The following is a 57,403-nucleotide window of genomic DNA, read 5'->3' as shown; positions in this document are numbered from 1 at the left end:
CCGCAGGTCCACGTCTCCACCAAGGAAAACACGACGGCCACCGATGCCTGGGACCCGGAAGGTTACCAGGACGCGTACCGGAAAATCTGGGGCAAATAGTTCGGCCGCAGGATCCCGCTCAAGTACACCCGGGCACTCGCCCATGAACCAAGGTTGACATTGAACAACGATCACAAACCCCAGACCCCCGGTCCGGCGAAGAGCATCATAGCGCGTAGGGCCGGTTTCGTCGGACTGGGGCTGATGGGTGCCCACATGGCCGCCAACCTCCTCAAGGCAGGGTGGTCAGTCACCGCATGGAACCGTTCGAGCGCCGCGGCTGAGGACTTTATGCGGCTGGGCGGATCCCGCGCCCTAAATGTCGCGGCCCTTCGGGACGAGCCGGTGATCATCTTTATGCTCCCGGACCTCTCCTTCATCGAGGACGCCGCCTCCGGCCTCCTTGCCGAGTGGCGTATGACCCCGCCCCGGCCGGGCACACTTGTGGCAGTCATGAGCAGCGTTTCCCCGGTGGCCGTCCAGGCCTTCGGCCGTGCCGTTGCCGAAGCCAGCGGCGGAAACGCCGTGGTGCTTGATGCGCCGGTCAGCGGAGGTACTGAAGGGGCACAGCGGGGAACCCTTGCCATTATGGCCGGCGGACCGGAGGACCACTTCGGGCGGCTCCTGCCGGTCCTCGAGGCGATGGGCACCACGGTCCGGCGCCTGGGCGAACTCGGGGCAGGGTCCTTGGCCAAAGCCTGTAATCAGCTGATCGTGGGAAGCACGACGGCGGCGCTCGCGGAAGCCGCTGAGCTTGCCGAACGCTCGGGGATGGACGTCGGGGCACTGTATGAGGTGCTGTCCGGCGGGCTGGCCGCCAGCCGTGTGCTGGCTTTCGTCGGACCACGGCTGGCGGCCAAGGACTACGCCCCTACCGGCCCGGCGAAATTCATGCGCAAGGACCTTTCCTTCGTGCTGGAGAGCGCTGCAGTCGTGGGGGCCGCCGTGCCGATGGCCTCCGCGGGCGCCGAGCTTTACGGCAAACTCACGGACCAAGGCCTAGGGGATCGGGACCTTGCCGTTGTGCGGCAGGCCATCGCAAACCTCAGCGATACCAAGGTCACCGCCGCCAGCATGACCGTCCTCGTTCAGGAGACGCCACAATGAACGAAGAAGTCCGCCGAGTCGGGCAAGGCGCTGCTCAGTTTTGCGCCGGCTGGCTCTGCACATCTGTCCTCGGCCGCTCCTCCGAACTGGGCGTGACCGTGGGCGTGGGCTAGGCGTTGGGCCGGGCGGAGGAGGACCTTCACGACGAGCTCCTGGAGCGGGTGGCACGCGGCTACTTTATTGTCGGCCTGCTGCAGAACGACATCGCGGCGGCTGAACATCTCTCGCGCCCCAGTGTCTCGCGACTCCTGGCGGAGGCGCGTGCCCGGGGCGTTGTGCAGTTCAGGATCGGGCCGCCCGTGGACCGCGTCCGGGAACTGGAAGCGGAATTAGGGCGGCGGACAGGCTTGCGCCGCTGCGTGGTGGCGACGAACAAACCCCGCGCGCTGTACGGGACCTCAAGCAGGCTCGGCTACGTCGCTGCCCGCTATCTGGAGTCGCAGCTTGCGGGTGTTGGTCTTCTGGGAGTGGCATCGAGCCGCTCGCTGTCCTCCCTTGCCGACTCCCTGGCAGCGGGCTATCGCCCCGATCTGAAAGTGGTTGACCTGTTGGGGTGCCTGCCCGGCGGGCGGTCTGACGAAGCTGGTGGGTCAGGGGAAGGCAGCGCAGGAGAGGGGAGGGGTCCCAACACCGCGCAGCTCATAGCCGCCCGGTTGGACGCGGTGTTCCGTGCCCTGCCGGCGCCGTTCGTGTACCGGACGGGAGCGGCGCGCGACGCCGCCCTGGGCTCGGAACTGGTCCGCGGTTCGCTGGAGCTGGGGCAGCGCTGCGACCTTGCCCTGGTGGGGGTTGGTTCGATGCAGCGTTTCGATGGGACCGGCGTCTACAGTCCGGTCACTGCCCGGGAACTGGAAGTGCTTGCGGGGCAGGGGGCGGTGGGGCATTTGTGCGGCCACTTTCTGTGCGCGGACGGGTCGCTGGTCCATACCGAGGAGGCGCCCTTCCTTCTGGGAATAGGGGCTGACGAACTACGGCGGATCCCGCAGCGAATCGCCGTCGCCGCCGGGCGGCAAAAGGTCGCGCCGATAGCAGCGGCCATCAGCGGCGGCATGATCTCCGAACTGGTTACGGACCACCTCACGGCCGACGCGCTGCTGCAGCTGCTTCACGAACAGAACTGGATTTCGAAACCCCGCCCGCGGCCTATGGGCGGCTGGGTGTGACCAGGCCGGTCTCGTAGGCGAGGATCACCAGCTGCGAGCGGGACCCGGATCTTCGACTTGACGGCCCAAGCCGGCACCACCGATTTCACGGACGCCGGCGCCACGGAGACCATGGGTTTCAACGGAGCCTTCCTCCGGCCAACGCTGCGTGCTGCCCGCGGCGAGAAGGTGGCGGTGAATGTCACCAACCAGCTGGCCGAGCCCACGAGTGTGCACTGGCATGGCATGCACCTGCCGGCGGCAATGGACGGCGGCCCGCATCAGTTCAGGACAAGCAATTCACGGCCGGCGGGCAGCTGTCACTGCGGAATATCGGCAACGAAATAGGGGTGCTCGGTCCCACCACCATGGTCAACGGCAGCCTGGCTCCGTCCACGGGTCACCACCGAGAAGATCCGACTGCGGCTCCTCAACGGATCCACCGCCCCGCATCTACAACTTCGGCTTCTCCGATGACCGTCCGTTCAAGCTCGTGGCAACCGACGGCGGGCTGCTGCGAACGCCGGTGGATCGGCGCAACATCCAGCTCTCCCCGGGCGAACGGGCCGAAATCGTGCTTTCGCTTGCGCCCGGCGAGGACACCATGCTCCGCTCCTCAAAGCCCGATCTCGGTGCCGTGGCCTCGCCCTTTGCCTTCGGCGGCGAGGATTCCTTCGACCTCTTGAAGCTGCAGGCCGCTCCGGTACTCGAGGCATCGGCAGATATTTCCCCCCGCCTGGCAACATTCGCGCATGACGAGCGTGCCGCCTCCGTGACCCGGTCCTTCACCGTGGAGGGCCGCGAGATCAACGGCCGGAAGATGGCAATGGACCGGATCGACGAAACCGTCACCTTGGGCGTCACCGAGATCTGGGAAGTCAGGAACGGCAACCCGTTCCCGCACAACGTCCACGTCCATGACGTCCAGTTCCAGATCCTGAGCATCGACGGCGCGGAGCCACCGGACCACCTCTCGGGCCGAAAGGACACCGTGTATCTGTCGCCGCGGAAAACGTACAGGCTGATCATGTCCTTCGAGGACTACGCCTATCCGGACGTCGCCTCTATGTACCACTGCCACCTGCTCCTGCATGAAGACGAAGGCATGATGGGCCAGTTCACCGTGACTGATCCGGCGGCAGAAGCCGGGGCGCCCGAGCCTGCTCCCGATCAGGAAACCGGCCACACCGGGCATCAGCATCGAGCAGCCATCGTGACGTGGCGTCCTGAAAGCGGAAGAGGCGCATCATGAGTTGGCTCAGGACACCGCGAGCCACAGCAGCGACGCTATCGTTGCGCTGACCACGCCCATGATGGTCACACCCGCGGTCCACGTCTTGAGCATCACCTGTTCGCTGATGCCGAAGTACCGGGACAACACCCAGAAACCGGCGTCGTTGAAGTTGGACAAGCACATGCCGCCGGCCGATACACCGACGGCCAGCAGGGCCAGCTGACTGGGGTTCAGGCTCGTCGTGTCGAAGGACTGTGCCAGCAGTACCGCAACAAAGGTGACTGCCGCCGTCGTCGTTCCCAGCGTTGCCCGCAGGATTGCGGCGAGCACAAAGCCGAACAGCACCAGCGGAAGATGAACGTCCGCGAGGGTGTCCAGAAGTTGCTTGCCCACGCCGGACGCACCGATGATGGAGCCGAACGCGACGCCGCCGCCGGTCGAGACCAGGATTTCGCCCACCGGTTTCATCCCCTGCATCCCGAAGAACGAGATGCTCTCTCCGCGCCGGACCCTGGGCGTCAGCAGCAGTGCGTAGGCACAAAAAACGGTGATGGTGAGCGCAAGCCAGGGAGTGCCAAGGAACGCCAGGATATCGAGTACCGTCTGGGCAGGTCCGCCGAGGCGCAGGGAGCCGGCGAGGGTCTGGATCAGGATCAGCACAACGGGGAGCAGCAGGACAAACAGCAGTTTCCCGACGGCGGGACGCTCGTGCCCGTCCAGCACGGTCAATGTAGCGGACCGGCCAGGCTCGGTTGCCACCGCGGCGGAGTTGCCACCGCTGCCTGCGGGTTCCCCGAAAGCGGCACCGCCGGCTGGCACCGGCCGCGTACCCTCGGTGAGGCTGCCGCCGTCGTAGGCTGCGTCAATATCAACGGTGCCGTTGCCCGTCACTTTCCTGGCCACCCTCTGGGAGTAGAGGAAGGCGATACCGACACCGGGCAGCATCGCGAGCAGCCCGTACATGATCAGAAGCCCGAAGTTCACGTTCAGTGCCGTGGCGATGGCTACCGCTCCCGGGTGCGGCGGAACGATGGAGTGCATGCCCAGGACAGCGATGGCCATGGGGATGGCGAAGAAGATGATGGATTTCTTGGACTGCCGGGCGACGGCGATGGTGACCGGCGCTAACAGAATGACGGCGGTGTCGAAGAAGATGGTGCTGCCCACCAGAAGCCCGCACATGGTCATGGCCAGGGGACCGCGCTTGTTTCCGATGCGCTGGAGCATCTTTTCGCCCAGCACTTCGCTGCCCCCGGAGCGTCGGATTATTTCGCCAATCACACACCCCAGAGCGATCAGCGGCACCATGTGGCCCAGCTGCTTCCCCATGGCCGGTTCCATCACCGCGAAGATGCCGGCCTTGGGATCGATGAGCGGCACGCCCGTGACCAGGGCAAGGCCGACGGCGACAACTGTCATGGTGATGAAAGGGTGGATCCTGAGCTTCACAATCATGAAAAACAGGACAACGATGCTGAGGACCACCATCGTCATGGAATACCAGATCGGATACATATCGCTCCTTCGCGACAACAGGCAGCGCCGACCGGCGGCTGTGCCGCACGTCACTGGATAGGGTTTCGGGCCGACCTGATCCAACCCGTCACGGGATGCGCCGGTCAATCAATCCGCGGGAACCTGAACATCCGTTCCAAAACCCGGAAAATTGGGCTGTTTGTGCGCGAGCCTGCTGCGGCGAAGCCAATACTGGAGCTTCGATTTACACGCCAAACTCACCGCCGAGACGGCCGAACAAAGGGTTGCATCATGCGTCAAGACCAAGCCAAGAAGTCACGAACTAACGAACTGCCGGCACGCACCATGAGCATGCACCATGTGTGCCTGGTTGTGTCAGACATTGCCGCGTCACGGGATTTCTACGTCAACGTCCTAGGCTTCGAGGAAATCCACCGGCCCACGGATTTTGTTTTCCACGGTGCCTATTTCCAGAATGGAAACGTGGAAGTGCATGTAGTCCGCGAAACTGAACCGGGCCGGCTTTCCCGGCATGCTCCCGGCTGGGGCGGTGAAGAATTGCGCACGGGCCTGTGCCACCACTTCGCAGTGCTGGTGGATTCGTTCGAGCCGTTCCTCGCAGCCATGCGCGAACGCGGACTCGAGCGGGTGGGCGGACCGCGCGTCCGCGACGACTACGTGGAGCAGATCTACATTGCCGATCCCGACGGCCACATCATCGAGCTTTTGTGCCAGCACACTCCGGAGTCCGGCCACGCGCGGCGCATAGAAATTTTCGATCTAGGCATCGCAGTTCCCGTCGCGCCCGGGCATCACGTCCTCGATCCGCGGATCAAGTATGGGGTGCACTGCACAGGTTAGGCCAGCTTGCTGTGCGATCTCTTGTGCGGAGGTCCGGATGCCGGGAGGGGCTTTTACGTCCCGCAATGACGTCAGTGACCGTATTTTCCAGTCGCAGACAGCCCAGGGCTGAAGCTGGCAGGACCTCCCTGGCCGCCTCCAAAGGGCGGCCAGGGAGATCCGCCAACTGATGTGGGGGAGAATGCGTTCATGACCAATGACGATCTTCGGCCTGTCTACTTCCTTTCGGACAGCACCGGCATCACCGCGGAAACCCTCGGCAACACCTTGTTGACGCAGTTCCCCGCAAATAACTTTGACCGCATCACGGTCCCCTTCATCACGACCGTCGAACAGGCCAGGACGGTGGTCGGCACTATCGACAAACTGGCCGCCACCGGCCCCCGGCCGATCGTCTTTTCCACCGCTGTCAGCAGCGAGATCCGCCAGGCGCTGGCCACGTGCCGGGGCATCGTCGTGGATCTTATCGGGACGCATGTCGGACAGCTGGAGGAGGCCCTCGGCTCAGCTGCCAGCGGCGAACCGGGCAGGGCCCATGGCCTGGGCAACGCTGAGCGGTATCAGTCGCGGATGGCCGCGGTCGAGTACGCCATGGAACACGACGACGGCCAGAGCCTGCGCGCGCTGGAAAAGGCGCAGGTCATCCTGGTGGCGCCGTCCCGCTGCGGAAAAACACCCACAACCATGTATCTGGCGCTGCAACACGGAATCTTCGCCGCGAACTTCCCGCTGGTGGACGAGGACTTTGAGCGGGAGGGGCTCCCCAAGCCGCTGCGGCCTTTCGTTGAGAAATGTTTCGGCCTCTCCTCGAACCCCCTGCGCCTGAGCCAAATCCGCACCGAAAGGCGCCGCGGCTCGCCCTACGCGTCGCTGCGGCAGTGCGGCTTTGAGCTCCGCAGCGCCGAGCAGCTGTATGTCTCCCACCGGATTCCGTACCTGAATTCAGCCACGGTATCCGTGGAGGAAATGGCGGCCACTATCCTGCAGCGCATGAACCTCAAGCATTAGGGAAAATTTTCACAAACCCGGTGTGGCGCACATCATGTGGAAAGAGCGCTCCAGACCTGTCAGTGTGGACAGGATTCGCGCCCACCAACCGGCCATCGCCGCGAGCGGGGCGGCATATCTGCATGCCATCATCTGCAAAGGAGCAGTAACCATGACGACAGACATCCTGTGGTTCTCAGAACTCGGACTCAAGGACCTGGACAGGGTGGGCGGAAAGAACGCCTCCCTCGGGGAGATGGTGCAGAACCTGACCTCTGCCGGCGTCCAGGTCCCTGACGGCTTCGCCACGACAGCGGACGCCTACCGGACCTTCCTTGCAGACTCCGGCCTGGACCAGAAGATCGCCGACCGCCTGGTCGGCCTGGACACCGACGACGTGACGGCCCTGGCGGCCGCGGGCAAGGAGATCCGCGCGCTGATGCGCGAGACGCCCTTCCTGCCGGAGTTCGAAACGCAGATCCGGAACTCATACCAGCAACTGGTGGACAAGCACGGGGGCTCCGAGGACCTCTCCTGGGCCGTCCGTTCCAGCGCGACGGCGGAAGACCTGCCCGATGCCTCCTTCGCCGGGCAGCAGGAAACCTTCCTGAACGTCCGCGGGATCGAGAACATCCTGGTGGCCATCAAGGACGTCTTCGCGTCTCTCTACAACGACCGGGCCATCGCCTACCGGGTGCACCACAAGTTCGAGCACGCTGAAGTGGCGCTCTCGGCGGGCGTCCAGCGCATGGTTCGTTCCGACGTCGGCGCCTCCGGCGTTATGTTCACCATGGACACCGAATCCGGGTTCCAGGACGCCGTCTTTGTCACCTCCTCCTACGGCCTCGGCGAGGCCGTCGTCCAGGGTGCCGTCAACCCGGACGAGTTCTACGTCTACAAGCCCGCACTGGAGGCCGGCCGCCCGGCCATCCTCAAGCGTGGACTGGGCGAGAAGGCGCTCCAGATGACCTACACGAGCAACCGCGAAATCGGCCACACCATTGACTTCGTGCCGGTGGAGGCTTCGCTGCGGAACCGCTTCAGCCTCACGGACGACGACGTCGAACAGCTCGCCCGCCATGCCGTCGCCATCGAGAACCACTACGGCCGCCCGATGGACATCGAATGGGGCAAGGACGGGATTGACGGCGGCCTGTACATCCTGCAGGCGCGCCCGGAGACAGTGCAGTCCCGCCGCGCCTCCGGAAGCCTGAGCCGTTTCCGCCTCAACGGGTCCGGCCGGGTCCTGGTCGAGGGCCGCGCCATCGGCCAGCGCATCGGCGCCGGAACCGTCCGCATCCTCACCTCGATTGACCAGATGGCCGCGTTCAAGACCGGCGACGTCCTCGTCGCGGACATGACCGACCCGGACTGGGAACCGATCATGAAGCGCGCCTCCGCCATTGTGACCAACCGCGGCGGACGCACCTGCCACGCGGCCATCATCGCCCGCGAACTGGGGATTCCCGCCGTCGTCGGCACCGGCGCCGCCACCGACGTGCTCTCCGACGGACTCGAGGTGACCGTCTCCTGCGCCGACGGCGAGACCGGCGTCATCTATGAGGGCCTCCTGGACTTCAGCGTCGAGGAAACCGAGATCACCCAGCTGCCCGAGGCCCCGGTCAAGGTCATGATGAACGTCGGCACCCCCGAGCAGGCCTTCACGTTCGCGCAGCTGCCCAACCACGGTGTGGGCCTGGCCCGGCTGGAATTCATCATCAACCGGCAGATCGGCATCCACCCCAAGGCGTTGCTGAACCTGGACGAACAGCCGGCCGACGTGGCCACGGAAATCCGGGAACGGATCGCCGCGTACGGCAGCCCGCGCGACTACTACATCAAGCGCCTGGCCGAAGGTGTGGCAACCATCGCCGCGGCGTTCGCGCCGGAGCCGGTCATTGTGCGCATGTCGGACTTCAAGTCCAACGAGTACGCCAATCTGCTCGGCGGGCCGGCCTACGAGCCGCACGAAGAAAATCCGATGCTCGGCTTCCGCGGCGCCTCCCGCTACCTGGAGCCGTCCTTCCGGGACTGCTTCGACCTCGAGTGCGAGGCACTGTCCTTCGTCCGCAACGAGATGGGGCTCACCAACGTCAAGCTGATGATCCCGTTTGTGCGCACCCTGGACGAGGCCCGCGGCGTCATCGAACTGCTGGCCGAGAACGGCCTCACCCGCGGCGAGAACGGCCTCGAGGTGATCATGATGTGTGAGATCCCGTCCAACGCCCTGCTTGCCGACGAATTCCTGGACTACTTCGACGGATTCTCCATCGGCTCCAATGACATGACCCAGCTGGCCCTGGGCCTGGACCGGGATTCCGCGATTGTCTCGGGTGGCTTTGATGAACGCGACCCCGCCGTCAAGAAGCTCCTGAGCATGGCCATCAAGGCCTGCAAGGCGCGCGGTAAGTATGTCGGCATCTGCGGGCAGGGGCCCAGCGACCACGCGGACTTTGCCCAGTGGCTGGTCGAGGAAGGCATCGATTCAGTCTCCTTGAACCCGGACACCGTGGTGGATACCTGGCTCCGGCTCGCCGGCGCGGCAGGTGTAGCCGAGGTCGGGGCGGCAGTCGGCGCCAAGGCGAACTGACTCTCCGTTTCGACCTGAGTGCCCGCCCGGGGAAATCCCTGGGCGGGCACTCCCGTTAGTTCAGTGTGCAGTCAGGCCGGGTTGATGTCAGGCGCGTCTTTCGTCAGCTCGGTCGTTCTCTGCCCAGTGACGCGCGGCGGTACCATCCGGTGGTTGGCTTCGTGAGCTTGCTGCTGTTGGCACAATTCCGGTTACTGCAGTGCGACGGGATTTCGTCCTGCGGCCCTTTGGCGCCCGGCCCCTCGTATTTCAACCTCTCCAAAACCACAGCTGATCCACACGCGGCACAGATAAGAATTGACCGCATGGCTATTCGCTGCCTGTATCAGCCGGGCAACCCCTTCGGCGGATAGCGTTTAATTCGCGGATGCCGTCTTTGGCCCTGTCTTCCATACGTCCCCCTGAATTGGCCTGCGATTAGCGTACCGCGCTCGGAGCCCGGCACGCGTTCCAATGCACAGCCACGCCATGGCAGCGGCCGGACGGCGGCCAGGCATCAAGTGCTACCCCGACGGCTCAGCGGATCCCGCTATCAACAATCAGCGTGATTTGAACAGGATTGTCCGAGACGAGCACGTCCTCGGAAGCGGTTGACGCATAGCCGCCGACGTTGGTGGCCTTGATGACATAACGGCCGTCTGGCAGCGCCAGGCGGAAGGCACCTGCCGTATCCGTGAGCGTGGAGCCCCGGACGCCGTCTCTGTCCAGGGCAACGACCGTTGCGCCGGGTACGGGGCGCGGCGGACACTGCTGGCCAACACGTTCGACCGGACAGACCGGTGCCGTCAGGACGTAACCCGTGACCAGTCCTGAATGGCCCTGCACCCGTCCGGACTCGTCGGCGCACCCGCACAGCAGGAGGGCACCGGCGACCACCAGGGTCAGGTCAACACGTGCCACCATCACTCACCAAGCAATCCTGAACATCCCGACGCCGGTTCCCGCGATTCCATACGGAGGACCGCCCCGCGGCTCAACGCCTTGTGTACAACACCGAGTATCCACGCTTCCCGAGCCGGAATACAGGCCTTTCCGGGACCCGTAGGCGACAAAGGATCACTCAAGCCGGACGCATTGCCGGGTTCTGCCGACTGGTGCAACCGTCTGTCACGAGTCCTCCCTTGACAGCATTACTGAGCGTGCTCATAATTGAGGTGACTCGGATATGCTGACGAAAGCGCCAAGAAAAGGACATGTTAGGGCGGGCACAATGCAGAGCTACCGGAATTCCCCGTCGCTGACTGTTTCGGTAGCGGGCCCAGATTATGCCTACCCGGAGCTCGGCGTCGTGAACGGCCTTGCCACTGACCGTCACGTGATCGCTTTGGGATATCGCGGCGTCGGCGACTCCACCGGTCAAGTCAGCGACTCAATCGAGGTTATGGCCGCGGACGTGGTCGACGTCATCGGTGCGCTTGGGTACAACCGGGTCGATGTGGTCGCCATGACCCGCAGGACAGTCGTGACAGCAATGCACGCCGTCGTCAGCTTCAAGGGTCCGAAGATGTGTGCTCCCGGACTCAGGCCACGGCGTCGCTTTCCAAAACCACCACGCGTTCGTCGGTGCCGTCCGGGATTTCCTCCGCCGGTAGCAGTGGCGTACGCCGACCTCACTAAACAAATCCAGCAAGAAGGAACCAGCAGACATGAGAGCGTTCGTTATCAACGAGTACAAGGGACCGCTGCAGGAAACGGACGTCCCTGAGCCAACCGTGGGGGATCGCGATGTGCTTGTCCACGTGATGGCTGCAGGCCTAAACCAGCTTGATGAAAAAATCCGGGAAGGCGAATTCAAGCAGATCCTGCCGTACAAGCTTCCGATAATTCTCGGCAACGACGTCGCCGGCACCGTCATTCGGACCGGGTCGAAGGTGCTCGGGTTCAAGCCCGGTGACGAGGTCTATGCCAGGCCAAGAAAGGACCGCATCGGCACGTTCGCCGAGCGCATCGCCATCGCCGAAACAGACTTGGCCCTCAAACCCGCATCGATCAGCCTGGAGGAGGCGGGAGCGTTGCCGCTGGTAGCGCTCACCGCGTGGCAGGCCCTGGTGGAGCGCGGCAACCTGCAGCCGGGCCAGAAGGTTCTCATCCATTCCGGCGCCGGGGGAGTGGGATCAATCGCGATCCAACTCGCCAAGCACCTCGGTGCGACCGTCGCCACCACGGCGAGCAATTCCAACGCGGACTTCGTTCGCGAGCTCGGAGCTGACACCGTCATCGACTACCGCGGCCAGGATTTCGAGCAGCTACTGGACGGCTATGACCTCGTGCTGGACGGCCTCGGCGGCAAGAACCTCGGGAAGTCGCTGCGCGTCTTGAAGCCCGGCGGCAAAGCGATCGGAATCGCCGGGCCCCCGGATCCAAGCTTCGCGCGCGCAGCCGGCCTGAACCCTGTGCTGCGTCTTGTGATTGCAGGACTGAGCAGCGGCATCCGGCGCCAGGCCAAGAGGCTCGGTGTGAGCTACGAGTTCCTATTCATGCGCGCCAGCGGCGACCAGTTACGTCAGATCACCGCTCTCATCGACAACGGAGCCCTCCGACCCATCGTTGGACAGGTCTTCCCTTTCGATGAGACCGCCCGGGCCCTCCAAGGTCTGGAAAAGGGCGGCATTCGCGGCAAAGCCGTCATCAGCCACCGCAGAGCAGAACACTAGCCATTTCCGATAAATCCACAACAATTCAGGGGAGCACCATTATGGGCACTCACAACACTTCGAGCGGGCCTGTCATCACGTCCTACGCCAAGGCACGTGCCCGCACCGTCACGGCTGATGGCGGCGGCGTCACCTTCGCTTACCGCGAGCTGGGGCCTACGCGCGGCGTCCCCGTCATCTTCTTCGTACACCTCGCTGCGACCCTGGACAACTGGGACCCCCGCATCATCGACCCCATCGCCAAGAACCGCCATGTCATCGCCTTCGACAACCGCGGGGTGGGTGGATCTACCGGACGGGTGCCCGACAGTATCGAGGCAATGGCCGACGATGCCGTGTCCTTCATCAAAGCGCTCGGTTTCGGCAAGGTCGACATTTTCGGTTTCTCGCTCGGCGGAATGGTCGCTCAGGCGCTTGTGATGAAACATCCCGACCTGGTCCGCAGACTCGTCCTCACGGGCACGGGGCCGAGAGGCGGAAAGGACATGGACAAGGTCGCCGGTACCACCTACTACGACATGCTGCGGGCGGCCCTGACGCGATCGGACCCGAAAGAGTTCCTTTTCTTCAACCGCAACACCACCGGCAAGCGAGCCGCAGAAGCATTCGTGAAGCGGCTCGAGGAACGCACCGTCGATCGTGACGCCCCGATCAAGGTCAAGGCATTCCAGACCCAGCTGAAGGCCATCAAGAAGTGGGGGCGCGGGGCGGCGGCAGACCTGTCCGAGATCACCCAGCCCACCTTGATCGCGAACGGAGACAACGACCGTATGGTGCCCTCAATCCTTTCGGAGGACCTGCACCGTCGTATTAGCGGATCCGAGCTCATCATCTATCCTGACTCTGGCCACGGCGGCATCTTCCAGTTCCACGAGAAGTTCGCACCCGCGGCCGTCAGGTTCCTCGCCGACTGACCCTCACCGGACGTACGGCGATTTGTTTCGAGGACCGTCGAACGTTGCCCACGACAACCCCCTACCAGCACTTTTGCGACGTGTCCGCGACCCTGACTTTCGTCAAAGACGGCGTCATTCTCCGTCTGATGGGAAGTAGCGGCTGATGGCGCCGTGATCATGCGTGTGCCAGGATCACGGCGCCATCCGAGAGCGGCTTAGGCTTTCGTGCCCGTCAGCTGGGGATAAACCGCCTCGATGGGTGCGCTGAGTCCCGCCTTGAGCTGCACGGAGGTGTCGTCGGCGAGCACCTCGTACTCGCCCGCCTCGACGGCGTCGAACACGGCGCGCACGAGGTCCGCCGGGTCTGTTTTGGGGTCAGTCGAGTGCGCGGCCATTGCCGTGTCGACATATCCGACGTGCACGCCCACGACGTGGACCCCCTCGGGGGCGAGTTCCAAGCGCAGCGAGTTGGTTGCCGACCAGAGGGCTGCTTTGGTGGCACTGTAGATGCCCGCGACTGCGTACCAGCTCATTGCAGAGTGGATGTCGATGATCACGGACTCGTCTTTGGCTGACAGGATCGGTGCGAAGGCGCGGGCCACGAACAGCGGGCCGAGGAAGTTCGTCTCTACGTTGGCCCGGATTTCTTCGTCGGAGTGAGTAAGGATGCCCGGGCTGGACACGGACGTGCCGGCATTGTTGATCAACACTGTCACGTCCCCTGCGGCATCGACTACCGCCAAGATGGAATCAGGGTCGGTGACATCGAGGGTGAGGGGGACGACGCGCTCGTCATCCCAAGTGCGGGCGGTGCGGGCGGTGGCGTAGACCTTGCTCGCGCCGCGGGCGAGGGCATCGCGGACGAAGTGGGTTCCGATTCCACCGTTTGCTCCAGTGACAAGGACGACTGCTCCGTTGAGTGTAGGCATGTTCACGGTCTTTCCATTGTTGGATCGCCGCACCTGGCGGTGCAGCAGGTCGAAGGTTTTCATGAGCGTCACCGCTGCCGACGAGCGAGCTTGGTGCTTCGGGCCGCCGTGGGATGATGAACGCAGGCACATTCGAGCCCACACAGTAGTGACTACACTCATAACTGAGTATGGTCAGATTCTATTCCGGAGGACGTGTTATGCCAGTCGCCCCTCAGCCGGTCGGCCGACGTGAGCGGAACAAACAGGCCAAACTCGACCGCATAACAGCCGCTGCCCGCGAGCTCTTCGCAATGCACGGTGTGGATGAGGTCACCACTCAGCAGATCGCGGACAAGGCCGATATTGGTGCCGGCACACTGTTCCTATACGCCAAGTCAAAAGGCGAATTGCTCCTGCTCGTACAGAACTCCAGCTACTCTGACGCGCTCGTTAGGGGCAAAGCTGCAGCCGAGACGGTACCCGACCCGCTCGAAGGGGTCATGGCAATCGTCCGCCCGGTTGTCGAATGCAATCGCGGCCAGATCGAAAACGGTCGGACATACCTGCGGGAGATGGTCTTCGGCGATCCCGAGGAACCCCACCACCGCGACGCCCTCGACCTGACTGTTCAGACCGAAGAAGCGATCACCGTCGTGCTGCGACGGGACCCACGTGTCGAGCCCGGCGACGCAGCCGCGCTCGCGCACGTCATTTCCGCGATTATGTTCCTCAGCATGGCGGCCACGACTAATGCCGCCGCCACCGTCGACGACATCGTCAGTGAGATCAGGGACCAGGTCAGAGTTATCCTGCCGCGCTGATCGCTGACTTCGCGAGCTCCGACCTTCTGGCGGTAGGCGCCCTGCGCGCCATCCACGAGGCCCACAGACGGGAAGATCCAGCTATTCCCCACAGAGCTCATCATCCGCCGGTCCTGCGGCTACTGACCCTCCCTTCGTGTGGATTCGGTGAGGGCCTTCGCCCACAACTACGACGTCGAATTGGGGCTGCGCAGGGCTGGCCGGTGACGGTCAGCGTTAGGCGTATTGGGTGACGTGCAGGCTGTTGATCGTTGCCGAGCCACCGCTGGCGTATACAGCCAGGTCGGTATAACCGGGTGCCGGGAAGATCAGTTCCGTCATGGTGACCAGGCCGTCCTGGGCGAAGACTTCCACGGAGCAGTGGTCAACGTAGATGGTGAGCTCGTAGGAGCCGTCCGCAGTCCGGATCGGGGCGGTGTCGATGGAGGCGAAGGCTTCATGAAAGTCTGTCTGCCCTGATTCGCGGCGGTCAACAATGAGGGCCCCGCCAGCGGGCCTGATGCCGATGCGGGTACCGTAGTCGCCGTCGCCGCGCACGACCAGCCCGAATTCCTCGGCTGTTCCCGGGGTGAGGGTGATATCGATGCGCTGGACGCTGCCCGCGGCACCTTCCAAGATGTGGGTGCCCTCGGCTATTTCGGTGTCCGTAAGGGTGAACTTTTGGCCTGCCTCGGGAAGCGTGGCGAAATTGCCGGCTGCCTTTTGGGTAAGGCGCGGTTTACCGTCGATGGTGTGCAGGGAAATCTCGCGGGCCAGGGCCATGGGGCTGCGCCATGGTGAGGTGGGGATGTGATTGGCGTATTCCCAGTTGTTCATCCAGGCGATCATCAGACGGCGGTTGTCGGGTGCGTCGCTGAAGGAGACGGCGGCGTAGTAGTCCCGGCCCCAGTCCAGCCACTGGTATTCGCCCAACCATTCCGGGTCCTGGGGGCCTTCGGTCACGGTGGTGGCGGAGGTGAATGTGGTCCCGTCGAAATCGCCGACGAAGTATTGCCCGGCAGAGCCGTTGTTCGGGCCGCCGGGGTTGAGGTTGACGGTGAGGACCCACTGAAGGTTCGTCGGGTCGCCGTCGACGGGGAGGGAAAACAGGTCAGGGCATTCCCAAACGCCTCCGGTGGCGTTGGCCGGGCCGAAGGTGCTCAGCGGCTCCCAGTTCTTGAGGTCGTAGGACTTATAGAGCACAACCTGGAAGTCTGTGGCTTCGACGGCGACCATCACCCAATAGCTGCCGGCGTCGCCGTCGTAGCTGATGACTTTGGGGTCGCGGAACTCCGCTGACCCGCGGTTCAGGACGGGGTTGGCAGTGTGTTTGGTCCACGTGTAGCCTCCGTCCAGGCTGTAGGCCAGGGACTGCGCCTGGATGCCCTGGTGTCCGGAGCCGGGTTTGAACGCGCTGGTGTAGACGGCCACCAGAGGCGGAGCCGAGTTGGTGCCGAATCCGCTGGTGTTGTCCCGGTCGAAGACGATGCTGCCGGAGAAGATGTCTTCTTCGTCGTCGCAGGCGATGGCGACGGGGTGTTCGGTCCAGGTGAGCAGGTCCGGGGAGGTGGCGTGTCCCCAGGACATGTTGCCCCAGACATTGTCCAGCGGGTTGTTCTGGTAATAGAGGTGGTAGACGCCGTCGTGGAAAATCAGGCCGTTGGGGTCATTGAGCCAGGTGTTCCGGGCGGCGTAGTGCAGGGCCGGACGGAAGGTGTCGGCCGTGGTGGCGGTCGCGGCAGTCATGAACGCGGAGTCTCGATTCTGTGCAGGTCTGGGGAACGCGTATGCGGGAGCTTGGGGGCCCGGGTGGGCCGGCGCGGACCGGCCCACCCGGCAGGTCAGTCAGAGCTAGGAGTTCTTCTTGTAGCGGTCGTAGGCCTGCTGGTAGACCTCGATCATTTTGTCGACGCCGACGTTCTTGAGCTGGGAGACGTAGCCGTCCCATTCCTGCTCGATGCCGCCGGAGACGATCCACTTGGCGACGTTCTGCTTGACCAGTGAGGTGGTGTCCGTCTGGATGGTGCTGATCTGCTGGAGTTCTTCGTTGGACAGGGCGACCGGGGGGTAGCCGTCGTTGCCGGCGAAGGGCTTGTAGAGTTCGTTGACGGTCTTTTGGCGTTCAGCGGCGCGAGGTTCGGGCGCGACGACGGTGGTGAAGTTCTCGGCCGTGTTGGCCTTCGGGCCGCCGGGGGCGACCTTCTGGCGGCGTTCGCCTTCGCTGGTTCCGGCCGGGGCGGGGATCTGGGTCAGAAGTCCGCTGGCGTCCTTTTGCAGGGTTTCGCCGATCGGCCCCCAGTTGGCCTGGGCTGACTGGATGGGGTCGTAGAGGTTGTCGGCCCAGCGCATGGTCGCTGCCGGGTATTTGTTGTTGCGGGTGATGGCGAAGGCGCCGCGGGCGATTTCCTGGTTGTTGGACTGGCTGGCGATCCGCTTGCCGTCCGTGCCCTCAAGGACCGGGACCAGGGCGTAGTTGTTGGCTCGGTCGGCGCCGACCATTTCAGGGACTTCCCACCAGACGAAGGAGCCGAGGTTTTCCGTGGCGGCCTTGCCCTTGGCCAGGTAGGCCTTGTCGTCCTGGGAGAACGATTCCGGATCGATCAGGCCCTCCTGGTACCACTCGTGCAGGGTCTGGATGGCCTTTTTGTAGCCGTCCTGGGTGGGGGTGAAGATGACTTTGTCGTCCTGGACGATGCGGTGGTCCATATTGTCCGGCACTCCGCCGAGGGCGGCGATCAGGTCAACGATGTCCCCGCACCAGGAGCCGGGCATGAAGCTCAGCGGTATGGTCTTGCCGGTCCCGGACGCGTCCTGGGTCTTGAAGGCCAGCAGGGCGTCGTGGAACTCACCGATGGTCTTGGGCATCGGGATGTTGAGCTTCTTCAGCCAGGCGGTGTTGATGGCCAGTTCGTTGGGGAACTGGACCAGGCCGAGCTCTTCGACGGACGGCAGGGAGTAGATGTGCCCGTCCGAGGAGGTGATGGCTGCCTTGATGTCAGGACGGGCGGAGAGCAGCTTGGAGAGGTTGGGCGCGTTCTTCTCAATGAGTCCATCAAGGGCGATGAGGGTGCCGCTGGCGGAGTAGGTGGCGATCTCGGCGTCGGTGAGGCCGGTGTTGAAGAAGGCATCGGGAAGGTCACCGCTGGCCAGGATGAGGTTCTTCTTTTCCTGGAAGACTGTTTCGGGCAGGTTCTCCCAGTTGATGTGGACGTTGGTGGCCTTTTCCCACTCCTTGACCACGACCATGGTGTTGTAGTCAGGGGCCAGTGCCGCTTTGGTGCCGGAGAAGGTCAGGTCGAGTTGCTTGCTGACGATCGGGAAGCCTGTTTCCTGGAACCCGAAGTCGGTGGAGGCGTCCTTGATTTCCGTGGTGCCGGAGCCGCCGCCGGAGCAGGCGGTGAACGTCAATGTTCCGGCCAGGACGGCGCCGAGGGCGGCGTATTTACGGCTGAGTGCCATGGTCATTCCTATTCTGAGGTGGGGTTGCTGCCGTCCGATGGCGGTTGCCCGGGCGGTCGATTTGGGGAGGAGTTATTTGACGGCGCCGATCATGGCGCCCTTGGTGAAGTGCTTCTGCATGAATGGCAGGGCAATCATGAGCGGCAGGCTCGAGACGACGATCATGGCGTACTTGGTGAGCTCTGCGATCCGTTGCGCAGCGGCATAGGATTCGATGTCTCCGCCGGTGGTTCCGGTGGAGGAGACGTCTGATTGGATGAGGATGTTGCGCAGGACGAGCTGCAGCGGGTACTTGGAGTCGTCGTTGAGGAAGATCAGCGCGTCGAAGAACGAGTTCCAGTGCGCCACGACGTGGACCATGATCATGAGCATGATCAGCGGCTTGGAGAGGGGAAGCACCATCCTGAAGAAGAATTTGAAGTCGGTTGCCCCGTCCATCTGGGCGGCCTCCCGCAGTTCGTTCGGGATAGTGTGTTCGAAGAATGACCGGGCGATGATCAGGTTCCAGACCCCCACCGCGCCAGGGAGGACCACGGCCCAGACGGTGTCCAGCATGCCCAGGTCACGGACCACCAGGTACTTGGTGATCAGTCCGCCGTCGAAAAACATGGTGATCACGAACAGCAGCATCAGGATTTTGCGGCCGGGCATGTCCTTGCGTGACAGCGCGTAGGCTCCGCAGAGGATGGTGCTGACGCTGATGGCGGTGCCGAGGACGGTGTAGATGACTGTGTTGCCCAGGCCGTTCCAGATCCGGCTGTCGGCAAAGATCCGCTCATAGCCTTCAGTGGTGACCCCGGAGGGGAACAGCCAGACCTTGCCCTCGTAGACAGCGTTGGGGTCGCTGATCGAGGCGATCACGATGAAGTACAGCGGGTACACCACGGCCAGGATGGACAGCAGCAGGACAGCGGTTGCGGCGATGTTGAAGACGCGGTCACCGTACCTGTCCCTGAGCGTCGGCCTGGGGCGGGGGCGTCCGCCCTGGCTGACGGTCCGGTTCGGGTTGTCGATAGTGCGGGGGTTGGTTGTCAATGACATTTCGGCATCACCACAGGGTCGCTTGGTTGGCCCGGCGCGCCACCGTGTTGAAGAAGAGCAGCAGCGCCAGGTTGAGGAGGGAATTGAACAGGCCGATGGCGGCCGAGTAGCTGAACTGCGCCTGCTGCAGGCCTGCGTGGTAGACGTAGGTCTGGATGATCTCGGAGGACGAGAGGTTCAGCGGCGTCTGCATGAGCAGCGCCTTCTCGAATCCGACATTGAGCAGGTTGCCGATAGCCAGGATGAATAGCACCGTCACCACCGGCATGATGCCTGGCAGATCGATGTGCCGGATCCGCTGGAGCTTCGAGGCGCCGTCCACCTTGGCCGCGTCGTGAAGGGCCGGGTCAATTCCGGCCAGGGCCGCCAGATACACGATCATGGAGAAGCCGGCGTTCTGCCAGACATCCGAGATCACGTAGATGGGGCGGAACCACTCCGCGGAGCCCATGAAAAAGATCGGCTCGCCCCCGGAGAGCTGGATTGCGTTGTTCACCAGCCCCGATCTGGGGGAGAGGACCACGAACATGATGCCGACCACCACGACGGTGGAGATGAAAGCGGGGGAGTAGAGCACCGTCTGCGTGAACTTCTTGAACCTCTCGCTCTGGAGCTGATTGACCAGCAATGCCAGGATGATAGGGATCGGGAAGGCTACCAGCAGGCCCAGAACCGCGATCCACAGGGTGTTGCCGACGACCTGGCCGAACTGGTAGGAGTTCACGAACCTGATGAAGTGCGTCAGGCCCACCCAGGGGCTGTCGGTGAACCCGTCCACCGGGTTGTAGTTCTTGAAGGCGATCTGCACGCCGTACATCGGCCAGTACTTGAAGACCAGAATGTAGACGATCGCTGGAGCTAGTAATACGTATAACTGCCACGCCCGAGAAATCCTCTTCATGCGGAGCGAAAGAGAAATTTTTCGTTGCGGCAACGGTGCCGCCGACGGACGCCCGCGTCGGGCCGGGATGGTGCGGCTCATGGCATCTCCTTAGGATGGGTCACTGACATGCGTTCAACGAGAGGGCAGTCCATCAGCTCGACCCGGCCATCGGGTTCCGCGTTTTGGAGGATCAGTTCAACCGCACGCCGGCCCATGGCGGCGAACGGCAAGTCGAGGGTGGTCAGGCCGGGGCGAAGGTGCGGCGCCAGGATCGCCTGGTTGTCGAAGCCCACGATGGATACATCCCCGGGGATTGATAGCCGCAGGTCAGACACCGCCTGGTAGGCGCCCCATGCACCACGGTCGTTCGCACAGAAAATCGCGGTTGGTGGCGTGGCGGCGGTCAGCAGCTCCATCGCATACTTGTAGCCATCTTCCTCGCCGCCCGCGCCGAAGCGGACCAGGGCGGGGTCCACTTCCAGACCCGCGTCTTCAAGGGCCGCCGTGTAGCCCTGGTATCGACCGACGGCAGCAGGCAGCCCGCTTTCCAGGGTCTCGATGTTAATCAGCCCTATCCGGCTGTGCCCTGCATCCAGCAGCCGGCGGGTGGCGGTGTAGCCGCCCTTCACTTCGTCGGGGGCAACGCTTGGGAGGCGGCCGGCACGGTCCTGGGAGTTCAGTACCACGGCCCGGACACCCTCCAGGGCCTCTGGAACGTCCAGCAGCCGGTGATACATGGCGGCGTAGACGACGCCTGCGACCTTGTAGGAGAGCATGGTGTCCAGGGATGCGGCCTCGAGCTCCCTATCTCCGCCGGTGTTCACCGTGAGCAGGAGGAGCCCGTCCTCCCATGCCCGCTGCTGCGCGCCTTCAATGATGGCACCGGCAAAAGGGGAGGTGGCCACGGAATCGCCGATGAACCCGATCATGCCGGCCACTCCTTCGCGGAGAACCTTGGCGTGTGCGTTGGTGCGGTAGCCGAGCCGGTTCACAGCGTCCCGAACGCGCTTGCGGGTTTCCTCGGAGAAACGCGAGCCGGAGGCCGAATTCAGCACCAAAGACACGGTGGCCTGTGAAACGCCCGCAGCAGCAGCGACGTCGTGCATTGTCGGTCCTGACTTTGGCCGTGATCCAGCCATGGGCACCTCCTCGGGCCAGTACTCGTTCGTGGGTTATTCGTATAACTGGATCAACTGTAGCGGGCGTCACATCGAGCGTCAATAGGGGCCAAGGCGTCCCGGGCGGACAGGGTCTGCCCGAGCTTGTTGACCTTCCGGCACCCTGGTCCTGACCGTCACACGGGATCGCTGGCGGATTCCGTGTGACGGTCAGCGGGCAATTCGGAGTTTCGGGATTCAGTGAACGGCTCGGCTGTTCGGGATCGGTGGCGCGTACTGGCCTATTTCTTGTGGACGATGTATATAGCGCCGGTCGTAACGTCCTCTTCGAGCGCTTCGAGGGTCCGGCCCCGGGTTTCGGGGACCTGGGTGTAGATGAAGATCAGCGCCAGGATACCGACGATGCCGAACCGGAAGAAGGTTCCCTTGATGCCGCCTGCCGCCACCAGCGACGGGAAGAACAGGCCGAGGAAGGCATTGGCGATCCACAGGCAGAAGACATCATCATCGCCGCGACTTTCCTCGACACCGATGCCCGGGTGCGGGAGCTGGCAGCCACGGTGCCTGTCGTTAGTGTCACCCGGCGGGTCGCCGGCGGTGACAGCGTCTATTCGGATGACTGGGCGGGCGCGGCTGCGGCGACGGCGCACCTGATCAGTCTCGGGCATGCACGGATCGCCCACATGACGGCTACGGCGTACGAGGGACACGAGGAACGTCGTCGCTCGTATGCAGCCACCATGCACAATGCCGGACTTACTCCCGAGGTTGTCACCGCAGACAGCTACACACAGCAGGCGGCAGAGCGGGCCGCAGCCGTTTTGCTGAACAGGCAGGACCGCCCCACGGCGGTATTTGCGCACAATGACGAAATGGCGCTCGGCGTCCGCGAAGCAGCATACGCCGCGGGCCTTTCCGTACCCCAGGATCTCTCCATCGTTGGTTACGACAATTCCCGAATCTCCCAACTCCACGGCATCGACCTGACCTCGGTAGACCTGCAGGCGCGCGAACTAGGCCGGCGGTCGAGTGGTTGCGTTTGCTCTCCTTTTCAGCCGCCATCGGTCGATTGGCGCTGGCTCTGGCATGGGAGCCCCTGGTCCTATCATCCGGGGGACGTCCGGCGTAATCTGGACGGAATTCACGTTTAGGAAAAGCCGAAACAGGAAGGCGGTACACGCGGGCGTGAGCCTCAGGGACGAGTGGGACCGACTCGACACAGAGACGCGGACATGGCTTCTGGAGAATCCAGGATGCCTGATCGTGCCCAGCGCCATGTCGGCCAAAATCAAGAAGGATGCACACGGCGACCTTGCGAGTGACCCGCACGGGCAGGTTGTACTCTCACGGGCCGACCACGATTTCATCCGCGAGAAGGCGGAAGCCGCCGGAACGATCCGCGTCCCTGCCGCGGATGAATACCAGTTCTTCGACACGGCAACATTGCCCGTTGTCAGGGAAGCGCCGCATGGAAGGCATACCGCGGCTTCGCCTGATGAGGCTCTGTAGAGGCAGGTCGCTGACGGCGGTTCTGAGTACTTTCCGGGATTCAGGAGACTCCTCCGCGCCTTATGTCCTCACGTCTAGCGGCGCGCCGGTCTGGAACGGATCGATCAGGATCGGAGAAGCGGCCAAGCAGGCCGCGGCATAGAGTCAACTGCACTACGTGCCCACTCACCCGAAGTACCTGCCATGACCTCCATCGAATCCGTCACCCTGGAAGTACCTGACCCCGCAGCCGCCACCGCCTTCTACGCCTCCGCCTTCGGACTGGGCACGAACGTGCGCGTTCGGGCCACGGATGCCCCGACGAGCGGCTTCCGCGGGTTCACGATGTCGCTCATTGTGTCGCAGCCGTCGACTGTCAGCGGCCTGGTCGGCACCGCTGTGGAGGCTGGCGCCACGACGCTGAAGCCGGTCCAGAAATCGTTGTGGGGCTACGGCGGCGTCGTACAAGCTCCGGACGGCGCAATCTGGAAGGTAGCAACATCGGCGAAGAAGGACACCGGTCCGGCTACCCGCCAGGTTGACAAGATCGTGCTCTTGATGGCGGCCGCGGACGTTGCTGCGAGCAAGCGGTTTTACATCGACCAGGGCTTCACCGTGGGTAAGAGCTTCGGCAAGTACGTCGAGTTCGCGATGCCGTCGAGTCCCGTCAAGCTGGGACTGTATGGACGCCGCGCCCTCGCCAAGGACGCCGGCGTCGCGCCCGACGGTAACGGATCGCACCGACTCGCGATCGGCAGCGATATTGGCCCGTTCACCGACCCGGACGGGTTCGCCTGGGAGACCAAGTAAGTATGAGCCGGGCGGCTGTCCCTGCCGAGGGCCCCAGCTAACACCGACGTCGATCAAATCGAGGAGACGGCAATGAGCGGGACAACTGCAGAGGCGTCATCAGCGGACCTGATGGTCGACCTGATTATCTCCCTGGACGGGTATGCCTCGGCCGAGGGATGGCCCGGCTGGTGGGGTCTGGAGGGGCCGGAATACCTGGCTTGGCTCGGGCAGGAGGGGGAGAAGGGCTACACCTTCCTTTTCGGTGCGAACACGTATCGGCTGATGTCCAGCATGTCCGAGGAGGCCGCGGCCGGAGGCTCGGGATTCTCCGATGACGAGGGGGCCAGCCTGACCGGCCTTGCCGCGGTGCCCAAGGTCGTCATCTCCTCCACCCTGCAGGCGCCCTTGACGTGGCCGAATTCGAAGCTGGTCACCGGTGACGCGGTCGAGGCCGTGACGGAGATGAAACGGACCGGGACCGGGCCCTTGAGCACCCTGGGCAGCCTCAGCCTCTGCCGGTCGCTGCTGGCCGCCGGGCTCGTGGACAGGTTCCGGGTGGTCGTCTTCCCGGTGATCACGGGCCGTACCGGGCGGGAGCGGATCTACGACGGCTACCCGGATGTCTCACTGGAGATGGTAGACAGTAGGACTTTCGACGGTCGGCTCCAGTTGCTGGAGTACGTCCCCACCGTGCTCAGCGGTCCGCCGGGCAGCGGCCCGACGTGAGTCAATACGTGACCTTCTGATTGGCCACATCCGCGCTTCCGCTCCGCCTTCCAGCCTGTGCTAGCTCAGAGGGCGCCCGCCCCTCCAGATCGTACAACCGTCCTGGAGCCCGCCGTCGGGCCCTTGACCTTCCCGTTGCGTCAACCTTTAGAGTCGGCTTATCGGGCCGGAGGAACCGGGAGGAGGAACGTAGGGACTGGTCGATCCAACAGATCGCACGGATCGCCGGCACCACAAGCCGGACGCTGCGGCACTATGACGACATCGGCCTGTTGAAGCCAAGCCGGATTGGCCATAACGGCTACCGGCACTACGACCAGGCTGCACTGGTCCAGCTTCAGCGGATCCTGCTGCTGCGCGAGCTGGGACTTGGGCTGCCGGTGATCGCTGAAGTGCTTGGCAACGAGTCGGACGCCGGCAAGGCCTTGGGCGGCCATCTGAAGTGGCTTCGGCAGGAACAGGACAGGCTGAATCGACAGATCGCGTCGGTCCAGCGCACCATCGAGGCAGTGAAAGGAGGTGGAGAACTCATGGCAGAGAATATGTTCGACGGCTTTGACCATACCCAGTACAAGGACGAAGTGGAGCAACGCTGGGGCAAGGATGCTTACGCCAGCAGTGACGCCTGGTGGCGTGGAATGGACGCTGCGGAAAAGGTGGCCTGGAAGCAACGCTCGCAACAGCTCGGCAGCGACTGGATCGCCGCCGCCGGCGCGGGCATCGCGGCCGACAGCGCCGAAGCCCAGGACCTGGCGCGACGGCAGGTCGAATGGCTCCGGGGGATCCCAGGGACGCCGGCAGCGGCGCCGGGCGGTGACGTGAAGGGTTACGTGATCGGCCTCGGCGAAATGTACGTCGCCGATCCGCGGTTCAGCGCAAACTATGGCGGCGAATCCGGAGCCGGTTTCGTCCGGGACGCCCTGCGCGTCTATGCGGAAGCGAACCTGTAGCCCCGCGACAATCGGCTCCTGCCCGGGACCTTGATTTAGGAACAGGCCGAGGGACCCGGGGCAGGCGTCGAAGGCATCTCGTTCGGGGCTCACCCCGGTGGCCAAGCAAATTGATGAAGTCGCGACGGCGAACGGCAAGCGGGTCCTGCAACTGATCGGCTCCCGGTGCGGCAAAGCCTGGCGCCGTGAGGCAACCCCGCGGACGGCTGCGCTGAGGGGGGTCAGCGCAGCCGTTCTCGGACCGGTCCAGGACTAGGACCGAACGCCGCGTTCCACGAGGGACAGCGCAACAGACAAATTGGCGGTGCCAGCGCCCACAATGACGGCACGGTTCCCGCCAACAACACGGACGACGGCGGCCAGTGCCCACGCTGAGAACCAGACATGGCAGGGCTTCACCTGAGTTTGCCAAGGTGCTATTGGGCCGGCCGTCAGAAGAGCAGAATGGACCCATGGTCGACATTGCGGTGTCCGAAGGCCTTGCGGACGGTGAGCGCCTCCTCGCTGCTACAGACTGGGCCGCGGCGGCGGTTGCGTTCGACTCCGTGCTGGCAATCCATGACCATCCAGCGGCCCACGATGGCCTGGCAACGGCTATGTGGTGGCTTAGGGACGTGGACCAGGCGATTGCCCAGCGCACAGCGGCCTACACCGGTTTTCGCCGGCTCGGGGAGGATGCGCGGGCATTCCGCACAGCACTGTGGCTGGCCCGCGAATATGCCGACGCGGCGGGGAATTGGCCGGTCAGCCGCGGTTGGCTTGCCCGCGCGGAGGGCCTCGCATCCCGCCTCCCTGACGGAGTCGACGGCGGCTGGCTGGCAGTAACGCGCGGGCTGCTGCGCGCTGACCCGGCAACGGCGCGGGACGACGCCCGGACCGCGCTGAAGGTCGCGCGCCGCTATGACGATCCGGACCTTGAGGCGACGGCCCTGGCACTCCTGGGTCTCGGCACAATCGCTGCAGGCGACGTACCGGAGGGGATGGCGCTGGTCGATGAGGCAATGGTGGTGGTAACTGCCGGCGAGGTTCGCGACGATGTAGTTTTCGGGGACGTCTGCTGCATGGTCACGCGTGCGAGCGAAGAGGCCTGCGACACCTCCCGGCTGGGCCAGTGGAACAACGTCCTTCTGCGTTTCATGCAGCGTACGGGGCATCCTGCACTACTGGAATTCTGTGGCACGTGCTGTGCGGAGATCCTCCTCGCCTCCGGCGACGTTGCTGGTGCCGAGGGCTGGCTTAGCAGGACGCTCGGCGAGCTGGAACAGGGCGGTCACGGCGGCCGATGTGTGCACCCTGCCGCCAAGCTGGCGGAACTGCGGCTACTCCAGGGGCACGTGGAGGAGGCTGGCCGGCTTCTCGCGGGGTTCGAAGACCGCTCCGATGCGTTGCGGGCGACGGCGGCAGTCCGTCTCGCCGCTGGTGACACAGCCGTGGCGGCGGCGCTGCTGCACCGCCGGATCCACCAGGTCGGTGAGGGACTGCTCGCCGTTCCGCTCCTCGCGCTTCTTGCCGAGGTCGAACTCGCACAGGGCGTCCCGGTCCAGGCCCTGGCAACCGCAGGGCGCTTGGACGAGGTTGCCGCCGCGACTCGCTGGCCCCGCGCCATTGCGTCGTCGCATCTGGCAGGCGGTCGCGTTGCGGCCGCCGTCGGCAACCTGGCATCGGCAAGGGAACGGCTAAACGCGGCAATCGCGATTTTCGGCGAGCTCAACATGCCGCTTGAGGCAGCACGGGCGCGGCTCGCGTTGGCCGAAGCCGTGCATGATTCGGACCGTGAGGTTGCCGTGCACGAGGCCGGAGTGGCCTTGGCAGCGTTCGACGATGCAGGCGCCGGCGGCTTGGCCGACAAAGCCGCGTCGCTCCTCCGGGCCCTGGGCGGCCCCGCCCGTACGGGACCGAAGGCGCTCGGCCTATTGTCGCGACGGGAACGCGAAGTCCTCGCGCTGCTCGCCGAGGCCATGACGAACGCCGAAATCGCGGACCGCCTTTTTATCAGCGCCAAAACGGCCGAGCATCACGTCAGCAGCATCCTTGCCAAGCTGCAGCTGCGCAGCCGTGGCGAAGCGGCCGCATTCGCTCTTCGCCGCTCCCTCATGGAATAGGACCATAAATGGGGGATGCCCCCCATCCTTTTGTTTCGACGGCGTCGCATGCTTGGAGTGTCCGCAAGACATCGAGGCTCATCGCGGCGGCCGAAACCACAGCACGGGAGTAACCCCGCGCCAAGACAAGGGAGGAATGGGACCATGGCAAAACTATCGAGCAATGACGAAACCGCGCGCGTGGAGCGCATGACCGGCTACGAGGGCCGCTACAGGGAGGCTGACGGCTACACAATCGCCTTCGAAAAGTTCGAAGAGGGAGGCGACTTCACCCCGTTCTACAAAGGCCTGCCGGATGACCTGTGCCAAAGCCACCACTGGGGATACGTTGTGCGGGGCCGGCTCATCATGCATACCCCGGCCGGAGACGAGATCGTCCAAGCCGGCGAGGCGTACTACACCGCACCCGGCCATACTGATGAGCTTGACCCCGGGACGGAGCTGGTGGAATTCAGCCCGACGGAGGAACTCGCCCGCACCCTGGCGGTGGTAGCTCGGAACCTGGCATATTGACATGGCCTACCGCCGCGCGCACGCTGATAGCGCTAGGCGCATCCCGGCAGGCGCTGAACGGACGTCAGCCCGTGCCTGCCGAACTCCTTTCCCGGAGAATCTGATCGAGCCTCCGGATGAACAGTTGTAACCGCTCCACCTTGAGGAGGCAAAAATGCCCGCAGTGACTGTCAAGACCCTTGAGTCGAAGTCATTCAATGAACCCGATGAAAAGCGCCGACCGCCGAAGACTGAGGTTGACGTGGTCACCGTCGGGGACACCACCCTGGGCCGGTTCACATTTGAGCCCGGCTGGCGGTGGTCCGAGACCGTCAAGACCGTGGTTCATACCGCCAGCTGCCAGAATAACCATCTGGGGTTCTGCACCGGCGGAACGCTAACAGTGGAGATGGAAGACGGAACGCGTGCCACGGTTCGTGCCGGCGACGCCTATGCCATTCCCGCCGGGCATGATGCCTGGGTAGAAGGTGATGAGACGTTCGTTGGCTACGAAGTCATGAGTGCGGCCACCTACGCCAAGCCTGCCTAGCCCCCGAACAACAAAAACGCGGGCACCGGCCGGCCGACTGTGTTGGCCGGTGCTCCGTCTTGTAAACGTCCCCAAAACCAGCGTCATACCAGGTTTTCAATCACACCCCACTGCTGTCCGTACATGTTCAAGCTGCCGTGAGATGAAATGATGTTGGAGTGAGCGCTATTGACGTCCGGAGACTGGTTGGCGGTGACCGTGCTGAGGCACGTGACACGTTCGCGCTGATGGCAGGGGTATTCGGCGAGGACAGCGCGCCGCTCGGCGATGGCCATGTCGACCGGCTGCTTGGTGACGATTCGTTCTGGGTCCTGGGAGCGTTCGCCGGTCCCGACATAGTGGGCGGCCTTACGGCGCACAGCCTTCCGATGACTCGCTGCCCATCGTCGGAGTTATTCATTTATGATCTGGCGGTGCATCCGGATCACCGTAGACAAGGCGTCGGACGCCGTCTGTTGCAGGAGTTGCGCAGCGCCGCGGCGCAGGTGGGCATCACCGAGGTCTTCGTAGCCGCCGATAACGACGACGAGCACGCTCTCGACTTCTATCGGGCAGAGGGAGCCGTCGCCTCTCCGGTCACCATTTTCAGTTTTAGCACGCGTTAGCAGTCCCGGGCTGCGCTTGGGCGGGAGCCTTGGAAACATGGGCCGTACCGGCACGGGCGTGCGCCCGGACTCTCCTACTTGAGGTTCTGTCGCCGCACCATCTCGTTGATCCAGATGGGCGCGAACGGCGACGTGCAGTTCGGGGGAGTCGGGTAGTCCTTGAGTACCTCCAGGCGCTCACCGACGTCGATTGCGCGGGCGCGGTGCTCGTGATGTTCGATCCCGATCTGGGCCAGACAGTGGTTCATCGCCCACTGCAGCCGATCAGGGGCATCCTTCATCTCCGCCTCGATGACGTCGAGCAGTCCTGCGAGGTCGAGGCCCTTGGGGTTCTTCGCCACGCGTTCGGTGGTCAGCGCCCAGCCGGCACTCGCGACCACCGGATCCGGATCGGCGGACCAGGCCACGCGCAGCTCTTCCACGTGCGGGTTCTTTTTCACCACGTAGTTCACGAGCCAGTCGTGCACCTTGGGCGTGCGCGCCGCGCGCAACATGGCGTCCAACTCGTTGCGCTCGAACGCCTTCGGGCGGCAGATCAACATCGCCAGCAGTCTCGCCGCGGTGTCGGCGGTGTCCCAGAGCTGGCGCGCGAGTTCCTGCCGCGTCTTCAGCCGCTTTGCGAGCTCGCGCAGTCCATTGTCGCTTCACAGGGGTTTATGGATCTGTTCTCAAGGTCCGGCATCATGATCGGGTCATGAGGCTTTGGACAAAGACCGTGATTCGTGCCCTTGCAGCCCTGGCGGTTGTTCTCTTGGCTGCGGCCAGCGCTGCCGGGATGGACCAGATGGCAAATACAAAAGTGGCGAATACGGCCTCAGCCGCCATCCCGGCTGTCGCCGCAGATAGCCAGCCAACGCTGCGGCATTTGGTCATTCGTGGCCTAGCTGAGGGAGGCCTTCCTGGCGGATTCCCCTACGACGAACCGCGTGAAGAAAGATACGACGAGAACTATCAGGAAACACTTCAAATTGGGCCGGCCACTCCGGCATAACACGAGGTCTGCATGGATGAATACGGGCGGGGCAGCACTGGACAGGGCGGGCACTGACTGGGCCAGTTGCCAGGACCGCCCCATCCGGTGCGATGGACTCAGTCTAGGCAGGGCATCCGGGGAGGCTCCTGAGTGGCCGCTACCTGAGTTAGCACGCATCACCACTCGTATCAACGGCCCCATACGTATCACCGCCCGAGCGCGCCTTCTGCCGCATTCCCAGCAAACCTTAAGGTTCAGCCGGGCATAATGGATCGAAGCTTCGGTCAACCGCTATTTGACCGGAGCTTCGCCAATTGAGGGGTGCGGCCCTGAACCCCGCGGGACGGCATTTTATGACCTGGCCGGCTGCAGGCGGCCAATTTCTCCAAATTTGTCATTTTGAGCGTCCTTTTTGCCGGGAAATCCACCGGAAGAATAGATATCCTAGCCAAGCGATCCGCCGCCGTCAGATCCCCGTCTTAGATCATGGATCAGGGGTTCGATTTAAAGGAATCAGGACCAAGGCAAACTAGCCTTCGGTCCTGATTCTTTTGTTCAATTCTTATCGAGGATTGAGTCGTTGCAGGTGTTCCCTAGTGGGCTGCTTCGTAGCGCGCCATCACGTCAGCCTGCACGCGGCCCCGACTGCTGATGGCGATACCGTTTTCAATCGCCCAGGCACGGACAGCCTTGGTGTCGTTGCCACCGAACCCGGCGCCGGGTTTCCGCGCCGGTCTGGCGCGTCCGGCCGTCTTGCGCGCGACGGAGGTGTACTTGTTCATTGCCGCGCGCAGTTCATTGGCGTGGGCATCATTGAGATCAATCTCATATTCCGTGCCGTCGATAGAGAAATTGATTGTTTCATTCGCTTCAGAACCGTCAAGATCATCTTCAAGCGTGGTTATTACTCGTTTTGCCATGCCCATCAGGTTATCACTTATTGCGGGAAACATATCCGGTATCGATATTGCCTAATTCGAGAAACGAGGCAGTGAATTTCGGCTGAGGAATTAAGGGTCCCTTCGTGATCGAGGGTGTAGTCGGGGCCTGAACCAGCCGGTCTCCAGAAGCGAACTGGCGATGTAGTTGGCGAGGTTGCCGCCGAAGCAGAAGCAAGTGTCGTCACGCCTGCCGAGTCGACTGGTTTCGTGGGCGTCAGCGCCAGAATTCGGCGAGCTGCACGGCAAGGGCTCTGCCTTGGTCGTAACCGGCCCGCGCCGCGGGCGGACGCAGCGCCAGATCCATCGCATTGGCGCCGAACATGTGCTCGGAGTTGCTGTCCGGGAAGATTGTTTCGACTCTGCTGCCGCGTGCGCGTAGCTCGTCGACCTGTGCTGCGAGATGCATGCCCCAGTCCACCGGTGCCAGTGATCTGCCGCCGAAGGGTGACAGCACCAGCACCCGCCTGTATCCGGCCGCCAGATCGGCGTTCTCGGAGTTGGATCGGTAACCGCCGTCGATGTATCGGTTGTCCCCGATCCTGTAGGGAAGGCCACTGGCGCAGCTGGCGGCGACGGCGTCCGCCAGGTCGATTCCGCTGTGGCGGTCGAACACCACCGGTTCACCGGTATGGGCATTGACCGCCGTGATGAGCACTGTTCGTTGCGGCCAGCGCTGACTGGGCAGCCGCGAGGCGACGGTGGCGCGCCACTGTGTTTGCCAGGAGCCGTCCGACGCAGCATCCATCTCGAGTGCCGCCGCACCCATTCTGCGGCGCATGTCAACCGCGTCCTCGGCGGAGGCGATGATTTTGCTGATCCTCTCCAGGTGGTCCGCCACCGGCCTGACCGGAACGCGTCCTCGGTCGGATCCGACCGGACCGGTCGGTTGCCGGGGGTCAGAGGCAAGGATGGCGGCAAGCAGCTGAGTCGGGGTGGCTCCAGCTATCTGGGCAGCAGCCGTCGAACCGGCTGACGTACCGATGGTCAGATCGGATGTGGTCACGTCCAGCCCGGCATCGAAGAGGCCGGCGATGACGCCGATCAGCCACGCATTGCCTGTCGAGCCGCCGCCGCCGAGGACCAACGCTCGCTCGCCCGCGGCAGGTAACGGCTTTGTGGCGTCGACCGCCGGCTGATCCTTGTCGGACCTCGGCAGGTCGGAGGCCGTCGTCGAAATGGACTGCAGAGGTGAAGAAGGTGTTGTGTTCATAGGAGTCGCCTTTCGCGAATTGCCTGATGAGGCGCTCCCGGTGGCGACTACCTCAGTCGCGCGATCGTGGACTGCAGGGGAGCACCCATTGCGGATACTGCGTTCATGGGACTCACCTCCTGCCGATAGATCACGATCGTTAAGACGCTAGCACCCGGCGGCGCGAGTGCGCAATCGGCGTCAGGCCGAGTGCCGCGTCGGTGCCGAACGCGCCGCCGGCCGCTACACCCTCGCCTGTGATGGGCCGCTTTGTGTGACGGCGGCTAGCGTGAGCTTCGGCCGAGCGAGACCACTCCGTCCGACCAGGATATGTTTTGTAGAATCGATGGAGTAAAGCCACTGTTCCTGTAGTCCAGGGACAGGGGCCACAGCAGCGGCGATCGGCATTGCCCTGTCCCGACCGACAAGATCAGGAAGCGAAGCATGCTTGCACATTCAGGGCTGCACGGACGGGCTACAGCTTCAATGGCACGGAACCGGCCGGGCGTCTCCGTCCGTGCCACTGCCAAAGTCATGATTGTGGGATTGACCATGGTGGGCGTCTCGCTGGCCGGATGTGCCGCCCCGGACACGGGGCCTCTATCCGGCACAGGCACGCCCTCGCAGAGTCCCACCGCGGCGTGTCCGCGAGTCGACGAAATGCCTGATCCGCAACAATGTGCCGCTTACGACCCTGACGCCGCAATGAGGGAGAACGAACGCTACCGCGAACAGCGAACGATCAGTGCGCAGACCCGTGCGCTGCTCGATGCCTACGTCGAACCCGCACGGACGGCTCTCGGATCGCTGCAGCAGCCGGCCACCGTGGCCGATGTTAGGACGGCCCTGGGATCGGTCGGCATCGATGAACGGGAAGTGCAAACTGATGATGTCGGCATCGGAATCCGCTTCGGGGCCGCGGCGAATGGTGGATGCCTCACCGGCTTCGTCAGTCAGGACGGCACCGCCGCCATCTCCACGGGAGGGGCCATTCTGGACGGCGGCTGCTTGGCGATGAGCGGACATTGAGCCGTTCGTCGCCATGCGCCGTCAGGGAGCCAACGCCACCGGGTCAGCCGCGTTCCACGCAGCGGCGAATCCCTCAGCGACGCCACGCGGGCTTGATGTCACCGGATCCGCCTTTCGTGGGGTAATTGAGGAAGAGTAGCCGAAGCCCCGCTGACCAGGCCTGCAGGAAGAGGTGCTGATCAGGTCAGGCGGGCGACGCTTCGGCGGGTGGGCCGCAGGATTGCTCCGTCGGAAAAGAGCTGCGGAGTGGCCTGCTGGATCCGTTGGACATCCTCAAAAACGCCTCGTAGGTGCAGGCGAAGGGAGGTATCGGCGTCCGTCAGGTTGTTGGCTTCAAGGGCGTCCACCACTGCGGTGTGTTGCTGGATCAGCGTTGCAATGGGCCTCGTGTCCAGCAAGCTCAGGCGTCGTGCGCGATCGAGGTGCGCTTTGGCCGAGTTGACGGCAGCCCAGGCGGATTCGTGCCCTGCAAGCCGGAGGAGCTCGCGGTGGAAATCCTCGTCCAGCCGGAAGAACTCCTCAACGTCGCTCTTGGCATCAGCTTCCGTTTGGCCGTGGAGTATCCCGCGAAGTCCCGCAATGCCTGCACTGTCGACAGCGAGGTCGCGCAGGGACGCACATTCGATGGCCTCGCGAACGAACTGCGCTTCTGAGACCCGTCCCAGGTCCACGAGCGAGACGAAGGAACCAATCTGCGGGTAGACCTGGACGAGTCCCTCTTCCCTGAGCAGGATCAGGCTTTCGCGCACGGGTGTGCGGCTGACGCCCAGTTCCTGCGCGAGCTCGTTCTCCGAGAGTGGTTCACCCGGGGGGAGCTGCAGGGAAATTATGCGACGCCGCAGTGTTTCCAGGGTCTGGTCACGCACGGACAGCCGCGGCGACTGTCCCTTGCCATGTTTATCGGAGGCCATGTGCTCAGTCTATTCCCTTGACACACTAGAATGGTAGTGCTTGTATGGTAGTAGTTAGCGAGGTGCCGCCGGTCACAATGCAGAGAACCCGGCCTTCGCCCGTTCAACTCTCCCCTTCGTTTTTCATCGCCTGCAAAGGAGCATCAGATGACTGAGAGCATCGCGCCGCCCACCACCAAACCGGAAGCAAAACCCACCAAGGAACTGGCAAAGGTTGCCGTTTCCGGCTGGCTGGGAACCGCCATGGAATTCATGGACTTCCAGTTGTACTCGCTGGCAGCAGCCATCGTCTTCAACAAGCTCTTCTTCCCTGAGGTCAGCCCGATCATTGGCCTGATTGCCGCCATGGCCACCTACGGCGTGGGCTACGTTGCCCGCCTCGCAGGTGCCATCTACTTCGGCCGCATGGGCGACAGGATCGGCCGCAAGAAGGTTCTCTTCATCACGATCGCCCTGATGGGTGCGTCCACCACCCTCATCGGTGTTCTCCCCACGTACGCAATGATCGGTATCTGGGCCCCCATCATGCTGGTTGCCTTGCGTCTGGCCCAGGGCTTCGGCGCCGGCGCCGAGATCGCCGGCGCCACCGTGATGCTGGCCGAGTTCGCTCCGGCCCGCCGCCGCGGCCTCATCTCCTCCCTCGTCTGCCTCGGCACCAACTCCGGAACCCTCGCCGCGTCCGCCATCTGGGCAATCCTCGTCTCCACTCTGCCCGAAGACCAGCTCCTGAGCTGGGGCTGGCGCATTCCGTTCCTGCTCAGCTTCGTCCTGATGATCTTCGCCGTTTGGGTCCGTCGCTCCCTCAAGGAAAGCCCCGTCTTCGAACAGCGCGCCGACGTAGTGGACGGCGTGGCGCTGTCCAAGCAGGAAATCACGGCGGCGGAAGAGCTCGCCAACACCAGCACCATCGAAGCCGCCCTGCATCAGCGAAAAGGAAAGGCCTTCCTCATCGCCTTGGGCCTGCGCTTCGGCCAGGCCGGCAACTCCGGGCTGGTCCAGACCTTCCTCGTCGGGTACCTCGCCACTGTTCTCCTGGTCGACAAGAGCGTCGGCACCAGCGCCATCATGTACGGCTCACTGCTCGGCTTCGTCACCATCCCGATGATGGGCCTGCTCGGTGACCGTTTCGGCCGGAGGCCGCTGTACCTGGTGCTGAGTGCACTCACGGCACTGTTCGCCATCCCCATGATGCTGATGGTCACCAGCGGCAACACCACCCTGGTCACTGTGGCCATGGTGGTCGGCCTGAACCTCGGCGTCCTGAGCCTCTTCGCCATGGAAAGCGTCACCATGGCCGAGTTCTTCGGAGCCCGCACCCGGTTCACCCAGCTCGCACTTGCCAAGGAAATCGGCGGCATTCTCGCCACCGCCATCGGCCCGCTGCTGGCCGCCACCCTTACCGCGATCACCGGCCACTGGTGGCCGCTCGCCGCGATGCTCATCGCCTACTCCCTGATCACCCTGATTTCCGCCTTCGTGGGGCCCGAAGTCCGCGGCCGCGACATGGTCCGCCTGGAAGACGCCGTATGAAAGCCGTCGTAGTCCACGGAGCAAACGACCTCCGCATCGACAACCGCCCGGATCCCGTGGCCGGACCCGGCGAGGTAGTCATCGACGTCGAATGGGGCGGGATCTGCGGCTCGGACCTCTCGTACTGGCGCCACGGCGCCTCCGGGACCGCGGCCCTGAAGTCGTCTCTCGTCCTTGGCCACGAGGTGGCCGGCCGGATCGCCCAGCTCGGCACCGGCGTCGACAACCTCGCCGTCGGCCAGCCGGTCACCGTGCATCCCGCGGAACTGGTGGGGGACGGGACCATGCCGGAACGCCTCAAGGGCCGGACCAACCTCTACCCGCGCATCAGGTACTTCGGTTCGGCGGCCTTCGATCCACACACCGACGGCGGGTTCAGCGAGCGCAAGCTCGCCAGGGCATCGCAGATCCGCCCACTGCCCGACGGCGTGGACACCCTGCGCGGTGCCCTCGCCGAACCGCTCGCCGTCGCCATGCACGCCGTCAGCCGGGCAGGATCCCTTGCCGGCCGGGACGTCCTGGTCAACGGGGCCGGTCCGATCGGTTCGCTGGTTGTCGCGGCGGCCAAGTTCGGCGGCGCAAGGACCGTCATCGCCACGGACATCAACGACGCTTCGCTGCGGATCGCCAAAGCCATGGGCGCTGACGAAGTCTTGAACGTCTCCGGCGGCGGGGCCCTGCCCGAAGACATGGAGCTGGTGTTCGAAGCCACCGGCATCCCCGCAGCGCTGGGCGGCGTCCTCCGGGCCACCGCCCGCGGCGGAACCCTGGTGCAGGTGGGCAACCTGCCCGGCACCCCGGCTCCCGCGGCGCTTGGTGACCTGGTGACGCGGGAGATCACGTGGATCGGGTCATACCGGTTCGTGGACGAGATCGGCGACGCCCTCCGCGCCATGGCCGACGGGCTGGATGTTTTCCCGGTCATCACCCACAGGTTCGGCATCGACCAGGCCGAGGAAGCCATGCGCGTCTCTGCCGACCCGGCGTCGGGAAGCAGCAAAGTCATGCTCCGGCTCAGCCCAACTGAGTAGCAGCAGATGTCGTTTTGGGGGCTCAAAACGACATCTGCTGCTACCTACTTGCAAATTCCCCCCACACCGAAGGACCAGCCAGTGAAGATCACCGACGCCCGGGTAGTGGTTTCGTCGCCAGGACGGAACTACGTCACGCTCGTAATCGAAACCGAGGACGGCCTCACCGGCATCGGCGACGCCACCCTCAACGGCCGCGAGCTGGCGGTCGCGTCCTATCTCTCCGAGCACCTCTGCCCGCTGCTGATCGGCCGCGACGCACGCCGCATCGAGGACGCGTGGCAGTACTTCTACAAGGGCGCCTACTGGCGCCGCGGACCGGTGACCATGACGGCGATCGCCGCCATCGACGTCGCCCTCTGGGACATCAAGGGCAAAGCCGCCGGCATGCCGGTCTACGAACTCCTGGGCGGTGCCGCCCGCGAGGGCGTCATGGTCTACGGCCACGCCAGCGGCTCAACCCTGGAGGACCTGGGCGCCGACTTCCAGCACCACCTCGACCTGGGATACAAAGCAATCCGCGCCCAGGCTGCAGTTCCGGGGCTGGAGAAGACGTACGGAATCGCACCGGTGGACGGCAAAACGTATGAACCTGCCAGCGGCAACGTGCCGCAGGAGGACATGTGGGAGACCACGTCGTACCTGGACTTCGCGCCGAAGATGATGGCGCACCTGCGGGAACAGTTCGGCTACGGCGTCCACGTCCTGCACGACGTCCACCACCGTCTGACCCCGATCGAGGCCGGCCGGCTGGGTGCGTCCCTGGAACAGTACCGCCCGTTCTGGATTGAGGACCCCACCCCTGCCGAGGACCAGTCCGCGTTCCGCCTTATCCGCCAGCACACCACCACGCCCATCGCCGTGGGCGAGGTGTTCAACTCGATCTGGGATTGCCAGCAGCTGATCACCGAGCGGCTGATCGACTATATCCGGACCTCCGTATCGCATGCCGGCGGCATCACCCACCTGCGGCGGATCTTCTCCCTGGCCGACCTGTACGGAATCCGCTCCGGTTCCCACGGCGCCGGTGATCTCTCGCCGGTCTCGTTTGCCGCTGCCCTGCATGTGGACATGAGCATCCCCAACTTCGGCGTCCAGGAGTACATGGGCCACCGCGACCCCGCCAACGAGGTCTTCAAGACCTCCTACACCTTCAACGACGGCTACATGCACCCCGGTGAAGCTCCCGGGCTCGGCGTGGAATTCAACGAGGAGGCCGCCGCGGCCTTCCCGTTCGAGCCCAAGTACCTGCCCATTAACCGCCGCCTTGACGGGTCGGTGCACGACTGGTGAACGACTCAACGCAAAGGAACCACAGCCAGCCGTTCGACGTCGTCGTGATGGGTGAAATCCTGCTGGAGGTGGCCACCGACCTCCCCTTCGGCCACGGTGTTCCGGCTCAGCTGGGCATATCGGGCGACGCTCTCAACGTCGCCGCTGCCGCCGCGGCGGCCGGTGCGCGTGTCGGGCTGCTGTCCGTACTGCCCGACGACGACCTCGGCCAGGCGATCGCCGCCAGGATCCGGGAACTCGGCATTTCCCCTGACCTGTTGAAGTTCAGGACGGGGCAGCAAGGGGTATATCTGGTGCACTCGGACCCGGAGGGTCAGCGCGAGTTCTCCTACGCCCGCACGGGAAGCGTGGGCTCCACTCTTTCCGCGGAGGACGTTGACGCCGCGGTCTTCTCAACAGCTAAGGCGGTGATCGCCGGCGGGATCGCCTGCGCGATTTCACCTTCCTCTCGGGCCGCGGTCCTCAAGGCGTCGGCACTGTCCCGCCGCTTCATTTTCGATCCCAACTTCCGGCCGCGGTTGGCGAGCGCAGAGGAAGCGGCTGCCATGCTCGCTGAACTGGCACCGCGGACCTTCCTGGCCACCCCGTCCTTCCCCGGGGAAACCTCCGCACTGTTGGACTGCGCCACGCCAAAGGAAGCGGCCGACAAGCTCCGCGGCCTCGGGGCGGCGAACGTGGCCGTGACCTGCGGGGCAGACGGAATCCAGCTCGAGGGCGATCAACTCTCGTCCTGGGTCGAGGCCATTCCGGCGCCCTCGGTGGTGGACCAGACCGGAGCGGGCGACGCCTTCGTCGGCACCCTGACCGCCAGGATGGTCCTCGGCGACAGCCTCCCGGTGGCGGCCAGGTACGGTGCGGCCGCCGCGTCGCTGGTGGTCGGCGGCAAGGGCGGCACGGGGCTGATCCCTACCTTCGAACAAACCAATGCCCACGCCCACCGGGCCGCTGAAGGAGAACTGACATCGCACGCCTAAGCAACGCCACACTTGCGACGCTCGGAACCCGGCAGCCCCTTCTTCCCCGCGATGCCCTGCGTCCCGGAATCGTGCACCTTGGACTGGGTGCCTTTGCCCGCGCCCACACGGCCGTGCTAACCGAAAACGCCATGCGGTCCTCCGGTGATTTTGGATGGGGGATCACCGGCGTGACCCAGCGTTCCGACACGGTGGCGCGCCAGCTGGCGCCCCAGGACGGTCTCTTCACCGTCACCGAACGCGGAAGCGGCGCTGCGCCGGTCAGAGTCGTGTCGAGCATCGTTGAGGCTCTGTCCGGGCGGGACTACCCTGGCACGGTGACAGAGCGCATTGCCGCGCCTTCGACGTCGGTGGTCACGTTGACCGTCACGGAGAAGGGTTACCGGATCGATCCGCGCACCGGGACGCTCAACACCGCCGATGACCAGGTGCAGGCCGACCTCGCCGGACCGGCGCCGCAGACGGCCATCGGACAGATCGCCCGGGGCATCCAGCGGCGCGCCCGCGCCGACGCCGGACCCCTCACCGTGGTCTCGTGCGACAACCTTCCAGGCAACGGTGAGCTCACCCGGAATCTCGTGCATGCTTTCGCCGCCGCCTTGCCCGCCGAGGAAGCCGACCCGCTGCTGTCATGGCTTGCGGCGAACGTGTCCTTCCCGAGCACGATGGTGGACCGGATGGTGCCGGCAACCACGGCGGGTGACCTTAACGCCGTCGAACGCGAACTGGGCCTCCGGGATGAGGCGGCCGTGGTGGCCGAACCGTTCCTGCAGTGGGTGATCGAGGACAACTTCACTTCGCGCCGCCCGCGCTGGGAAGACGCCGGGGCGCTCTTCAGCTCCGACGTTGCCGCCTGGGAAGCGGCCAAACTGCGCCTGCTCAACGCCAGCCATTCCATGCTGGCGTACCTGGGGCTGGCAACGGGGAAGGCCACCATCAGTGACGCCGTGGGGGAGGACGCGTTCCGTACCGCGTGCAGCCGCATGATGGCGGAGGACGCCCTCCCCACGATCAGCCTTCCAGCCGGGATGGACGGCACAGCGTACTGCGGGCAGGTGCTCAGCCGTTTCGCGAATCCCGCGCTGGGACATACCACGGACAAGGTGGGAAGCGACGGGTCGCAGAAGATCGGGCTGCGGCTGTTGACCACGGTCCGCGGGAGCCTGGACGCCGGCCGCGAGCCCCGGTGGGCCGCCCTGGCCGTGGCGGCCTGGATGCACCGTGTTGCCTCCACCTCCGCACCGGAGCTGAACGATCCACTCGCGCAGGACCTCAACGACCTGCTGCCGGCGACCCGCACAGCGGCAACCGTGGTCCCGGCGCTCCTCGGCTGCCGCAGCATCTTCGACGGCGGACTGGCGGCACACCAGGGGTTCGCCGACCTCCTCATCCACTGGTACCGCATCATCGACACCCACGGGCTGGACGGCCTGAGAAATGAGATCAACCATGGCTGATGCCACCAGCCTCCTTCGCGTTTCACCCGTCATCCCGGTCGTGACCATCGATGACCCCCGCAGCGCTGTTCCCGTTGCCCGGGCACTGGCCGAAGGCGGCGTCGGCATCATCGAGCTCACCTTGCGGACGGAGAAGGCCCTCACCTCGCTCAAACGCATTGCCGACGAGGTGCCGGACATCATCGTTGGTGCCGGTACCGTCCTCACTCCGGCCCAGGCCGATGCCGCCGTGGCCGCCGGAGCCCAGTTCCTGGTCAGCCCCGGCGTAACCCCGTCCCTGCTGGGCCATATGCTGACGCTCGGCGTGCCCATTCTGCCGGGTGTTGCCACCGTAGGCGAGGTCATGCAGGTCCTGGAGAGCGGGCTGACCGCCATGAAGTTCTTCCCTGCCGGACCAGCGGGCGGCCCGGACTACCTCGCCGCAATCGGCGCACCCATCCCGCAGGTGCAGTTCTGTCCGACAGGTGGCGTCAGCCTCAGCTCTGCACCGGCATACCTCGGGTTGCCGAATGTCTCCTGCGTGGGCGGCAGCTGGCTCACACCGCGTGGCGCCGTCGAAAACGAGGACTGGCAGCAGATCACCGGGCTCGCGCGGGAAGCTGCTGGACTAACGGCGGCTCTGGATTGACGGCGGCGACGGGACGCTGAATTTTTGCGTCAGTCTTTTGCGCCGAGGCGGAGTTCCATGAAAACGCTGTTTGGATCCAGGGCGTAGTCGGCAAAGGGTGGGCATTCGGTGAATCCGTTGCGGGCGTACAGCCGCCGTGCGGGAGCGAAATACTCCTCGGTTCCCGTCTCAAGATAGATGCGTCCGTAGTCCCGGTTCCGGGCTTCGTCCAGGATGTGCCTGAGCACGAGGGTGGCGACGCCGCGCCCCCGCGCACTTGCAGCGGTGCGCATGGACTTGATTTCGCCGTGCTTCTCGGAGCTGTGCGGGGAATTGAGGATTTTCAGCGCGCCACACCCCAGGAGCTCGCCTTCCTCGCGGGCGGTCCAAAAAGTGATCGACGGTCCGGACAGCGCTGAATGGTCCAGCGCGTGCACACTTTCGGCCGGCGAGGTCGCGAACATGTCCGCCAGGTGCTCGCTCAGGAGTTGGTGGACATCCCCGCGTGCGGGGTCATCGTGGGCTATGTGAATCATCGCCTCAAATTTACTGGTCCAACCGGCTGATGCGAAAGTCTGGCGGCGCGCACCGGACGGCGCTACTCGGCGGACGGCCGCTGTCGTTGCCTTTTCGTCGCGGCCCGCTGTTCTTTTGCGGCCAGGCGACGGCGGTTCGAGCCCCGGGTGGGTTTGGTTGGCCGGCGGGGCGCTGCTTCGGGAGCAAGACCCTCTGCCACGAGAACGGCGAGCTTGGCCAGGGCGATTTCGCGATTGCGCAGCTGGGAGCGCTGCTCGGAGGCGGTCACGGTGATTACCCCGGCGATGAGTCGCCGTCCGAGGCGCGTGAGCAGCGTCAGCCGTTGGCCGTCCGAAAGCGCCGCGGAGTCGCCGACGTTCCATGAAAGTTCGACGCGGCTGTCCGAGGTGTTGACGTGTTGACCGCCTGGCCCGGACGAACGCGAGAACCGCCAGCCGAGTTCCGACGCGGGAATCGTGAGGGCAGGCGACACTTCCAGATCCATGCAACCAGCGTTGCACGATATGGCGGGGATTCCCTACCCCACCGGTTCACCAACTGCGCTGCTATTGCTTCGGGTCTGAGCCACTGGCGTCAATCGACCGGCTGAGTCCGTCAAGAATGAGGTTCAGCCCGAAGCCGAACTCATCCCCGAAGTCGTAACCTGGCTTGAGGACGTGTTCCATGGCGATCTCCACCATGTGTGGGTATTCGCCGGTCGAGAAACGCTCAAGGATCGGCGTCGTGATCTCGGCGGCGGTGTCCCGGCCGTCAAACGGCAGGGCGGCTTCCTGGAGGGCGAAACCGTAGATGTAGCTGTCGAGCAGGGCGTAGGCGTGGGCTGTCAGCTGAACAGAAAAGCCCGCTGCCCTTAGTGTGCCCAGTGTTGCGTCGTGATGGCGCAGTGTCGCCGCGCCGGGGGAGGTGCGGCTTTCGAGCAGCCCGACCGCCCACGGGTGGCGTTTGAGCGCCTCGCGCATCCCGTGCGCCCTCCGGGTCATTTCCTCCCGCCAGTCGCCCGCGGGGGAAGGCAGTTCGACTTCGCTGAAAACGAGGTCCACGATGCCGTCCAGGATCTCGTCTTTGTTGGCCACGTAGTAGTAGAGCGACATGGGCTTGGTGCCCATTCGCTGGGCCAGCGAGCGGATGGTGAGCGCGGCGATTCCCGACTCGTCGGCGAGGGCCAAGGCACATTCGAGCACTCTCTCCTGGCTGAGCGGAACTCGCTTTTGGGAGACTGGCGGCGTAGTGGTCGGCACTGAAACTCCTTGGCCATAGCGGTTTAGTACATTGTACGATACTCTTTTTGGTACAGCGTACGAATGCGTGGGCTGCCTACTCCAAATGTTTGAAAGGAACGGCCATGACCTCTGGTCAGCAAGCTCAGGAGACTCCTCGTTCGGGCGGCCCGGCAGCGCCGGAGGTGCTCATGCGGGCCATTGTGCAGGAGGCCTACGGCTCCGCCGACGTCCTGCACATGGCCCGGATTCCCAAGCCGACCATTGCAGATGACGAAGTACTGGTTCGGGTCCACGCGGCAGGGCTTGACCGGGGGACCTGGCATGTCACCACGGGCTTGCCCTACGCGCTGCGTCTGGCCTACGGTATCCGCGCCCCCAAAAATCCTGTTCCGGGGCTGGATTTGGCCGGCACCGTGACGGCCGTTGGGGCCGCCGTCACCCGGTTCGCCGCCGGGGACCAGGTCTTCGGTGTCGGGAAGGGCCCCTTCGCCGAGTATGCCCGTGCCCGCGAAAGCCAGCTCGCCCGTAAACCGGCGAACATCAGTTTCGAACAGGCCTCGGTGGTCCCGGTGTCCGCCTGCACCGCCCTGCAGGCTCTCCGCGCCGCCGGACAAATAACGCCAGGGCAAAAGGTGCTGGTCCTTGGCGCCTCAGGCGGGGTCGGCAGCTACGCCGTGCAGCTCGCGAAAGCGGCCGGGGCCGTGGTCACTGGCGTCTGCAGTACCGCCAAGATGGACCTGGTGCGCGCCCTTGGCGCCGACCACGTCATCGACTACACCAGGCAGGACTTCGCCGACGGGGCCGAACACTACGACCTGATCCTGGACATCGCCGGCAACCCTACCCTGTCACGCCTCCGCCGGGCGCTCACCCCCACCGGCACGGCCGTCATCACGGGCGGCGAGGAAGGCGGGTCCTGGACGGGCAGCATGGACAGGCAGTTGCGCGCACTCGCACTGTCCCCGTTCATCCGCCAGCGGCTGACCATGGTTTTTGGCACAGAAGGTTCAGCGGACCTCGAACACCTGGCCGGACTCCTGGAAGAGGGAACCCTTGTGCCCGCCATCGACCGCACTTACCCGCTGGAACGGGTGCCCGACGCAATGCGCTATTTCGACGCCGGAAAGGCCCGCGGGAAAGTCGCGATCATCATCTAAGCAGACAGCCCCGTCTGAAGGACCAGCGTGCGCTGCACCACAGCGCCAAAGCACCCCACCGGTTACAGTGCACAGGGCGCAGCATTTCCGCGTGATCCGCTTCGACCACCGTGGGATCGGTCGCAGCAGCAGGGGCAACGCCGACCGTTACACCACGAAGTCGTTTGCGGCCGACGCGATGATTTCGTAAACACGCGCGGTCATGCCGGCCAGGAGGATCGCGGGCCCGAGCGGTCTGTTTCCCCACCGTCAAGCTGAGTATATTGGCACCAGTGGATGCCCCGCGGATCCCATGCCGGCAGGAGCTTCCGCCTTAGGCTCAGCGTGTGAACGTTTGGGAAGCGAGGACAGATGGCTCACACCATTCCGCAGGGGGCCAGCCCGCGTCTGTACAACGAAGACCTGGCACCGGCCGAACATCGCACGTGGGGTTTCTATTCGCTGTTTGCGATGTGGATGTCGGACATTCATTCGCTCGGCGGGTATACATTCGCTGCCGGACTGTTCGCGTTGGGCCTCGGCGCGTGGCAGGTGTTCCTTGCGCTGGTGGCCGGGATCGTAATCGTTTTTGTCCTGATGAACTTCTCCGGCTATGCGGGCCAGAAGACGGGAGTTCCCTACCCCGTGCTGGCCCGGGTTTCGTTTGGAACCTTCGGCGCCAACCTGCCCGCCCTGCTTCGTGCCCTCGTCGCGATCGCCTGGTACGGCATCCAGACATGGCTGGCCTCCAGGGCGGTCATCATCATCGCCCTCAAGATCTGGCCAGACCTCCGGGGCCTGACCGAGAACAACTTCCTCGGCGAGTCCACCCTGGGTTGGCTGGCGTTCGTGTTGATGTGGTCGCTCCAGCTTCTTTTGCTTCGAAACGGTATGGAGACCATCCGGAGGTTCCAGGACTGGGCCGGTCCGGCTGTCTGGGCAGTGATGGGCCTGTTGGTCGTTTACATCCTGATCAATGCGGGTTGGAATATTTCCCTCGACCTGCCGGGCGGACGTGCCGAGTGGGGGGTCACGCACGCCTTCTTCGCCGCAGTGGCGCTGACGGTGACCTACTTCTCCACCCTGATGCTCAACTTCTGCGACTTTTCCCGATTCGCGCCGTCCCGCAAAGCAGTGCGCACGGCGAACCTGTGGGGGCTTCCAGTCAATTTCATCGCGTTCTCCGTGGTCTCCGTCGTTGTCACCGCCGGAACCTTCAAGGTGTACGGGGAGTACATCTACGACCCGGTAGAGATCGTTGGGCGGATCGACAGTATCTGGGCGCTCCTGCTGGGCGCAGTCACCTTCGCTGTCGCAACGCTGGGAATCAATGTCGTGGCAAACTTCGTCTCGCCGGCCTACGACCTCGCGAACGCCTGGCCCTCGCGGATCGATTTCAAGCGCGGCGGCCTGATCGCCGCAATGATCGCGCTGATCATTACGCCCTGGAACCTGTTCAACAGCCCCGTCGTGATCAACCTTTTCCTTGGAGGGCTCGGAGCGCTGCTTGGGCCGCTGTTCGGGATCATTATGGTCGACTACTACGTGCTCCGGAAGCAGCGCGTGCTGGTTCGGGACCTGTTCAGGGAGCAGGGGTACTACACGTATACAGGCGGCTGGAACCAGAAAGCGGTCATCTCGTTTCTCGTCTCGGCCGTCCCTGCGGTGGTCTTCGCCCTGGTTCCCGTATTCGGCGCCTTCTCGGCGTTCTCCTGGTTCATCGGAGCAATCGGGGCGGCCGCGGTGCACTACGTCATCTCGCGCAACGACACGAGCCTGGCCGAATCCATCACCGCCGCTGCCGCCGAAGAAGCCGACCCGGGCGCACCATGGACACAGGTTCCGCAGACGCGGTGAGCACGCGGCGGCCGAGCGGTGGCTGCACAGCTCCACGTCAGATAGACGGCCCATAGGTATGCCCCCGAGCACGGCTCGGGGGCATACCTATGGGGAGTGCTGATTTAGCCTACAAGGGCACGGGTGTGGTCGTTGAGGAAGATTCCGCGGGGGTCGAACTCGCGGCGTATTTGGATGAAGGTGTCAAGTTCCGGGTAGAGACGTTCCAGGCGGTTCCTGGTCATAAAGTGGATCTTGCCCCAGTGCGCACGCGGCTCAAATTCCTGCAGCAACGCATCAGCCTCACGGAAGAAGGGCCAGTAGTCGGTTCCCGGCTTGGTGGTCAGGGTGATGACGGTGCTGTCGCGCCCTTGGAACTGTGACATGTAGGCGTCGTCGGCCTTCACCCAGCGGACCTCGACGGGGTATTTCTGGTCCGGGTGCCTGGTGCGGATCAGGTCCTGGATAGCCTCCACGGCTGCAAGGCCATCCTCGCTGCGTACGAAGTACTCGAGTTCGTGGAACTGCGTGGTGAACCCTCCGGGATAGATCCGGTACGAACGATCCAGCCGGGTGCGCTCCGTACCTGAAATTTCACTCTCATCCTGGATCTGCGCAACGTTGTATCGCTTGGTGTAGCTGCGGTCCGCCATGCTCTGGCCCGGCGAACCCGGAAGATCCAGAAGTTCGCAGGAATCGTCGTCCGGGCACCAGAGGAACGAGTAATGGCGGTTCGCGTCGAGGTCGGACTGCCAACTGGCTGCAGTCTCGTCCCACGCGGGATACGTGATCTGTTCCTGCAGGTAGTAGCTGTCCTCAACGGCCAACTCGACTTCCAGGAAGATCCCGAGGGTACCCAGGGCGACCTGGGCGGCCCTGAGTTCGCGGAGTTGACCCTCGCCGATTTCGACGATTTCGCCGTAACCGTTGATCAGCTTCACCCAGCGCAGGTTGGAGGAGAAGCTACCCAGTTCCTTTCCGGAGCCATGGGTGCTGGTCGCCAGCGCCCCGGCAATCTGCTGCTTATCGATGTCGCCCTGGTTGCCCAGCGCCAGCCCCTGCTCCCACAGTGGGTCGCCGAAGGCGCTGATGGTGGTCCCCGCCAGGGCCCTGGCCCGCCGCCGGGCCTTGTCCGTACCTGTGATGGCAGAGAGGGCCGACATGTCCATCAGGACGCCGCCCGTCTGGACAAGCGGGGAGGATGAATGTCCTGAACCGACCGCCCGCACAGGGAGGCCTTCGCGGATGGCGAAACGAACGGCGTCGAGCGCTTCCTGTTCAGTCCGCGGACGTACGGTGAAGGCTGGGGTGGCGCTCTGGTTTCCGCCCCAGTTGGTCCACGTGACCTCCGTCCCGAAGGGAGCGGAGGGAGTGGCCGCGCGTGCCGAGGAAGCATCGCGGGAAAGGTTCGTGGTTGTCATAGCTGATCTCCGATGCTCGTCTGAGCGCTCACGCGCTGTGGTTGATCATGACGTGCTTGGTGCGCGAGTAGTCGTCCAAAGCGTAGAGCGAGAGGTCGCGGCCGTAGCCGGAGCCCTTGAAACCACCCCACGGTACCTCGCACGCCAGCACCAGGTGCGAATTGACCCAGACAGTGCCGAAATCGAGCTGCTTTGGAACCTTGAGCGACAGGCTCGAGTCCCGGGTCCACACCGAGGCGGACAGGCCATAGGGGCTCTCGTTTGCCCGGGTGACGGCCTCTTCGGTGGAACTGAAGGTCTCGACCGTGACGACGGGACCAAAGATTTCGTGGGTAGCAATGTGCGCCCCGGCCGGCACGTTGCTGATGACCGTGGGCTCGATGAAGTAGCCGGGGCCTTCAAGGGCCGAACCCCCGATGGCCACGTTCAGGCCGGCAGCCTTGGCATCGGCCAAGGATTCCTGCACGCGTTCAAAGTGCGGGCGGGAAATCATGGGACCGATTTCCACGTCGTCGCCCGCCTGTGGAGCTCCTACCACCAGTGTGCTGACTTCGCGCACCAGGTGCTCGGTGAACTCCTCTGCCACTGACTCGTGCACCAGCACGCGGCAGGCAGCGCCACAGTCCTGGCCGGCATTCCAGAAGCCGGCATTGCGCACGCCGGCGGCGGCCGCGCGGAGGTCGGCGTCCGGAAAGACAACAACCGGAGCCTTGCCGCCGAGTTCCAGATGGACGCGCTTGACCGACCTGGCCGCGGTCTCCGCAACGGCCTGACCGCTGACGACGCTGCCTGTCAAGGCAACGAGGGCAACATCAGGATGTTCGGCGAGCCGCTGTCCGACGGTCCGGCCTTGTCCGGTCACGACGTTGAGAATTCCATCGGGAATGCGTCCGGCCAGGAGTTCCGCGAGCTTCAGGGTGGACAGCGGCGTCTGCTCGGAAGGCTTGAGGACGATGCTGTTGCCCGCGGCCAGGATGGGCGCGATCTTCCAGGCGGCCATCAGCAGCGGGTAGTTCCACGGGGTGATGACGCCGACGACGCCCACGGGTTCCCGGAGGATGACCGAGGTGTGCCCGGTTGTGTAGTCACCACCGGCCATGGACGTCAGCGTGCGGGAAGCTCCGGCCATGAAGCGGAACGTATCAATGGTGCTCGAGACGTCGTCCTCCGCGACGGTTCGCGGTTTACCGGTGTTTGCCGACTCGATGAGTTCGAAGGCTTCCCGGTTGGCTTCGATGATGTTGGCGATCAGGTTCAGGACCTCGGAGCGTTCCTTCGGGGTGGTGGCGCCCCAGGACTTCTGGGCCGCCACGGCGGCTTCGACAGCAACATCGACGTCGGCAGCTGTGCCGGCCTGCACGGACGCGATGACCCGCTCAGTGGTGGGGTCGACGACGTCGATGAGTTGGGTGGAGGACCCTGGAATAAACGATCCGCCAATGAAGTGCCCGCCGGGAGGCAGAGGGAGCGGAAGCACGCCTGCAGGGCTGTGATCTGCGGGGGAGCGTCGGACAGTGAACTGTTCGGTGTGGGTGAGTGTCATGGTGTTTCGCCTTTGCTTTCTGCGCCGGTCGCGGCGTCGGGAGTGTTTGTGGGGTTCGGGGGTAAGCCCGTGTGTGGGGTGCGGGGCGTTAGCCCGCGGTGCGTCAAATCAGTTCAGTTGCGAATGCCGGGGTCTGAAAGTGGGCGGCATCCGACTTCTTCCGGAACAGGCGGGCGGCGAAGTAGTAGAGCGGGGCAACAACCGCCAGTCCGACGATCCAGGAGATGTCCACGCCGCCCATCGCCGCGGCTAGTGGGCCCGTGTAAATGGCCGTTGCGGAGAACGGCACCTGAATCAGGGCGCCTGCTAGGTAAGAGCCGATGGCGACCCAATTGAACCGTCCGTACACTCCGCCGTCGCGCTTGAAGAAGTCTTCCACCCTGTAGTCGCCGTGCCGCAGAAGGTAGTAGTCCACCAGGTTGATGGCCGTCCAGGGAACCAGCACGTACATCAGGAAGGAGAGGAAGTTCGTGTAGAAGAGGATGAAGTTGTCGCGGGCGAACAGTGCGATCAGGACGGCGAGTGTGAAGAGGATGAGGGCCGCAACGCTTCGGGTCTTGGCATGGGGCAACCAGTTCGGCTTGAACGTCTGGCCAATGGTGAGGCTGCACAGGACGCCGCAGTACAGATTCATGGCGTTCGACGCCGCAACCCCGAGGCAGAAGATTCCGATGACAATCATGGTCCAGGGTTGGAGAAACGCTCCCAGGCTGCCGACGATTTCGACGTTGCCGGCGTCGTTGCTCATCGTCGCGGCGAGCGTTCCCACCAGGGCGCCTAGGACCATGGGGAACAAGGTGCCCAGGACGCAGCCTGAGTAGGACGCCCAGAAGGCCGGGGCCGACCCGGTGCCCTGGGGCATGTAGCGGGAGTAGTCCGAGACGTAGGGAGCGTAGGCGAGCTGCCACAGGGCGGATACGGAGATGGTGCCCATGAAACCAACCCAGTTGAAGTTTCCCTGGTCCAGGAAGCTGGCCGGCAGTCCTTGGACGAACAGGATCCAGGCAAAAGCGAGGAGCAACGCAACGCCGGCCACGACGCTCAGGATGCGTGCATAGGCGTGAATGAGCCGGTAGCCGAAAATCGTGGCAATCACGCTGACGATGCCGATGATGATGATGCCTGCGTCGACACTGATGCCCGGGTTGACTGCGGCCATTGCTTCGCCGCCAAAGACGAGGTTCGCCGCGAAAAACCCGACGTACATTATCACCACAATGACAACGATCAGCAGCGCCCCGTACGAGCCGAACTGGCCGCGGGTCTGGATCATCTGCGCCACGCCCAGTTGCGGTCCTTGGGCGGAATGCAGGGCCATGAAGATGCCACCGATGACGTTCCCGATGATGATTCCCACGATCGCGGGCACGAAGTGGAGGCCGAACACCGTGGTGGCGAGGCCGCCGGTCACGATGGTCATGATCATGATGTTGGAACCGAACCAGATGGTGAAGAGGTCCCGGGCTTTCCCGTGGCGTTCGTCCGCCGGGATGGGCTGGATGGTCTTGTCCTCGAGCCGGGGTACTTCGGCCGAGGCGACGGGAGTTGTTCGAGTGCTCATGATGCGTTCCAGGATGCTGCTTGCAGTTCACGGACGGTGTTCGATTCGGCCTTGCTGCGGTTCACCATGAGGGCGAGCAGGTCGAAGACGAGGGTGGCGGCGGCGACGGTGGTGATGTCTGCATGGTCGTAGGCCGGAGCGACCTCGACGACGTCGGCGCCCACGATGTTGATACCGTTCAGCCCGCGGAGAAGGGCCAGGAGTTCGCGGGAGTGAAGCCCGCCCATCTCGGGGGTGCCGGTGCCCGGTGCGTAGGCCGGGTCCAGGACGTCGATGTCGATGGAGACGTAGACGGGGGTGTCGCCGAGCCTCTCCTTGACCTGTTGGATGGCTGCCGGGACGCCGATGACGTCCAGGTCCGAGCAGCGGATGATCTGGAAGCCGAACTCGTGGTCGCGGAGGAAGTCGTTGCGGTCGTAGACCGGCCCGCGGATGCCGACGTGCATGGACTTATCTTCCACCAGGAGTCCTTCCTCGAATGCCCGGCGGAAGACGGTCCCGTGGGTGACCGGCTGGTCGAAGTAGGTGTCCCACGTGTCCAGATGGGCGTCAAAATGCAACAGCGCGACCGGTCCGTGGACCGTGTTCAATGCCCGCAGCATAGGGAGGGCGATGGTGTGGTCGCCACCGATGGCGATGAGCTTCTTGTCTTCGCTGATCAGGGGCAGCGCCTGTTCTTCGATTTCGCGGACCGCCCGTGAGATGTCGTAGGGCGTGCAGGCGATGTCGCCGGCGTCTACAACCTGGACTTCGTAGACAGGCTCAACGTCGAGTTCGGGGTGGTAGCCGGGACGAAGGAGACGGGAGGCTTCGCGGACTGCGGCGGGACCGAAACGGGCGCCGGGCCGGAAGGAGGTCCCGCCGTCGAACGGTACACCGACGATCGCAATGTCGTAGTCCGGAACGCGGTCGATCTGGGGAAGCCTGGCGAACGTGCCGAGGCCTGCATACCGGGGGACTTGTGTTGCGTCGACGGGGCCGATGGGCTTGTGCGTTGTCATGCCTGGATCCTTCGGTTGCTGTGCTGCCGGGCGGTGACGCCGGCGGCGATTCGGGGGAGGTGTTGGGTTGCTCGCCGTTGAGCGGGAAGTAAGTAATCCAATTCTTGGTGACGCACGTCACGGCGTATAGCGGTAGATTGACTACAAATGGCCGAGGCTCTTATACATTTGTCTAAAAGCCTTTAGTGGGGCCGGAAACCAAGGATCTGGGAGTGCAATTCCATGGCGATTACCGTGGCCGAGCTCGTGGCGGAGCCCCAGCTGGGACTCACGCTACTGGCGGGATCCGCAGGCAGTGGCAACCGGATCACGTGGGCCCACACGTCTGACTTGCCCAGGCTGTGGGAATGGGTCACCGGCGGCGAGCTGATGATGACCAACGGCCTCTCCATCCCGGCCGATGCTGCCGGGCAGGTTGCGCTCGCCGGGGCGCTGGTGGATGCGGGAGCCAGTGCGCTGGCCATCGGAGAGAAGATGCACGCGCCGGAGCTGTTGCCGGAGTTCCTGGCCGCTTGTGACAGGCTGCCGCTGCCGCTGATCAACGTGCCCTACCCGCTGCCCTTCATCGCCATCGCGCGAACGGTGGCTGAATCTTCCCTGCTGGAGGAATCGCGGCGCCTGCGACAGACCGCCCGAATTTACGACCTGCTCCGCACTGCCGGAGCATCCGAAGACCACATGCAGGGCCTCCTTGTGGGCCTCGCGGCTGAACTCGATGCAGAGCTGTTCGTCGTGGACAGGCGCTGCCTTCATCCCTGGCATCCGGACGGCCAGCCGCTTCCGGACTTCCTGCAGGCGGAATTGGCCCGGCTGACCGGGCGAATATCCTTGGCCGGGAAGAAGTTCCAGTGGCATCGGCTTCGGGACAGGCATGTGTTGATGATGGATATCCCCACGCACGCCAATGCGCTCCTGGTGGTGCTCCCCAACGGCGAACCGCACCCGGACGCCGTCGTGCTGCTGCATGCGGCAACGGTGCTGGGTCTGGAACTTTCACGAAAAGTCCTGTCCCTGGAAAGCCTGCACCGTCTGGCGAGCGAATTCCTGTTACAAGCGGTCGACGGTCGCCTGGGAACGGCGGAACTGGAAAGCCGGCTCACGGCCTTTGATGTTCCGGCGAACGATTTCCTGATGGTTTCGATAGCGGCCGACGACGGCGAGCGGCTGGCGGACGTCCACGTCGAACTGTGGCGCCACGGCTTTCCGGCCGCCTGCCTGCGGCGCTTCAACACACTTCATGTGGCGGTGTCCGCGGCGGTGACCGACGATATTCTGGTCCACTGCGCGGGTCCCGAGGTCCGTATCGGCATCAGCTCGCCGACCTCTGCGCCCGGCATCCAGCGTGCGTTGCAGGAGTCGCTGTGGGCCCTCGGCGCGGCCAAGGGCAACGCCATGAATCTGGCCCGGTACACGGACGGTCCCTCGTGGCTGGGGCTCACGAGCTTCGAGGAAGGGACCGCGCTGGTGGAACGGCTGCTGGGCCCGATCTTCGCGTACGAACAGAGCCAGGAAGGTGACCTCATCGTGACGTTGAGGACGTACCTGGACACCCAGAGATCGTGGCAAAAGACCGCGGCGGCACTGTTCGCGCACCGGCAAACCGTCATCTACCGCATCCGGAAAATCAGCGAGTTGACGGGCCTGGACATGACCGAAACGTCCACGCTGGCCCAGCTTTGGTTTGCGCTTCAAATCCATGAGGCCATGCACAACTAGACGGCGGTCCTCTTGCGCGGGCCAAAAGAACCCGCTACTGTGTGAACCGCGTCACTTCCGAGTGGCGCACACGCTTTTGATCTGCGGCGGGAGAGTCCTGCCGGTACATCCAGTCAGGCGCCGTAGGAGCAAATCCTCCCCAGGAATCTCTCAGGCCCATGTACCGCCGCGGCGAGGCAACTCTGGAAAGCAGTCCGGGCAACCGGGCTCACCGACGGTGCAAGCGGGCAATCATGCCGCGGAATCTCTCAGGTCCAATACAGAGCGGGGAGGAACCCACATCATCGTGGCGCTCACAGGGCGCCTGAATCATGGAGTTCCTCTTGACTGTTCAATCAACCCCCACCGCCTTCGCGGACCGGCACATCGGCGCCCGGCGCCAGGCCGACGTTGACACCATGCTCAAGGCCATCGGCTACGACTCTGTCGACGGCCTGGTGGACGTCGCCGTCCCCGATTCCATCCGCCAGGAGTCTGCGCTGACGCTGCCGAGCGGCACGGCAGCGCTCAGCGAAGTCGAGGTTCTGGCCGAGCTTCGCCGGCTCGCGTCCAAGAACAAGACTGCCGTGCAGATGATCGGCCAGGGCTACTACGACACCCTCACCCCGCCGGTCATTCGCCGCAACATCCTCGAAGCCCCTGCCTGGTACACGGCCTACACCCCCTACCAGCCGGAGATTTCCCAGGGCCGGCTCGAAGCCCTCCTGAACTTCCAGACCATGGTCCAGGACCTGACGGCCCTGCCCGTGGCCAACGCGTCCCTGCTGGACGAAGCCACGGCAGTTGCCGAGGCCGTGCTGCTGATGCGCCGCGCCAACAAGAACAAGACCGCTCAAAACGGCAAGACCGTGCTGGACGCCGACTGCCTCCCGCAGACCATAGCGATCGTCAAGGGCCGCGCTGAGGCACTTGGCTTCGAGGTCGAGATCGCCGACCTCTCCACGGGACTGCCCGACGGCGACATCAACGGTGTCGTCCTGCAGCAGCCCGGCGTCTCGGGCCGCGTCTGGGACCAGTCGGCTGTCATTGCAGAGGCCAAGGACCGCGGTGCGCTCATTACCGTCGCCGCCGATCTCCTGGCCCTGACCCTCATCACGCCTCCGGGGGAGCAGGGTGCCGATATCGCCGTCGGAACAGCGCAGCGCCTGGGCGTGCCGCTGTTCTTCGGCGGCCCGCACGCCGCGTACATGGCTGTCCGGGAAGGCATGGAGCGCACGCTTCCCGGTCGCATCGTCGGCGTCTCCAAGGACAACGCCGGAGTGCCCGCATACCGTCTGGCACTGCAGACCCGTGAGCAGCACATCCGCCGCGAGAAGGCCACGTCCAACATCTGCACGGCACAGGCGCTGCTGGCCATTGTCTCCTCGATGTACGCGGTCTACCACGGCCCCGAAGGCCTGAAGGCGATCGCCGAAACGGTCCAGGACCACACCCGTGCCCTCGCCACCGCGCTCAAGACGGCCGGCCGCGAGCTCGTTTCCGAGTCCTTCTTCGACACCCTCACCGTCCGCGTCCCCGGCAAGGCCGGCAAGGTCATCACCGCCGCCGAAGCGCGCGGCATCAACCTGCGCGTCATCGACGCCGACACCGTTGGGGTTTCCGTTGATGAGACGACGACGCCGGAGGTCCTCTCTGCGGTTGCCGTCGCCTTCGGCGCCGGTCCGGTGGGCGCCGCGTCCGGGTTCGAACTGCCGGCCTCCGTTGTCCGCACGACCGATTTCCTCCAGCACCCGGTATTCAACACGCACCGTTCCGAGACGCAGCTGTTGCGCTACATCCGCAAGCTGTCCGACCGTGACCTCGCGCTGGACCGGACCATGATCCCGTTGGGCTCGTGCACCATGAAGCTGAACGCCACGGCCGAGATGGAAGCCATTTCCTGGCCCGAGTTTGCCTCGATCCACCCGTTTGCTCCGGAGTCCCAAACAGCGGGCTGGCGCGAATTGATTGAAGGTCTGGAAGCTGACCTGGCCGAGATCACCGGCTACGACCAGGTGTCCATCCAGCCCAACGCCGGGTCCCAGGGCGAGCTGGCCGGACTGCTGGCCATCCGCGGCTACCACCTGTCCCGCGGCGACTCCCATCGCAACGTGTGCCTCATTCCGGCGTCCGCGCACGGCACCAACGCCGCCTCGGCCGTCCTGGCCGGCATGAAGGTGGTTGTGGTGGCCACGGCGGCCGACGGCACCATCGATCACGCGGACCTGAACGCCAAGATCGAGCTGCACAAGGACGCGCTGTCCGCGATCATGATCACCTACCCGTCCACCCACGGCGTGTACGATGCCGACGTCCGGGAAGTCTGCGACGCGATCCACGCAGCCGGCGGCCAGGTGTATGTGGATGGCGCCAACCTCAATGCCCTGGTGGGCCTGGCCCAGCCGGGCAAGTTCGGCGGCGACGTGTCGCACCTGAACCTGCACAAGACCTTCTGCATCCCGCATGGCGGCGGCGGCCCGGGCGTCGGCCCGGTCGCGGCCAAGGCCCACCTGGCTCCGTTCATGCCCGGTGATGCCAACGACGTTTCTTCGACGGGGACGGGTGTTGCAATCTCCGCGTCGCGGTACGGTTCTGCGGGTGTACTGCCGATTTCGTGGGCCTACGTGAAGCTGATGGGCGGCCAGGGCCTGACCGACGCCACCAAGTCCGCGCTGCTCGCAGCCAACTATGTAGCCTCACGGTTGGATGAGCACTTCCCCGTCCTGTACACCGGCGAAGGCGGCCTCGTGGCGCACGAGTGCATCCTGGATCTCCGCGCATTGACGGCTCGCACGGGCGTTACCGCCGAGGACGTGGCCAAGCGGCTTATCGACTTCGGCTTCCACGCACCCACCCTGGCCTTCCCCGTGGCAGGCACCCTGATGGTGGAGCCCACCGAGTCCGAGGACCTGGCGGAGATCGACCGGTTCATCACCGCCATGATCACCATCCGTGCCGAGATCGAGCAAGTCGCTGACGGCGATTTCACTGTGGAGAACTCGCCGCTGCGCAACGCGCCTCACACGGCTACCGCCGTCGTGAGTTCTGATTGGGACCGGGCGTACCCGCGTGAGCAGGCAGCCTTCCCGGTCCACCCTCTGAAGCAGGACAAGTACTTCCCTCCGGTGGGCCGCATCGACGGCGCTGCCGGCGACCGCAACCTCGTGTGCTCCTGCCCGCCCCTCGAAGACTTCGAAAACTAAGGAAGCCTCCTATGTCTGAGAATTACACCGCTCTCTACGAGCAGCACAAAAAGGCCGGCGCTTCCTTCACGGACTTCGGCGGCTGGCAGATGCCCCTGAAGTACGAATCGGAACTGGCCGAGCACCACGCCGTCCGCAACGCTGCTGGTCTGTTCGACCTCTCCCACATGGGCGAGGTCTGGGTCAGCGGTCCGGACGCTGCAGCGTTCCTTGACTACGCACTGGTCGGCAAACTGTCGGCGATTGCTGTTGGCAAGGCCAAGTACTCGCTGATCTGCAATGCCGACGGCGGCATTATCGACGACCTCATTTCGTACCGCCGCGCTGAGGACAAGTTCCTCGTGGTCCCCAACGCGGGCAACGCCAAGGTTGTGGCGGCGGCACTGGCCGAGCGGGCCGCCAACTTCGACGTCGTCGTTGAGGACGTCTCCGCCGAGACCTCGCTGATCGCTGTGCAGGGACCCAACGCGGAGGCCATTCTGTTGTCCCTCGTCCCGGCCGGTCAGCACGCACTGGTCACTGACCTGAAGTACTACGCGGCGGTTGAGGTAGGCATCACGGTCAACGGCGCTGTGCAGGACCTGCTCCTGGCCCGCACCGGCTACACCGGAGAGGACGGCTTCGAGATCTACATCCCGAACGTGGATGTGGCAGGACTCTGGGAAGCGCTGCTGCAAGTCGGCGAGGGCCACGGACTTATCCCCGCGGGCCTTGCCGCCCGCGACTCCCTGCGCCTGGAAGCCGGCATGCCGCTCTACGGCAACGAGCTCTCCCGCTACGTCAACGCCTACGCCGCAGGCCTTGGCCCGGTTGTCTCGCTCGCCAAGGAAAGCAGCTTCGTCGGCAGGGAGGCTCTGACGGCCATCAAGGCTGCCGGCGTCGGAACCACCATCGGCCAAAAGCTGGTCGGGCTCAAAGGCACGGGCCGCCGGGCCGCACGGGGACACTACCCCGTCCTGAAGGACGGCATGCTCATCGGCGAAGTGACCTCGGGTCAGCCGAGTCCGACGCTGGGGTACCCGGTCGCCCTCGCTTATGTCGACGTCGAGTACGCCGAACTTGGCACGATCGTCGACGTCGACCTCCGCGGCAAGCCGGAACCCTTTGAGGTCGTCGCACTGCCGTTCTACAAGCGCCAAAAGTAGCCGCCGGGTCCCGCCGGGGCTGGAGGATGAGCCGCCTGCCGGTGGTTGAGCCTGTCGAAACCACACACAAACTCTAAGGATTGAAAAGATGAGCAAAGTAGTTGCCGAACTGAAGTATTCGGCTGAGCACGAGTGGGTTGCCTCGGATGGGGCTGGGACTGTGGGGATCGGCATCTCCGCGGTTGCTGCGGATGCCCTGGGCGACATTGTGTACGTGGACCTGCCCGAGGTTGGCGCCGCGGTGACCGCGGGGGAGACCTGCGGTGA

General features: G+C 64.3%; 53 protein-coding genes, 2 pseudogenes and 1 riboswitch (1 of these 56 cut by a window edge). Of the genes and pseudogenes, 35 read left to right on the top strand and 20 right to left on the bottom strand.

What is annotated here, in order from left to right; genetic code table 11:
- The 5 genes from CXQ91_RS17990 to CXQ91_RS17970 all read left to right on the top strand — a co-directional run.
- Positions 1-99 carry the 3' portion of a substrate-binding domain-containing protein gene (locus CXQ91_RS17990; protein ID WP_219816543.1) on the top strand. It extends 1,047 nt beyond the left edge of the window, so only the last 99 of its 1,146 coding nucleotides appear in the window; its start codon lies off the left edge, out of view; it ends in the stop codon at positions 97-99.
- Positions 100-204: 105 nt separating this feature from the next.
- Positions 205-1,146, top strand: a complete 942-nt coding sequence (locus tag CXQ91_RS17985) for an NAD(P)-dependent oxidoreductase (protein WP_104175329.1) — start codon at positions 205-207, stop codon at positions 1,144-1,146.
- 116 nt (positions 1,147-1,262) lie between these two features.
- The gene (locus CXQ91_RS17980) at positions 1,263-2,309 is read left to right on the top strand and encodes a sugar-binding transcriptional regulator (RefSeq protein WP_104175267.1); all 1,047 of its coding nucleotides are present in this window, start codon (positions 1,263-1,265) and stop codon (positions 2,307-2,309) included.
- Between the two features lie 57 nt (positions 2,310-2,366).
- Entirely contained in the window at positions 2,367-2,636 is a 270-nt protein-coding gene (locus CXQ91_RS17975; protein ID WP_258074089.1) for a multicopper oxidase domain-containing protein, read from the top strand.
- A 145-nt stretch (positions 2,637-2,781) separates the two neighbouring features.
- A complete protein-coding gene (locus CXQ91_RS17970) occupies positions 2,782-3,540 on the top strand; it encodes a multicopper oxidase domain-containing protein (protein ID WP_181038944.1) in 759 nt (252 codons plus the stop codon).
- 6 nt (positions 3,541-3,546) lie between these two features.
- Here CXQ91_RS17970 and CXQ91_RS17965 read toward each other — a convergent pair whose 3' ends face one another.
- Positions 3,547-5,037, bottom strand: a complete 1,491-nt coding sequence (locus CXQ91_RS17965; protein ID WP_104175264.1) for a GntP family permease — start codon at positions 5,035-5,037, stop codon at positions 3,547-3,549.
- A gap of 252 nt (positions 5,038-5,289) precedes the next feature.
- On the opposite strand from CXQ91_RS17965, the gene CXQ91_RS17960 reads away from it, so the two are divergent.
- From CXQ91_RS17960 to ppsA, 3 genes are all read left to right on the top strand, one after another.
- On the top strand, positions 5,290-5,859 hold the full coding sequence (locus tag CXQ91_RS17960) for a VOC family protein (protein WP_104175263.1): 570 nt from the start codon (positions 5,290-5,292) through the stop codon (positions 5,857-5,859).
- Between the two features lie 189 nt (positions 5,860-6,048).
- On the top strand, positions 6,049-6,867 hold the full coding sequence (locus CXQ91_RS17955) for a pyruvate, water dikinase regulatory protein (protein ID WP_104175262.1): 819 nt from the start codon (positions 6,049-6,051) through the stop codon (positions 6,865-6,867).
- Positions 6,868-7,018: 151 nt separating this feature from the next.
- A complete protein-coding gene (gene ppsA, locus CXQ91_RS17950) occupies positions 7,019-9,436 on the top strand; it encodes a phosphoenolpyruvate synthase (RefSeq protein ID WP_104175261.1) in 2,418 nt (805 codons plus the stop codon).
- 516 nt (positions 9,437-9,952) lie between these two features.
- Here the strand turns inward: ppsA and CXQ91_RS17945 are convergent.
- On the bottom strand, positions 9,953-10,339 hold the full coding sequence (locus CXQ91_RS17945; RefSeq protein ID WP_104175260.1) for a carboxypeptidase-like regulatory domain-containing protein: 387 nt from the start codon (positions 10,337-10,339) through the stop codon (positions 9,953-9,955).
- A gap of 743 nt (positions 10,340-11,082) precedes the next feature.
- On the opposite strand from CXQ91_RS17945, the gene CXQ91_RS17940 reads away from it, so the two are divergent.
- Positions 11,083-12,090 carry an NADP-dependent oxidoreductase gene (locus tag CXQ91_RS17940; RefSeq protein ID WP_104175259.1) on the top strand — a complete coding sequence of 336 codons (1,008 nt, stop codon included), beginning with the start codon at positions 11,083-11,085 and terminating at the stop codon, positions 12,088-12,090.
- 41 nt (positions 12,091-12,131) lie between these two features.
- Positions 12,132-13,004 (top strand): alpha/beta fold hydrolase, encoded by an 873-nt coding sequence (locus CXQ91_RS17935; protein ID WP_104175258.1) that lies wholly within the window; start codon positions 12,132-12,134, stop codon positions 13,002-13,004.
- Between the two features lie 197 nt (positions 13,005-13,201).
- Here CXQ91_RS17935 and CXQ91_RS17930 read toward each other — a convergent pair whose 3' ends face one another.
- Positions 13,202-13,915: an SDR family oxidoreductase gene (locus tag CXQ91_RS17930; protein ID WP_104175328.1), complete on the bottom strand. Its 714-nt coding sequence runs from the start codon at positions 13,913-13,915 to the stop codon at positions 13,202-13,204.
- Positions 13,916-14,115: 200 nt separating this feature from the next.
- On the opposite strand from CXQ91_RS17930, the gene CXQ91_RS17925 reads away from it, so the two are divergent.
- Complete coding sequence (locus tag CXQ91_RS17925; RefSeq protein WP_104175257.1) at positions 14,116-14,718, top strand: TetR/AcrR family transcriptional regulator; 603 nt, start codon at positions 14,116-14,118, stop codon at positions 14,716-14,718.
- Between the two features lie 216 nt (positions 14,719-14,934).
- Here CXQ91_RS17925 and CXQ91_RS17920 read toward each other — a convergent pair whose 3' ends face one another.
- From CXQ91_RS17920 to CXQ91_RS25375, 6 genes and pseudogenes are all read right to left on the bottom strand, one after another.
- Complete coding sequence (locus CXQ91_RS17920; protein WP_104175256.1) at positions 14,935-16,443, bottom strand: glycoside hydrolase family 32 protein; 1,509 nt, start codon at positions 16,441-16,443, stop codon at positions 14,935-14,937.
- Between the two features lie 105 nt (positions 16,444-16,548).
- Positions 16,549-18,156: an ABC transporter substrate-binding protein gene (locus CXQ91_RS17915; RefSeq protein ID WP_104175255.1), complete on the bottom strand. Its 1,608-nt coding sequence runs from the start codon at positions 18,154-18,156 to the stop codon at positions 16,549-16,551.
- Positions 18,157-18,228: 72 nt separating this feature from the next.
- Entirely contained in the window at positions 18,229-19,197 is a 969-nt protein-coding gene (locus tag CXQ91_RS17910; RefSeq protein ID WP_251043188.1) for a carbohydrate ABC transporter permease, read from the bottom strand.
- A gap of 7 nt (positions 19,198-19,204) precedes the next feature.
- Positions 19,205-20,179 carry a sugar ABC transporter permease gene (locus tag CXQ91_RS17905; protein WP_104175253.1) on the bottom strand — a complete coding sequence of 325 codons (975 nt, stop codon included), beginning with the start codon at positions 20,177-20,179 and terminating at the stop codon, positions 19,205-19,207.
- Positions 20,176-21,219 (bottom strand): LacI family DNA-binding transcriptional regulator, encoded by a 1,044-nt coding sequence (locus CXQ91_RS17900; protein ID WP_258074086.1) that lies wholly within the window; start codon positions 21,217-21,219, stop codon positions 20,176-20,178. Before CXQ91_RS17900 ends, CXQ91_RS17905 begins: the two co-directional genes overlap by 4 nt.
- A gap of 260 nt (positions 21,220-21,479) precedes the next feature.
- Positions 21,480-21,698, bottom strand: a pseudogene (locus CXQ91_RS25375) (MFS transporter); the annotation flags it as partial.
- Between the two features lie 39 nt (positions 21,699-21,737).
- Here CXQ91_RS25375 and CXQ91_RS25370 point away from each other — a divergent pair.
- The 10 genes from CXQ91_RS25370 (at position 21,738) to CXQ91_RS17855 (ending at position 28,903) form a co-directional block, all read left to right on the top strand.
- Positions 21,738-22,349 (top strand): substrate-binding domain-containing protein, encoded by a 612-nt coding sequence (locus tag CXQ91_RS25370; RefSeq protein ID WP_258074085.1) that lies wholly within the window; start codon positions 21,738-21,740, stop codon positions 22,347-22,349.
- Between the two features lie 112 nt (positions 22,350-22,461).
- Positions 22,462-22,707 (top strand): hypothetical protein, encoded by a 246-nt coding sequence (locus CXQ91_RS24805; RefSeq protein WP_181038943.1) that lies wholly within the window; start codon positions 22,462-22,464, stop codon positions 22,705-22,707.
- Positions 22,708-22,890: 183 nt separating this feature from the next.
- Positions 22,891-23,496 (top strand): glyoxalase, encoded by a 606-nt coding sequence (locus tag CXQ91_RS17885; RefSeq protein ID WP_104175250.1) that lies wholly within the window; start codon positions 22,891-22,893, stop codon positions 23,494-23,496.
- 72 nt (positions 23,497-23,568) lie between these two features.
- Positions 23,569-24,204 (top strand): dihydrofolate reductase family protein, encoded by a 636-nt coding sequence (locus CXQ91_RS17880; protein WP_104175249.1) that lies wholly within the window; start codon positions 23,569-23,571, stop codon positions 24,202-24,204.
- Positions 24,205-24,416: 212 nt separating this feature from the next.
- Positions 24,417-25,154, top strand: coding sequence for a MerR family transcriptional regulator (locus CXQ91_RS17875; protein ID WP_104175327.1), 738 nt, complete (start codon positions 24,417-24,419; stop codon positions 25,152-25,154).
- 97 nt (positions 25,155-25,251) lie between these two features.
- Positions 25,252-25,410: a hypothetical protein gene (locus CXQ91_RS24800; protein WP_181038942.1), complete on the top strand. Its 159-nt coding sequence runs from the start codon at positions 25,252-25,254 to the stop codon at positions 25,408-25,410.
- A 196-nt stretch (positions 25,411-25,606) separates the two neighbouring features.
- Complete coding sequence (locus CXQ91_RS17870) at positions 25,607-27,256, top strand: helix-turn-helix transcriptional regulator (protein ID WP_104175248.1); 1,650 nt, start codon at positions 25,607-25,609, stop codon at positions 27,254-27,256.
- Positions 27,257-27,400: 144 nt separating this feature from the next.
- Positions 27,401-27,769, top strand: coding sequence for a hypothetical protein (locus CXQ91_RS17865; RefSeq protein WP_219816542.1), 369 nt, complete (start codon positions 27,401-27,403; stop codon positions 27,767-27,769).
- Positions 27,770-27,923: 154 nt separating this feature from the next.
- Positions 27,924-28,298, top strand: coding sequence for a cupin domain-containing protein (locus tag CXQ91_RS17860; protein ID WP_104175247.1), 375 nt, complete (start codon positions 27,924-27,926; stop codon positions 28,296-28,298).
- A 158-nt stretch (positions 28,299-28,456) separates the two neighbouring features.
- The gene (locus CXQ91_RS17855) at positions 28,457-28,903 is read left to right on the top strand and encodes a GNAT family N-acetyltransferase (RefSeq protein ID WP_104175246.1); all 447 of its coding nucleotides are present in this window, start codon (positions 28,457-28,459) and stop codon (positions 28,901-28,903) included.
- Between the two features lie 74 nt (positions 28,904-28,977).
- Here the strand turns inward: CXQ91_RS17855 and CXQ91_RS17850 are convergent.
- Positions 28,978-29,535 (bottom strand): annotated as a pseudogene (locus CXQ91_RS17850) (DNA alkylation repair protein); the annotation flags it as partial.
- A gap of 62 nt (positions 29,536-29,597) precedes the next feature.
- Between CXQ91_RS17850 and CXQ91_RS17845 the strand changes: the two are divergent.
- Entirely contained in the window at positions 29,598-29,894 is a 297-nt protein-coding gene (locus CXQ91_RS17845; protein ID WP_104175244.1) for a hypothetical protein, read from the top strand.
- A gap of 575 nt (positions 29,895-30,469) precedes the next feature.
- On the opposite strand, the gene CXQ91_RS17840 is transcribed toward CXQ91_RS17845, so the two are convergent.
- Positions 30,470-30,796 carry an Lsr2 family protein gene (locus CXQ91_RS17840; protein WP_104175325.1) on the bottom strand — a complete coding sequence of 109 codons (327 nt, stop codon included), beginning with the start codon at positions 30,794-30,796 and terminating at the stop codon, positions 30,470-30,472.
- Positions 30,797-31,031: 235 nt separating this feature from the next.
- Positions 31,032-32,027, bottom strand: coding sequence for a patatin-like phospholipase family protein (locus CXQ91_RS17835; protein WP_181038941.1), 996 nt, complete (start codon positions 32,025-32,027; stop codon positions 31,032-31,034).
- 423 nt (positions 32,028-32,450) lie between these two features.
- Here CXQ91_RS17835 and CXQ91_RS24550 point away from each other — a divergent pair, with 423 nt between their 5' ends.
- On the top strand, positions 32,451-33,035 hold the full coding sequence (locus CXQ91_RS24550; RefSeq protein WP_146072376.1) for a hypothetical protein: 585 nt from the start codon (positions 32,451-32,453) through the stop codon (positions 33,033-33,035).
- A gap of 179 nt (positions 33,036-33,214) precedes the next feature.
- Here the strand turns inward: CXQ91_RS24550 and CXQ91_RS17825 are convergent, their stop codons facing one another.
- Positions 33,215-33,946: a GntR family transcriptional regulator gene (locus tag CXQ91_RS17825; RefSeq protein WP_104175242.1), complete on the bottom strand. Its 732-nt coding sequence runs from the start codon at positions 33,944-33,946 to the stop codon at positions 33,215-33,217.
- A gap of 147 nt (positions 33,947-34,093) precedes the next feature.
- On the opposite strand from CXQ91_RS17825, the gene CXQ91_RS17820 reads away from it, so the two are divergent.
- The 6 genes from CXQ91_RS17820 (at position 34,094) to eda (ending at position 40,859) form a co-directional block, all read left to right on the top strand.
- Entirely contained in the window at positions 34,094-35,476 is a 1,383-nt protein-coding gene (locus CXQ91_RS17820; protein WP_104175241.1) for an MFS transporter, read from the top strand.
- On the top strand, positions 35,473-36,507 hold the full coding sequence (locus CXQ91_RS17815; RefSeq protein WP_104175240.1) for an L-idonate 5-dehydrogenase: 1,035 nt from the start codon (positions 35,473-35,475) through the stop codon (positions 36,505-36,507). Before CXQ91_RS17820 ends, CXQ91_RS17815 begins: the two co-directional genes overlap by 4 nt.
- Positions 36,508-36,588: 81 nt before the next feature.
- Positions 36,589-37,800, top strand: coding sequence for a D-mannonate dehydratase ManD (gene manD, locus CXQ91_RS17810; RefSeq protein ID WP_104175239.1), 1,212 nt, complete (start codon positions 36,589-36,591; stop codon positions 37,798-37,800).
- A 47-nt stretch (positions 37,801-37,847) separates the two neighbouring features.
- Entirely contained in the window at positions 37,848-38,774 is a 927-nt protein-coding gene (locus CXQ91_RS17805) for a PfkB family carbohydrate kinase (protein WP_104175238.1), read from the top strand.
- Positions 38,775-38,845: 71 nt separating this feature from the next.
- The gene (locus CXQ91_RS17800; RefSeq protein WP_104175237.1) at positions 38,846-40,231 is read left to right on the top strand and encodes a mannitol dehydrogenase family protein; all 1,386 of its coding nucleotides are present in this window, start codon (positions 38,846-38,848) and stop codon (positions 40,229-40,231) included.
- Positions 40,224-40,859 (top strand): bifunctional 4-hydroxy-2-oxoglutarate aldolase/2-dehydro-3-deoxy-phosphogluconate aldolase, encoded by a 636-nt coding sequence (eda, locus tag CXQ91_RS17795; protein WP_104175236.1) that lies wholly within the window; start codon positions 40,224-40,226, stop codon positions 40,857-40,859. Before CXQ91_RS17800 ends, eda begins: the two co-directional genes overlap by 8 nt.
- 29 nt (positions 40,860-40,888) lie before the next feature.
- Here the strand turns inward: eda and CXQ91_RS17790 are convergent, their stop codons facing one another.
- The 3 genes from CXQ91_RS17790 to CXQ91_RS17780 all read right to left on the bottom strand — a co-directional run bounded on the left by CXQ91_RS17790 (position 40,889) and on the right by CXQ91_RS17780 (position 42,613).
- Positions 40,889-41,374, bottom strand: coding sequence for a GNAT family N-acetyltransferase (locus CXQ91_RS17790; RefSeq protein ID WP_104175235.1), 486 nt, complete (start codon positions 41,372-41,374; stop codon positions 40,889-40,891).
- 62 nt (positions 41,375-41,436) lie between these two features.
- Complete coding sequence (gene arfB / locus CXQ91_RS17785; RefSeq protein ID WP_104175234.1) at positions 41,437-41,859, bottom strand: alternative ribosome rescue aminoacyl-tRNA hydrolase ArfB; 423 nt, start codon at positions 41,857-41,859, stop codon at positions 41,437-41,439.
- 61 nt (positions 41,860-41,920) lie between these two features.
- Positions 41,921-42,613, bottom strand: a complete 693-nt coding sequence (locus tag CXQ91_RS17780) for a TetR/AcrR family transcriptional regulator (protein WP_104175233.1) — start codon at positions 42,611-42,613, stop codon at positions 41,921-41,923.
- A gap of 104 nt (positions 42,614-42,717) precedes the next feature.
- Here CXQ91_RS17780 and CXQ91_RS17775 point away from each other — a divergent pair, with 104 nt between their 5' ends.
- Positions 42,718-43,752 carry an NAD(P)-dependent alcohol dehydrogenase gene (locus CXQ91_RS17775; RefSeq protein WP_104175232.1) on the top strand — a complete coding sequence of 345 codons (1,035 nt, stop codon included), beginning with the start codon at positions 42,718-42,720 and terminating at the stop codon, positions 43,750-43,752.
- Between the two features lie 351 nt (positions 43,753-44,103).
- A complete protein-coding gene (locus tag CXQ91_RS17770) occupies positions 44,104-45,588 on the top strand; it encodes an NCS1 family nucleobase:cation symporter-1 (RefSeq protein ID WP_258074083.1) in 1,485 nt (494 codons plus the stop codon).
- Between the two features lie 104 nt (positions 45,589-45,692).
- Here CXQ91_RS17770 and CXQ91_RS17765 read toward each other — a convergent pair whose 3' ends face one another.
- From CXQ91_RS17765 to speB, 4 genes are all read right to left on the bottom strand, one after another.
- A complete protein-coding gene (locus tag CXQ91_RS17765; RefSeq protein ID WP_104175231.1) occupies positions 45,693-46,988 on the bottom strand; it encodes a D-arabinono-1,4-lactone oxidase in 1,296 nt (431 codons plus the stop codon).
- Positions 46,989-47,016: 28 nt separating this feature from the next.
- Positions 47,017-48,531 carry an aminobutyraldehyde dehydrogenase gene (locus CXQ91_RS17760; protein WP_258074081.1) on the bottom strand — a complete coding sequence of 505 codons (1,515 nt, stop codon included), beginning with the start codon at positions 48,529-48,531 and terminating at the stop codon, positions 47,017-47,019.
- Positions 48,532-48,634: 103 nt separating this feature from the next.
- Positions 48,635-50,092, bottom strand: coding sequence for a cytosine permease (locus CXQ91_RS17755; RefSeq protein ID WP_104175230.1), 1,458 nt, complete (start codon positions 50,090-50,092; stop codon positions 48,635-48,637).
- Positions 50,089-51,093: an agmatinase gene (gene speB / locus CXQ91_RS17750; protein ID WP_104175229.1), complete on the bottom strand. Its 1,005-nt coding sequence runs from the start codon at positions 51,091-51,093 to the stop codon at positions 50,089-50,091. The genes CXQ91_RS17755 and speB overlap by 4 nt, the downstream gene beginning before the upstream one ends.
- A gap of 222 nt (positions 51,094-51,315) precedes the next feature.
- Between speB and CXQ91_RS17745 the strand changes: the two genes are divergently transcribed.
- The 4 genes from CXQ91_RS17745 to CXQ91_RS17730 form a co-directional block, all read left to right on the top strand.
- Complete coding sequence (locus CXQ91_RS17745) at positions 51,316-52,809, top strand: PucR family transcriptional regulator (protein WP_104175228.1); 1,494 nt, start codon at positions 51,316-51,318, stop codon at positions 52,807-52,809.
- A gap of 77 nt (positions 52,810-52,886) precedes the next feature.
- A riboswitch (glycine riboswitch) is annotated at positions 52,887-52,985 on the top strand.
- 135 nt (positions 52,986-53,120) lie between these two features.
- Positions 53,121-55,991, top strand: coding sequence for an aminomethyl-transferring glycine dehydrogenase (gene gcvP / locus CXQ91_RS17740; protein ID WP_181038940.1), 2,871 nt, complete (start codon positions 53,121-53,123; stop codon positions 55,989-55,991).
- 11 nt (positions 55,992-56,002) lie between these two features.
- Positions 56,003-57,136, top strand: coding sequence for a glycine cleavage system aminomethyltransferase GcvT (gene gcvT, locus CXQ91_RS17735; protein ID WP_104175227.1), 1,134 nt, complete (start codon positions 56,003-56,005; stop codon positions 57,134-57,136).
- Between the two features lie 88 nt (positions 57,137-57,224).
- Positions 57,225-57,403, top strand: a 179-nt coding sequence (locus CXQ91_RS17730; RefSeq protein ID WP_374953679.1) for a glycine cleavage system protein H, incomplete at its 3' end; no start/stop codon positions are given.

The sequence above is a fragment of the Arthrobacter sp. Y81 genome (genome assembly GCF_002929335.1).
GTDB lineage: Bacteria > Actinomycetota > Actinomycetes > Actinomycetales > Micrococcaceae > Arthrobacter.
Note: the sequence above shows the minus strand (reverse complement) of the source record. Positions and strands in the feature narration are given on the sequence as shown.

Coding starts and splice junctions, on each gene's coding strand:
- CXQ91_RS17935 (WP_104175258.1), top strand. CDS start 12,132: ATGGGCACTCACAACACTTCGAGCGGGCCTGTCATCACGTCCTACGCC.
- CXQ91_RS17905 (WP_104175253.1), bottom strand. CDS start 20,179: ATGAGCCGCACCATCCCGGCCCGACGCGGGCGTCCGTCGGCGGCACCG.
- CXQ91_RS17885 (WP_104175250.1), top strand. CDS start 22,891: ATGACCTCCATCGAATCCGTCACCCTGGAAGTACCTGACCCCGCAGCC.
- CXQ91_RS17955 (WP_104175262.1), top strand. CDS start 6,049: ATGACCAATGACGATCTTCGGCCTGTCTACTTCCTTTCGGACAGCACC.
- speB (WP_104175229.1), bottom strand. CDS start 51,093: ATGACAACGCACAAGCCCATCGGCCCCGTCGACGCAACACAAGTCCCC.
- CXQ91_RS17870 (WP_104175248.1), top strand. CDS start 25,607: ATGGTCGACATTGCGGTGTCCGAAGGCCTTGCGGACGGTGAGCGCCTC.
- CXQ91_RS17845 (WP_104175244.1), top strand. CDS start 29,598: ATGAGGCTTTGGACAAAGACCGTGATTCGTGCCCTTGCAGCCCTGGCG.
- CXQ91_RS17915 (WP_104175255.1), bottom strand. CDS start 18,156: ATGGCACTCAGCCGTAAATACGCCGCCCTCGGCGCCGTCCTGGCCGGA.
- CXQ91_RS17815 (WP_104175240.1), top strand. CDS start 35,473: ATGAAAGCCGTCGTAGTCCACGGAGCAAACGACCTCCGCATCGACAAC.
- CXQ91_RS17960 (WP_104175263.1), top strand. CDS start 5,290: ATGCGTCAAGACCAAGCCAAGAAGTCACGAACTAACGAACTGCCGGCA.
- CXQ91_RS17965 (WP_104175264.1), bottom strand. CDS start 5,037: ATGTATCCGATCTGGTATTCCATGACGATGGTGGTCCTCAGCATCGTT.
- CXQ91_RS17770 (WP_258074083.1), top strand. CDS start 44,104: ATGGCTCACACCATTCCGCAGGGGGCCAGCCCGCGTCTGTACAACGAA.
- CXQ91_RS17775 (WP_104175232.1), top strand. CDS start 42,718: ATGACCTCTGGTCAGCAAGCTCAGGAGACTCCTCGTTCGGGCGGCCCG.
- CXQ91_RS17825 (WP_104175242.1), bottom strand. CDS start 33,946: ATGGCCTCCGATAAACATGGCAAGGGACAGTCGCCGCGGCTGTCCGTG.
- CXQ91_RS17745 (WP_104175228.1), top strand. CDS start 51,316: ATGGCGATTACCGTGGCCGAGCTCGTGGCGGAGCCCCAGCTGGGACTC.
- CXQ91_RS17920 (WP_104175256.1), bottom strand. CDS start 16,443: ATGACTGCCGCGACCGCCACCACGGCCGACACCTTCCGTCCGGCCCTG.
- CXQ91_RS17765 (WP_104175231.1), bottom strand. CDS start 46,988: ATGACAACCACGAACCTTTCCCGCGATGCTTCCTCGGCACGCGCGGCC.
- CXQ91_RS17930 (WP_104175328.1), bottom strand. CDS start 13,915: ATGCCTACACTCAACGGAGCAGTCGTCCTTGTCACTGGAGCAAACGGT.
- CXQ91_RS17910 (WP_251043188.1), bottom strand. CDS start 19,197: ATGTCATTGACAACCAACCCCCGCACTATCGACAACCCGAACCGGACC.
- CXQ91_RS17835 (WP_181038941.1), bottom strand. CDS start 32,027: ATGAACACAACACCTTCTTCACCTCTGCAGTCCATTTCGACGACGGCC.
- CXQ91_RS17755 (WP_104175230.1), bottom strand. CDS start 50,092: ATGAGCACTCGAACAACTCCCGTCGCCTCGGCCGAAGTACCCCGGCTC.
- CXQ91_RS17865 (WP_219816542.1), top strand. CDS start 27,401: ATGGCAAAACTATCGAGCAATGACGAAACCGCGCGCGTGGAGCGCATG.
- CXQ91_RS17760 (WP_258074081.1), bottom strand. CDS start 48,531: ATGACACTCACCCACACCGAACAGTTCACTGTCCGACGCTCCCCCGCA.
- CXQ91_RS17840 (WP_104175325.1), bottom strand. CDS start 30,796: ATGGCAAAACGAGTAATAACCACGCTTGAAGATGATCTTGACGGTTCT.
- CXQ91_RS17880 (WP_104175249.1), top strand. CDS start 23,569: ATGAGCGGGACAACTGCAGAGGCGTCATCAGCGGACCTGATGGTCGAC.
- CXQ91_RS17925 (WP_104175257.1), top strand. CDS start 14,116: ATGCCAGTCGCCCCTCAGCCGGTCGGCCGACGTGAGCGGAACAAACAG.
- CXQ91_RS17940 (WP_104175259.1), top strand. CDS start 11,083: ATGAGAGCGTTCGTTATCAACGAGTACAAGGGACCGCTGCAGGAAACG.
- CXQ91_RS17805 (WP_104175238.1), top strand. CDS start 37,848: ATGGGTGAAATCCTGCTGGAGGTGGCCACCGACCTCCCCTTCGGCCAC.
- eda (WP_104175236.1), top strand. CDS start 40,224: ATGGCTGATGCCACCAGCCTCCTTCGCGTTTCACCCGTCATCCCGGTC.
- CXQ91_RS17790 (WP_104175235.1), bottom strand. CDS start 41,374: ATGATTCACATAGCCCACGATGACCCCGCACGCGGGGATGTCCACCAA.
- CXQ91_RS24550 (WP_146072376.1), top strand. CDS start 32,451: ATGCTTGCACATTCAGGGCTGCACGGACGGGCTACAGCTTCAATGGCA.
- CXQ91_RS17945 (WP_104175260.1), bottom strand. CDS start 10,339: ATGGTGGCACGTGTTGACCTGACCCTGGTGGTCGCCGGTGCCCTCCTG.
- gcvP (WP_181038940.1), top strand. CDS start 53,121: ATGGAGTTCCTCTTGACTGTTCAATCAACCCCCACCGCCTTCGCGGAC.
- ppsA (WP_104175261.1), top strand. CDS start 7,019: ATGACGACAGACATCCTGTGGTTCTCAGAACTCGGACTCAAGGACCTG.
- gcvT (WP_104175227.1), top strand. CDS start 56,003: ATGTCTGAGAATTACACCGCTCTCTACGAGCAGCACAAAAAGGCCGGC.
- arfB (WP_104175234.1), bottom strand. CDS start 41,859: ATGGATCTGGAAGTGTCGCCTGCCCTCACGATTCCCGCGTCGGAACTC.
- CXQ91_RS17900 (WP_258074086.1), bottom strand. CDS start 21,219: ATGGCTGGATCACGGCCAAAGTCAGGACCGACAATGCACGACGTCGCT.
- CXQ91_RS17820 (WP_104175241.1), top strand. CDS start 34,094: ATGACTGAGAGCATCGCGCCGCCCACCACCAAACCGGAAGCAAAACCC.
- CXQ91_RS17860 (WP_104175247.1), top strand. CDS start 27,924: ATGCCCGCAGTGACTGTCAAGACCCTTGAGTCGAAGTCATTCAATGAA.